This window comes from Williamsia sp. Y844 (assembly GCF_056786475.1).
On record NZ_JBXCJB010000001.1, the window covers coordinates 1897347 to 1955017 of the forward strand.

General features: G+C 64.3%; 52 protein-coding genes (2 of these 52 cut by a window edge). 26 read left to right on the forward strand and 26 right to left on the reverse strand.

Annotated elements, in window-relative coordinates; genetic code table 11:
- Positions 1-1425 carry the 5' portion of a cytochrome b5 domain-containing protein gene (locus AC1TQG_RS08515; RefSeq protein ID WP_482136493.1) on the reverse strand. The gene continues 75 nt to the left of window position 1, outside the view, so only the first 1425 of its 1500 coding nucleotides appear in the window; it begins with the start codon at positions 1423-1425; the stop codon falls past the left edge of the window.
- Positions 1426-1584: 159 nt separating this feature from the next.
- Here AC1TQG_RS08515 and AC1TQG_RS08520 point away from each other — a divergent pair, with 159 nt between their 5' ends.
- Together AC1TQG_RS08520 and AC1TQG_RS08525 are read left to right on the forward strand one after the other, a co-directional pair.
- Positions 1585-2382 (forward strand): LppX_LprAFG lipoprotein, encoded by a 798-nt coding sequence (locus AC1TQG_RS08520; RefSeq protein WP_482136494.1) that lies wholly within the window; start codon positions 1585-1587, stop codon positions 2380-2382.
- A gap of 56 nt (positions 2383-2438) precedes the next feature.
- Positions 2439-4793 (forward strand): FHA domain-containing protein, encoded by a 2355-nt coding sequence (locus AC1TQG_RS08525; RefSeq protein ID WP_482136495.1) that lies wholly within the window; start codon positions 2439-2441, stop codon positions 4791-4793.
- 71 nt (positions 4794-4864) lie between these two features.
- Here the strand turns inward: AC1TQG_RS08525 and leuS are convergent, their stop codons facing one another.
- The gene (gene leuS, locus AC1TQG_RS08530; RefSeq protein WP_482136496.1) at positions 4865-7750 is read right to left on the reverse strand and encodes a leucine--tRNA ligase; all 2886 of its coding nucleotides are present in this window, start codon (positions 7748-7750) and stop codon (positions 4865-4867) included.
- 84 nt (positions 7751-7834) lie between these two features.
- On the opposite strand from leuS, the gene AC1TQG_RS08535 reads away from it, so the two are divergent.
- Both AC1TQG_RS08535 and AC1TQG_RS08540 read left to right on the forward strand, forming a co-directional pair.
- Positions 7835-8281 carry an SdpI family protein gene (locus AC1TQG_RS08535; protein WP_482136497.1) on the forward strand — a complete coding sequence of 149 codons (447 nt, stop codon included), beginning with the start codon at positions 7835-7837 and terminating at the stop codon, positions 8279-8281.
- 55 nt (positions 8282-8336) lie between these two features.
- Positions 8337-9272, forward strand: coding sequence for a bile acid:sodium symporter family protein (locus AC1TQG_RS08540; RefSeq protein WP_482137291.1), 936 nt, complete (start codon positions 8337-8339; stop codon positions 9270-9272).
- 17 nt (positions 9273-9289) lie between these two features.
- Here the strand turns inward: AC1TQG_RS08540 and AC1TQG_RS08545 are convergent, their stop codons facing one another.
- Positions 9290-11323 (reverse strand): CocE/NonD family hydrolase, encoded by a 2034-nt coding sequence (locus tag AC1TQG_RS08545; RefSeq protein WP_482136498.1) that lies wholly within the window; start codon positions 11321-11323, stop codon positions 9290-9292.
- Positions 11324-11429: 106 nt separating this feature from the next.
- Positions 11430-12011, reverse strand: coding sequence for a YqgE/AlgH family protein (locus AC1TQG_RS08550; RefSeq protein ID WP_482137292.1), 582 nt, complete (start codon positions 12009-12011; stop codon positions 11430-11432).
- 106 nt (positions 12012-12117) lie between these two features.
- Between AC1TQG_RS08550 and AC1TQG_RS08555 the strand changes: the two genes are divergently transcribed.
- The 5 genes from AC1TQG_RS08555 (at position 12118) to AC1TQG_RS08575 (ending at position 16369) form a co-directional block, all read left to right on the forward strand.
- The gene (locus AC1TQG_RS08555) at positions 12118-13497 is read left to right on the forward strand and encodes an MFS transporter (RefSeq protein WP_482136499.1); all 1380 of its coding nucleotides are present in this window, start codon (positions 12118-12120) and stop codon (positions 13495-13497) included.
- A gap of 42 nt (positions 13498-13539) precedes the next feature.
- Complete coding sequence (locus tag AC1TQG_RS08560) at positions 13540-14379, forward strand: LLM class flavin-dependent oxidoreductase (RefSeq protein ID WP_482136500.1); 840 nt, start codon at positions 13540-13542, stop codon at positions 14377-14379.
- A 363-nt stretch (positions 14380-14742) separates the two neighbouring features.
- Positions 14743-15156: a hypothetical protein gene (locus AC1TQG_RS08565; RefSeq protein ID WP_482136501.1), complete on the forward strand. Its 414-nt coding sequence runs from the start codon at positions 14743-14745 to the stop codon at positions 15154-15156.
- Positions 15156-15569, forward strand: a complete 414-nt coding sequence (locus AC1TQG_RS08570; protein WP_482136502.1) for a M78 family metallopeptidase domain-containing protein — start codon at positions 15156-15158, stop codon at positions 15567-15569. Before AC1TQG_RS08565 ends, AC1TQG_RS08570 begins: the two co-directional genes overlap by 1 nt.
- Entirely contained in the window at positions 15566-16369 is an 804-nt protein-coding gene (locus AC1TQG_RS08575; RefSeq protein WP_482136503.1) for a hypothetical protein, read from the forward strand. The genes AC1TQG_RS08570 and AC1TQG_RS08575 overlap by 4 nt, the downstream gene beginning before the upstream one ends.
- 88 nt (positions 16370-16457) lie before the next feature.
- Here the strand turns inward: AC1TQG_RS08575 and AC1TQG_RS08580 are convergent, their stop codons facing one another.
- Positions 16458-17087, reverse strand: coding sequence for a hypothetical protein (locus AC1TQG_RS08580; protein WP_482136504.1), 630 nt, complete (start codon positions 17085-17087; stop codon positions 16458-16460).
- Between the two features lie 99 nt (positions 17088-17186).
- On the opposite strand from AC1TQG_RS08580, the gene AC1TQG_RS08585 reads away from it, so the two are divergent.
- On the forward strand, positions 17187-18278 hold the full coding sequence (locus AC1TQG_RS08585; RefSeq protein WP_482136505.1) for an aminotransferase class V-fold PLP-dependent enzyme: 1092 nt from the start codon (positions 17187-17189) through the stop codon (positions 18276-18278).
- Between the two features lie 7 nt (positions 18279-18285).
- Here AC1TQG_RS08585 and AC1TQG_RS08590 read toward each other — a convergent pair whose 3' ends face one another.
- Together AC1TQG_RS08590 and AC1TQG_RS08595 are read right to left on the reverse strand one after the other, a co-directional pair.
- The gene (locus AC1TQG_RS08590; RefSeq protein ID WP_482136506.1) at positions 18286-19899 is read right to left on the reverse strand and encodes a glycerol-3-phosphate dehydrogenase/oxidase; all 1614 of its coding nucleotides are present in this window, start codon (positions 19897-19899) and stop codon (positions 18286-18288) included.
- Complete coding sequence (locus AC1TQG_RS08595) at positions 19845-20471, reverse strand: TetR/AcrR family transcriptional regulator (RefSeq protein ID WP_482136507.1); 627 nt, start codon at positions 20469-20471, stop codon at positions 19845-19847. Before AC1TQG_RS08595 ends, AC1TQG_RS08590 begins: the two co-directional genes overlap by 55 nt.
- A gap of 89 nt (positions 20472-20560) precedes the next feature.
- Between AC1TQG_RS08595 and AC1TQG_RS08600 the strand changes: the two genes are divergently transcribed.
- Genes AC1TQG_RS08600 through AC1TQG_RS08610 form a run of 3 tightly spaced genes read left to right on the forward strand, consistent with a single transcriptional unit; the run spans position 20561 to position 23916 of the window.
- Positions 20561-22138, forward strand: coding sequence for an FAD-binding oxidoreductase (locus tag AC1TQG_RS08600; protein WP_482137293.1), 1578 nt, complete (start codon positions 20561-20563; stop codon positions 22136-22138).
- The gene (locus tag AC1TQG_RS08605) at positions 22135-23058 is read left to right on the forward strand and encodes a YegS/Rv2252/BmrU family lipid kinase (RefSeq protein ID WP_482136508.1); all 924 of its coding nucleotides are present in this window, start codon (positions 22135-22137) and stop codon (positions 23056-23058) included. The genes AC1TQG_RS08600 and AC1TQG_RS08605 overlap by 4 nt, the downstream gene beginning before the upstream one ends.
- A gap of 51 nt (positions 23059-23109) precedes the next feature.
- Entirely contained in the window at positions 23110-23916 is an 807-nt protein-coding gene (locus AC1TQG_RS08610; protein ID WP_482136509.1) for a transglutaminase-like domain-containing protein, read from the forward strand.
- A gap of 18 nt (positions 23917-23934) precedes the next feature.
- On the opposite strand, the gene AC1TQG_RS08615 is transcribed toward AC1TQG_RS08610, so the two are convergent.
- Positions 23935-25419 (reverse strand): CCA tRNA nucleotidyltransferase, encoded by a 1485-nt coding sequence (locus AC1TQG_RS08615; RefSeq protein ID WP_482136510.1) that lies wholly within the window; start codon positions 25417-25419, stop codon positions 23935-23937.
- 124 nt (positions 25420-25543) lie between these two features.
- Between AC1TQG_RS08615 and AC1TQG_RS08620 the strand changes: the two genes are divergently transcribed.
- Positions 25544-26605 carry an NUDIX hydrolase gene (locus AC1TQG_RS08620; RefSeq protein WP_482136511.1) on the forward strand — a complete coding sequence of 354 codons (1062 nt, stop codon included), beginning with the start codon at positions 25544-25546 and terminating at the stop codon, positions 26603-26605.
- Positions 26606-26616: 11 nt separating this feature from the next.
- The gene (locus AC1TQG_RS08625) at positions 26617-29193 is read left to right on the forward strand and encodes a DUF6049 family protein (RefSeq protein WP_482136512.1); all 2577 of its coding nucleotides are present in this window, start codon (positions 26617-26619) and stop codon (positions 29191-29193) included.
- Positions 29194-29197: 4 nt separating this feature from the next.
- Here the strand turns inward: AC1TQG_RS08625 and AC1TQG_RS08630 are convergent, their stop codons facing one another.
- Positions 29198-29419: a hypothetical protein gene (locus AC1TQG_RS08630; protein WP_482136513.1), complete on the reverse strand. Its 222-nt coding sequence runs from the start codon at positions 29417-29419 to the stop codon at positions 29198-29200.
- On the opposite strand from AC1TQG_RS08630, the gene murJ reads away from it, so the two are divergent.
- Together murJ and AC1TQG_RS08640 are read left to right on the forward strand one after the other, a co-directional pair.
- Positions 29391-33059: a murein biosynthesis integral membrane protein MurJ gene (murJ, locus tag AC1TQG_RS08635; RefSeq protein ID WP_482136514.1), complete on the forward strand. Its 3669-nt coding sequence runs from the start codon at positions 29391-29393 to the stop codon at positions 33057-33059. The genes AC1TQG_RS08630 and murJ overlap by 29 nt on opposite strands.
- A 9-nt stretch (positions 33060-33068) precedes the next feature.
- Entirely contained in the window at positions 33069-33677 is a 609-nt protein-coding gene (locus AC1TQG_RS08640; protein WP_482136515.1) for a DNA-3-methyladenine glycosylase I, read from the forward strand.
- A gap of 18 nt (positions 33678-33695) precedes the next feature.
- On the opposite strand, the gene AC1TQG_RS08645 is transcribed toward AC1TQG_RS08640, so the two are convergent.
- Positions 33696-34694 carry a zinc-dependent alcohol dehydrogenase family protein gene (locus tag AC1TQG_RS08645; RefSeq protein WP_482136516.1) on the reverse strand — a complete coding sequence of 333 codons (999 nt, stop codon included), beginning with the start codon at positions 34692-34694 and terminating at the stop codon, positions 33696-33698.
- Complete coding sequence (locus AC1TQG_RS08650) at positions 34691-35065, reverse strand: nuclear transport factor 2 family protein (RefSeq protein ID WP_482136517.1); 375 nt, start codon at positions 35063-35065, stop codon at positions 34691-34693. The genes AC1TQG_RS08645 and AC1TQG_RS08650 overlap by 4 nt, the downstream gene beginning before the upstream one ends.
- Positions 35066-35140: 75 nt before the next feature.
- Here AC1TQG_RS08650 and AC1TQG_RS08655 point away from each other — a divergent pair, with 75 nt between their 5' ends.
- Positions 35141-35956, forward strand: coding sequence for a helix-turn-helix domain-containing protein (locus AC1TQG_RS08655; RefSeq protein WP_482136518.1), 816 nt, complete (start codon positions 35141-35143; stop codon positions 35954-35956).
- Positions 35957-36004: 48 nt separating this feature from the next.
- Here the strand turns inward: AC1TQG_RS08655 and AC1TQG_RS08660 are convergent, their stop codons facing one another.
- The gene (locus AC1TQG_RS08660) at positions 36005-36469 is read right to left on the reverse strand and encodes an NUDIX hydrolase (protein WP_482136519.1); all 465 of its coding nucleotides are present in this window, start codon (positions 36467-36469) and stop codon (positions 36005-36007) included.
- Positions 36470-36757: 288 nt separating this feature from the next.
- Between AC1TQG_RS08660 and AC1TQG_RS08665 the strand changes: the two genes are divergently transcribed.
- Positions 36758-37669 (forward strand): phosphodiesterase, encoded by a 912-nt coding sequence (locus AC1TQG_RS08665; RefSeq protein ID WP_482136520.1) that lies wholly within the window; start codon positions 36758-36760, stop codon positions 37667-37669.
- Between the two features lie 157 nt (positions 37670-37826).
- Here AC1TQG_RS08665 and AC1TQG_RS08670 read toward each other — a convergent pair whose 3' ends face one another.
- The 3 genes from AC1TQG_RS08670 to AC1TQG_RS08680 form a co-directional block, all read right to left on the reverse strand.
- Positions 37827-39320 (reverse strand): stealth family protein, encoded by a 1494-nt coding sequence (locus tag AC1TQG_RS08670; protein ID WP_482137294.1) that lies wholly within the window; start codon positions 39318-39320, stop codon positions 37827-37829.
- 241 nt (positions 39321-39561) lie between these two features.
- Complete coding sequence (locus tag AC1TQG_RS08675; RefSeq protein ID WP_482136521.1) at positions 39562-40290, reverse strand: pyrimidine reductase family protein; 729 nt, start codon at positions 40288-40290, stop codon at positions 39562-39564.
- On the reverse strand, positions 40287-40793 hold the full coding sequence (locus AC1TQG_RS08680; protein WP_482136522.1) for a flavin reductase family protein: 507 nt from the start codon (positions 40791-40793) through the stop codon (positions 40287-40289). The genes AC1TQG_RS08675 and AC1TQG_RS08680 overlap by 4 nt, the downstream gene beginning before the upstream one ends.
- Before the next feature lie 173 nt (positions 40794-40966).
- Between AC1TQG_RS08680 and sigM the strand changes: the two genes are divergently transcribed.
- The gene (sigM, locus tag AC1TQG_RS08685) at positions 40967-41557 is read left to right on the forward strand and encodes an RNA polymerase sigma factor SigM (protein WP_482136523.1); all 591 of its coding nucleotides are present in this window, start codon (positions 40967-40969) and stop codon (positions 41555-41557) included.
- On the opposite strand, the gene AC1TQG_RS08690 is transcribed toward sigM, so the two are convergent.
- Entirely contained in the window at positions 41552-42286 is a 735-nt protein-coding gene (locus AC1TQG_RS08690; protein ID WP_482136524.1) for a TetR/AcrR family transcriptional regulator, read from the reverse strand. The genes sigM and AC1TQG_RS08690 overlap by 6 nt on opposite strands.
- Before the next feature lie 97 nt (positions 42287-42383).
- Between AC1TQG_RS08690 and AC1TQG_RS08695 the strand changes: the two genes are divergently transcribed.
- Positions 42384-43889 carry an MFS transporter gene (locus tag AC1TQG_RS08695; protein ID WP_482136525.1) on the forward strand — a complete coding sequence of 502 codons (1506 nt, stop codon included), beginning with the start codon at positions 42384-42386 and terminating at the stop codon, positions 43887-43889.
- 4 nt (positions 43890-43893) lie between these two features.
- Positions 43894-44460 carry a mismatch-specific DNA-glycosylase gene (locus AC1TQG_RS08700; RefSeq protein ID WP_482136526.1) on the forward strand — a complete coding sequence of 189 codons (567 nt, stop codon included), beginning with the start codon at positions 43894-43896 and terminating at the stop codon, positions 44458-44460.
- 712 nt (positions 44461-45172) lie between these two features.
- Here the strand turns inward: AC1TQG_RS08700 and AC1TQG_RS08705 are convergent.
- Positions 45173-46078, reverse strand: coding sequence for a phosphatase PAP2 family protein (locus AC1TQG_RS08705; protein ID WP_482136527.1), 906 nt, complete (start codon positions 46076-46078; stop codon positions 45173-45175).
- Positions 46079-46204: 126 nt separating this feature from the next.
- On the opposite strand from AC1TQG_RS08705, the gene trxB reads away from it, so the two are divergent.
- The 3 genes from trxB to AC1TQG_RS08720 all read left to right on the forward strand — a co-directional run bounded on the left by trxB (position 46205) and on the right by AC1TQG_RS08720 (position 48967).
- Positions 46205-47206 (forward strand): thioredoxin-disulfide reductase, encoded by a 1002-nt coding sequence (trxB, locus tag AC1TQG_RS08710; protein WP_482136528.1) that lies wholly within the window; start codon positions 46205-46207, stop codon positions 47204-47206.
- Positions 47207-47273: 67 nt separating this feature from the next.
- A complete protein-coding gene (gene trxA / locus AC1TQG_RS08715; RefSeq protein ID WP_482136529.1) occupies positions 47274-47606 on the forward strand; it encodes a thioredoxin in 333 nt (110 codons plus the stop codon).
- A gap of 182 nt (positions 47607-47788) precedes the next feature.
- Positions 47789-48967 carry an N-acetylmuramoyl-L-alanine amidase gene (locus AC1TQG_RS08720; protein ID WP_482136530.1) on the forward strand — a complete coding sequence of 393 codons (1179 nt, stop codon included), beginning with the start codon at positions 47789-47791 and terminating at the stop codon, positions 48965-48967.
- Between the two features lie 63 nt (positions 48968-49030).
- Here the strand turns inward: AC1TQG_RS08720 and AC1TQG_RS08725 are convergent, their stop codons facing one another.
- From AC1TQG_RS08725 to rpmH, 9 genes are all read right to left on the reverse strand, one after another.
- Positions 49031-49750 (reverse strand): hypothetical protein, encoded by a 720-nt coding sequence (locus AC1TQG_RS08725; RefSeq protein WP_482136531.1) that lies wholly within the window; start codon positions 49748-49750, stop codon positions 49031-49033.
- Between the two features lie 220 nt (positions 49751-49970).
- Positions 49971-51122 carry a ParB/RepB/Spo0J family partition protein gene (locus tag AC1TQG_RS08730; protein WP_482137295.1) on the reverse strand — a complete coding sequence of 384 codons (1152 nt, stop codon included), beginning with the start codon at positions 51120-51122 and terminating at the stop codon, positions 49971-49973.
- A 44-nt stretch (positions 51123-51166) separates the two neighbouring features.
- Positions 51167-52159, reverse strand: a complete 993-nt coding sequence (locus AC1TQG_RS08735) for a ParA family protein (protein WP_482137296.1) — start codon at positions 52157-52159, stop codon at positions 51167-51169.
- An 11-nt stretch (positions 52160-52170) separates the two neighbouring features.
- Entirely contained in the window at positions 52171-52863 is a 693-nt protein-coding gene (gene rsmG, locus AC1TQG_RS08740) for a 16S rRNA (guanine(527)-N(7))-methyltransferase RsmG (RefSeq protein ID WP_482137297.1), read from the reverse strand.
- A 143-nt stretch (positions 52864-53006) separates the two neighbouring features.
- On the reverse strand, positions 53007-53576 hold the full coding sequence (locus AC1TQG_RS08745) for a Jag family protein (RefSeq protein WP_482136532.1): 570 nt from the start codon (positions 53574-53576) through the stop codon (positions 53007-53009).
- A gap of 48 nt (positions 53577-53624) precedes the next feature.
- Entirely contained in the window at positions 53625-54815 is a 1191-nt protein-coding gene (gene yidC, locus AC1TQG_RS08750; RefSeq protein WP_482136533.1) for a membrane protein insertase YidC, read from the reverse strand.
- 4 nt (positions 54816-54819) lie between these two features.
- Positions 54820-55188, reverse strand: a complete 369-nt coding sequence (yidD, locus tag AC1TQG_RS08755) for a membrane protein insertion efficiency factor YidD (RefSeq protein WP_482136534.1) — start codon at positions 55186-55188, stop codon at positions 54820-54822.
- Positions 55188-55556: a ribonuclease P protein component gene (gene rnpA / locus AC1TQG_RS08760; RefSeq protein WP_482136535.1), complete on the reverse strand. Its 369-nt coding sequence runs from the start codon at positions 55554-55556 to the stop codon at positions 55188-55190. The genes yidD and rnpA overlap by 1 nt, the downstream gene beginning before the upstream one ends.
- Positions 55557-55599: 43 nt before the next feature.
- Entirely contained in the window at positions 55600-55743 is a 144-nt protein-coding gene (rpmH, locus tag AC1TQG_RS08765; RefSeq protein ID WP_482136536.1) for a 50S ribosomal protein L34, read from the reverse strand.
- A gap of 443 nt (positions 55744-56186) precedes the next feature.
- Here rpmH and dnaA point away from each other — a divergent pair, with 443 nt between their 5' ends.
- Positions 56187-57671 carry the 5' portion of a chromosomal replication initiator protein DnaA gene (dnaA, locus tag AC1TQG_RS08770; RefSeq protein ID WP_482136537.1) on the forward strand. It continues 147 nt past the right edge of the window, so only the first 1485 of its 1632 coding nucleotides appear in the window; its start codon is at positions 56187-56189; its stop codon lies off the right edge, out of view.

A 57671-nucleotide genomic window follows, 5' to 3' on the forward strand; every position in this document is an offset into this window, starting at 1 on the left:
CTCCCGGAAGAACCCCCATCCCTGTTCCTGGGCCGGGCGTGACCGCGAACCCAGGTAGACGCGGCACTGTTTGGGCAGACGGTCGGTGACAAAGCTTTTGGCAGGCAACCATTCGACACCGAACTCGGCAGCTTCTTCGCGCACCACGTCTTCGGTTGCGATGTTGGCAAAGCCGCTGCGCTGGAACGGAAGAACGTGATGGACGCGGTGAGAGCTGAGGCCGGCGGACAAGAAGCAGTCGGCATAGCGGTTGCCGATGACCTTCAGGTCGTAGGCCTTCTCCAGCTGATCTATGGCCCAGTCGTCGGTCTCGACCTCGGGTAGGTCGTGGGTGTCGACATCGAAATCGTGACTGGCCACCACCAGGAAGGTGCTGAACCAGAGGACCGCGACGAACTGTGCCAGCCAGGCCCAGAAGTCGCCCATCGCAATGAAAATCGCGAGTTCGGAGATCAACAGGGCTCGCAGGCCGAAGGCGCCGATGAAGTGCGGCAGGCCACCCCGCAGCGACCCGTACATGTCGGAGACACCGACCTGTCTGGTCAGCTTGCAGATCTCCAGCAGCCGGATGACCATGCCGGTGGTGGCGTGCCCGAACTTGTGGAGCGTGTGGATCGGCACCCGAAAGCCCCGGGGCAGATCCATCATGAAGGTGAAGACGTTCTTCTTGATGTCCACCTCACTCTGGGTGTGTGGATGATGCAGCAACGCATGGCCATCCGCTGTCACGAACGAGAGGGCGACGTAGTTGATGTCGAAGGCACTGACCAACGCCTTGTTTGCACCCTTTTGCGCCCGATGGATCGCGTAGTGTCCGTAGCCGGCAATTCCACTGCGCAACAACACCATCGCGATCACGAAGACCGGTAACGGCATCCAGCTGGTGTCATACAGGCGCAGGGCTTGCACGGCAAAGTACGCCAACACCAATGCGATGACCACGATGTTGAAAATCGTGTCCATCCGCTTGATCCGGGCGGCGAGTTCCGGTTCGCGCAACCGGCGCTTGATGCGGTGCAGCAGGTCGTTCTTGTCATCGAACCGGAAGTGCGGGGTGTCACGCCAACTGTCGAAACCCTCCTTGAACAGGAAGTCCGGCGCGTTGGCCTTCGGATGGATGTCCTCGACCTCGGCGTCGCGGTCGAGTGCGTACTTCTCCAGCATCTTTTCGACCCGCTCAGGATTCTTGTGGTACGAGCCGATGATCGAGGTGATGTCGCGGTTCTTCGTCCGGCCGATGAAGAACTCCCCACCGGGATGCTTCGAGATCCACTCCGTCAGGTCGTAGGCCCGGCCCTTGTAGATCCACACATTGGCCAAGCGAGGTCCGCCGTCGGGTCCGGGCGCCCGGCCGAGGTCGTGGTCCTCCGCCGGCCCCTGATCGACGTCGACGTCGCTCGCCTCGTCGGTCTGCAATTCAGTCATCCGATTCCTCCGTGTCGGCTGCCGGAATCAGGTGACGGCAGCGGTCTTGGTTTGGCTATAGGAGTACGCGGAGGCGGCCGATGTTCCCGGGCGAGGAAACTGATTACGGTCAATTGAACGACTTTTGACATGTGGCGCGGGGCTATACCGTCCCTGAGCATGTCAAATCAACCTTCTCGCACCCCGCGAATCACACGCTCGAAAACAAACCTGTTCGCGGCCGCGGTCGCGCTGTCGCTCTCCGGAGTTCTGCTGACCGCCTGTGGCGGTGGAGGTTCCAACGATTCGGAACAGACTGTGTCCCAGTCGGTTCCGCCGGTCCTGGAAACATCCCGATCAACTCAGCCATCGGTGGTCGCCACTGATCCGGCCGCCGTGATCGAGCAGAGCTCCCAGACGACCCGGATGATGAACTCCGTCCACATCGCGCTGGTGGTGGACGAGTCGATCGAGAGTCTTCCCATTCAACAGATCGACGGTGACGTCACCAATCAGCCGGTTGTCGGCGCCCAGGGTGCCGGCGAGTTCCGGATCAACAACAACCTGACGGCGTCCGATTTCATCGTCGCCGGCGGCAACCTCTACACCCGTGGCGAAGGCGCAAACAGCTACACCAACCTCGGCCCGGCCCAGCGGATCTACGATCCGGCCATCATCCTCGACAAGGACAAGGGATTGGCCAATGTGATCTCCAAGGTCCAGAATCCGACGGTCGTCGGCACTGAAGAGATCAACGGTGTCGAGGCGATCAAGATCGAGGGCACCATCGCGAGTACGGAACTCAAGCCGATCCTTCCCGAGGTCGACAAGACCGGCGCCGAGCTTCCCGTCACGCTGTGGGTCACCGCTGAAGCCCCGTACAACCTCGTACAGATCACGGCCGAGGTCTCGGGAGGCGAGGTCAACATAGTCACCTCGAAGTGGCAGGAACCCGTCACCGTCGCAAGCCCCGAATAGTCGCCGGTGACACCGGCAGCAACCACCGAACATCCGACGTCAGGTAGCACCGAGCCATGACCACACGTATCCCCGCCGAACTGCAGATATGGGTCGACGGGATCCAGGCTCCGCCTGCGGGGGGCACCACCCGGATCCAGATCGGCCGGGTGCCGGAGAACGACATCACGATCGACCATCCGCTGATCTCCCGGCGGCACGCGGTGCTGTCTTGGAACGGCGGATGGTCGATCAGCGATGCCGGGAGCACCAACGGGATCTATGCCGGTGGTCAACGGGTGCAGTCGGTGAACCTACGGGGCACACAGGACGTCCGTCTCGGTGGGCCCGACGCCGGACCGGTGTTGCGGATCAGAATCACAGAACCCGTTCCGGCACCGGTTCGGTCCCTGCAGAAGCCGGCCGGGGCCGACGACCGGCCACACATGCAGGCGCTGCGACAGAACATGTCCGCGGTGTATCAAACCGCCGGGAATCAGCCGCCGCCGCAACGCCAGGCGGTCGACATCGCCAGCGGATCGACCATCCGCATCGGTCGAACGCCGGACAACGACGTCGTGGTCAGCGACGTGCTGGCATCTCGTCATCACGCCCAGATGATCAGCAGCCCATCCGGATTGGTGATCGAAGACCTGCGCAGCGTCAACGGAACATTTGTCAACGGTCGCCGGATCACCCGACAGCCCCTCACCGACGGCGACGTCGTCACCATCGGCAACAGCGACTTCGTGGTCTCCGAAGGCCAGTTGGTCCGTGGCCAGGCCCAGTCGGTGGTATCCGGTGGCGTGCACGTGAGTTCGGTGAGCCTGACCATCGATGGCAAACAACTGCTCGACGGCATCGACTTCACCGCCGCACCCGGGACACTGACCGCGATCATCGGTCCGTCGGGTGCCGGTAAATCGACTGTGTCCAAGATTGTTTCGGGTTCAAACCATCCATCTGCGGGAACCGTGACGTTCGAAGGGCACGGCGTTCACGAAGAGTACGACGCACTCCGAACCCGGATCGGTATGGTCCCGCAGGACGACGTGCTGCACAGCCGTCTGACCCTGCGCCAGGCCCTGCGATACGCCGCGCAGCTACGACTGCCTCCGGACATGTCCCGTGCCGACCGGGATCTGGTGATCGACGGAGTGCTTGCCGAACTGCAATTGACCGAACACACCGGTACCCGTATCGACAAACTCTCTGGTGGACAACGTAAACGGGCATCGGTGGCGATGGAACTGCTGACCGGACCGGCGTTGCTGATCCTCGACGAGCCGACGTCCGGACTGGACCCCGCGCTCGACCGGCAGGTGATGCAGACCCTGCGGCGGCTCGCCGATGCCGGTCGTGTGGTCATCGTCGTCACCCATTCCGTGGCCCACCTGTCGATCTGCGATCAGGTGCTGTTGCTCGCACCCGGCGGAAGGACCGCGTTCTGTGGTCCGCCCGGATCCGTGAAGACCGCCATGGGCACCGATGATTGGCCCGAGATCTTCACCTATGTCGCCGCCCACCCGGAAGAGGCGTCGAATCGCTACCGGGCCACGGTCCGACGGCAACCACCGCCGACGCCACCACAACCCGGATCATCGCGACCGCGTTCACGTCAGGCGAGCGCACTGCGGCAGGTCAGCACGATCGCGCGCAGACAGTTCCGGCTGATCCTGGCAGACCGCGGATACCTGGTATTCCTGCTGCTGCTCCCGGTGGTCCTGGGAGCGCTGACCCTGGTCATCCCCGGGTCGGCGGGATTCGGACTCAACGCACCCGGAACCACGGAAACCCTGCAGATCCTGGTGATTCTGGTGATCGGTGCGACCTTCATGGGGTCGGCGCTCACGGTCCGGGATCTGGTCGGTGAACGTTCGATCTTCGAGCGCGAACGTGCCGTGGGGCTACGCCCCGGCGCCTACCTGGCCGCGAAGGTGCTCGTCTTCGCGGTGTTCGCGATTGCGCAATCGGTGATCATGCTGTTGATCTGTTACGCCGGCCGAGGCACTCCCGGCAAGGGCGTATACCTGCCTGCCACAGTCGAACTCGGCATCGACCTCGCCTTGCTGACCTGCATCGGCGCCCTCATCGGCCTCGCCATCTCGGCGTCCGTTCGTACTCCTGAACAGACCATGCCACCGCTGGTGGTCGTGGTGATGATCCAGCTCGTGTTCTGCGGGGGCCTCTTCGCCCTGCACGATCGGGTCGGATTGGAACAGATCGCCTGGCTGATCCCATCCCGATGGGGTTATGCCGCAGCGGCTTCCACCGTCGAGGTGCAGTGGACGACACCTGGATCGGCCACCGAGGACGAACCGCTCTGGCAACACGCCATGACCACCCTGGGTACCAGCTACGCAATCCTCGGCGCGATGGCCGTGGTCTTGACCGTGTACATCTACAGCCGACTGCGGCTGAAACGATCCTGACCTCCCCATCTTGGTGGGTTCTGGGGAACGCGACCTGCGCGTTTACTCGCCAAAACCCACCAATTCCGGGGTCAGGGGATGATGTTGACCATTCGGCCGGGCACCACGATGACCTTGCGGGGTTCACCGTCGAGCAACGGGATGATCTTCTCGTCCGCAAGCGCCGTCGCACGCAACGTCGCCTCGTCTGCGTCGGCCGCAACGGTCATCCGGCTGCGCACTTTGCCCTTGACCTGGATCGGGACCTCGATGGTGTCGTCGACCAGCCACTGCTCCTGCGCCTCCGGGAACGGCCCGTGTGCCAGAGAGCCGTTGTTGCCCAGGCGCTCCCACAGTTCTTCGGCTGCGTGAGGTGCCACCGGCGCCAGCATGAGTACCAGCGGGGTCACCGCGTCGCGCGGCGCACCGTCGGGATACTGCTTGGTCAGGTGGTTGGTCAGCTCGATCAACTTCGCCACTGCGGTGTTGTCGCGCAGGTTCGAATAGTCCTCGCGCACACCGTCGATCGTCTTGTGCAGCAGGCGATTGGTGTCATCGGACAGGTCCACGTCGACGACCCGGGTCTTGCCGGTCATCTCGTCGACCACCAGACGCCAGGCACGCTGCAGGAATCGTTGCGCACCGACGACGTCCTTGGTCGCCCAGGCCCGCGAGGTGTCCAGCGGTCCCATCGACATCTCGTAGACACGCAGGGTGTCGGCACCGTAATCGCGGCAGATGTCGTCCGGCGCAACGGAGTTCTTCAGGGACTTGCCCATCTTGCCGTATTCCCGGTTGACCTCTTTGCCCTCGTAGAAGAACTTGCCGTCTTCTTCGACGACCTCTTCGGCCGGGACGTAGACGCCGCGGGAATCGGTATACGCGTACGCCTGGATCATGCCCTGGTTGTAGAGACGCCGGTACGGCTCGGCCGAGCTGACGTGCCCGAGGTCGAACAGCACCTTGTGCCAGAAACGCGAGTACAGCAGGTGTAGCACCGCGTGCTCGACGCCACCGACGTAGAGGTCGAGCCCGCCGGGATCGTTCTCGCCGTGCAGGTCCGGCCGCGGTCCCATCCAGTACGCCTCGTTCTCCTTGGCGCACAACTCATCCGGGTTGGTCGGGTCGATGTAGCGCAGCTGGTACCAGGAGCTACCGGCCCACTGCGGCATCACGTTGGTGTCGCGGGTGTAGTGCTTGAGACCGTCGCCGAGGTCGAGGTCGACGTTCACCCAGTCGATGGCCTTGGCCAGCGGCGGGGAGGGTTCGCTGTTCGGGTCGTCGGGATCGAACGAGATCGGCGCGTAGTCGATCACATCCGGAAGTGCCACCGGCAGCATCGAATCCGGGATCGCGTGCGGCGCACCGGACTCGTCGTAGACGATGGGGAAGGGTTCGCCCCAGTAGCGCTGACGCGCAAAGAGCCAGTCGCGCAGCTTGTACTGGACGGTGCCGCTGCCGGTGCCGTCGGCTTCGAGACGCTCGATGGTGGCCGACTTGGCCTCGTCGACCCGCATACCGTCGAGGAAACCCGAGTTGACCAGCGGTCCGTCGCCGGTGAAGGCTTCGTCGGCCACACCCTGCTCCGAACCGATGACCTCGATGATCGGCAGCTCGAATGCGGTGGCGAACTCGTAGTCGCGGCCGTCGTGGGCCGGCACCGCCATGATGGCACCGGTTCCGTAACCGAGCAGCACATAGTCGGCGATGAACACCGGGACCTGCGCGCCGTTGAGCGGATTGACGGCGTAGGAGCCGGTGAAGACGCCGGTCTTCTCCTTGTTCTCCTGCCGTTCGAGATCCGACTTCGCCGCGATCGTCTTGCGGTAGGCCGCAACAGCTTCCGCCGGGGTCGCCGCACCATTGGTCCACAGTGCATTGACATCGGCGGGCCACTGCGCCGCGATCAGCTGATCGACGAGCTCGTGTTCCGGGGCGAGCACCATGTACGTCGCACCGAAAAGGGTGTCGGGGCGGGTGGTGAACACCTCAATTTTACAGTCCCGCACAGGAGACGAAGGCGAAGCCGGAGCTCGACCAGATGGGACGCTGAATGCGACCTGCGCGCCGCGGGAGCGGCCGATCCAGTTGCGTTGCATGGACTTGACCTTCTCGGGCCAGTCCAGCAGTTCCAGATCGTCGAGCAGGCGGTCGCTGTACGCGGTGATGCGCATCATCCACTGCCGCAGGTGTTTACGGAACACCGGGAAGTTGCCGCGGTCGCTGCGACCGTCGGCGGTGACCTCTTCGTTGGCCAGTACGGTACCCAGTCCGGGGCACCAGTTGACCAGCGAATCACTCTGGTAGACGAGCCGGTAGTCGTCGATCACCTCGGCCTTGGCAGCCTCGTCCAGGTCCGACCAATCCCGGCCGTCTGCGAGAGTCCTTGCTCCGGAATCGAATTCGGCGATCAACTCGGGGATGCGGCGGGCCTTGCCCGCATCGCCGTCGAACCAGGCGTTGTAGATCTGCAGGAAGATCCACTGGGTCCAGTGGTAGAAGTCGACGTCGGTGGTGGCCACCCGGCGACGCTCGTCGTGGCCCAGGCCCAACCGGCGGATCTGTTCGAGGTACCGCTCGATGTTGGCCTCGGTTGTCGTGCGGGGATGCGTTCCGGTCTGCACCGCGTACTGCTCGGCCGGGAGCCCGAACGAATCGAAGCCCATCGTGTGCAGAACGTTGCGCCCGTTCATCCGGTGGAACCGCGCATAGACATCGGTGGCGATGAAGCCGAGAGGATGCCCCACGTGGAGTCCGGCGCCCGAGGGGTACGGGAACATGTCCTGGACGAAGAGCTTGGCGTCGGGACCGTCGAACACCGACAGATCACCTGCCAGGTCACCCACCGGGTTGGGCGCCTCGAAAGTGCGCCGCTCGGTCCAGTTCTGCTGCCATCGCGCCTCGATCTGCCCGGCCAGCTCTGCTGTGTAGCGGTGCTGCGGGGATTCGTCGGGGGCTGAAGTCGTCGGGCCAGTCACTTGACCAGGGTAAAGCCTGACTGATCTGAGCTGCAGGCAGGCCTGGGTGACCATTGATTTTACGTGGCCTCGTATTGTATGGGCGTGACCGTCGCAGCAAACATCCTCGCCGTCATCGCTCTGGCGCTGGCGCTGGTCTTCGGAGTATCCGGGGTCCTGGGCACCGTGAGGCGCCTGCCCCGCAACCGTTGGCTCGGCGTGCGTTCCGCCGAGACCATGGGCAGCGACGAGAAGTTCCAGCTGGCCAACCGCGTCGCCGGACCCGGTCTGATCTGCGCAGGTGTGGTCCTGGTGATGGGTGCCGTCCTGGCGATCCTCCTCGGTGGCACCGCAGGCGTGATCATCGCCATCGCGGCCATCGCGGTCGGTATCGGCCTGGCCGGGGTCATCGGCTCTCTGGGCGTCCGAGCGGCCGCAGCACTGCCCGATCCCGCCTCTGACTGCGGTGTCAGCGGTGGTTGCACCAGCTGTTCTCTGCAGAGCATGTGCACCACCGACAGCGCCGCCGGTGGCGCAGCGCCCACCGACTAAAGGCGTGGCGCGCTCACCGCTGGCCTTCCTTCACCGCTTCAACATCGATGGCTTCATGGTGGCCATCATCGGCGCGGTGGTCGTCGCGACGATCTTCCCCGCCCGCGGCGTCGCCGACGACATCCTCGACTGGGTGGTCAAGATCGGCGTCGGGCTGCTCTTCTTCCTCTACGGCACCCGACTGCATCCGCGTGATGCCCTCACGGGCCTCACCCATTGGCGCCTGCACCTGACAATCCTGGGATTCACCTTCGTGGTGTTCCCACTGCTCGGCCTGGCGCTCTGGCCGCTGCTCCCGCATCTTGTCGGCGACGATCTGGCCACCGGCGTGCTCTACCTCTGTCTGGTCCCGTCCACGGTCCAGTCCTCGATCAACTTCACCTCGATCGCCCGCGGCAACATCGCAGGTGCCATCGTCAGCGCGTCGGCGTCGAATCTGCTGGGTGTGTTCCTCACCCCGATGCTCGTGGTGCTCCTGATGAACTCGTCCGGCGACATCTCGTTCTCGGCCTCGTCGGTGGTGACGATCGTCCTGCAACTATTGGTGCCGTTCATCGCCGGACAGTTACTCAGGCCGCTGGTGGGACGACGGATCGCGGCGCACAAGAGCCTCACGAAGTTCTTCGACCGCGGCATCATCGTGCTCGTCGTGTACGCCGCGTTCGGTGACGGTGTGCGGGACGGCATCTGGAGCCAGGTCAGCTGGTGGCAGGTGGTGATCCTCGTCGTGCTGGCCGTGGTCTTGGTCGCCGTGATGCTGTGGCTGACCGGTGCCGGATCGCGGCGCCTCGGATTCGACCGGGCCGATTCCATCGCAATCCAGTTCTGCGGCACCAAGAAATCACTGACCACCGGTCTGCCGATGGCCGCTGTCCTGTTCGAGGGTCGCACCATCGGCCTGATCGTCCTGCCGCTGATGATCTTCCACCAGGTTCAGCTGATGATCTGCGCCTGGCTCGCCGCGCGCTACAGCCGCCAGTCCGAGGTCTAGCCCGAAGTCCGGGTTGGTCAGCGCACCGGTCGCGACACCGGAACGTTGACGTAGCTCGGCGCATTCGGATCGAGCTGGATGTGTTCGGGCTTGAGCTGCGAATCGTTCAGCAACGGCCGCAACGGAACACCTCTCGGGAAGTTCGCCGCGAACACATCGATCCGCAACCGATGTCCGGGTTTGATCAGCGCATCGGTGGCCAGCAGGCCCACGTCGAGTTGCACGGCCTGGCCCGGTACCACCGGCTGACGCGTTGCCAGGGTCAGGGTCTGCACCGGATCCACCACGTCACCGTCCGGACCGTACCCGGTTGCATCTTCGTCGAGCGCCCGCAGCGAGGCCACCAGCTGGCCCGACGTGAGTACCGTCGAGGTGCCGTCGGGGGCAACATCATTCAGGGTTGCCGTCCAGTATCCGTCAGTCGCATCCATGACGGTGTTCAGATGCAGATTGATCGGACCGCTGAGGCTGGTCGACTCGGCAAACGGGGTCGTGGTGAACGTCAACGCGCTGGATTCGGCGGTCCGTGAATCCTCCGCGCAGAACGAGAACACCGCGAGGATGCCTGCCGTCTGCTGCGCGGCATCACGCGAACACAATGTGGCCAAAGCCGGTGCGACCGTGAGCCTGCCTCGGCTGTCGGATGGGGCGGCGGACAGCGAGCCGTCACGCACCGCGTGCGGCGCCGTACCGCTCGTACGGTCGGAGAGGTAGAGCCGCTGGTGGTTCATGCCCGGGCGCGGGAAGTCCTCGGCGGTGGTCCAGCCGTTGCCCTGCTGGTACAGGGTGGCCGGTCCGTAGTTGTCGATGCCGTTGTCGATGCCCTTGAGCCACTTGTCGAACCACGCACGTTGCAGGACGTCGAGCCGTGGCGGATAGCCGGGATCACCGAAACGAGAACCGCCGGTGACGTGATAGGTCGGGCCCATGATCAGCTGTTTGCGGCCGTTGTCGAGCGGGATCTCGTCGAACATCCGCCACTCACTGTTGGTGAACAGGTCGTACCAGCCGCCGTAGATCATCGTCGGCGTGGTGATCTTCTCGGCGAAGGCCTGCCAGTTGGTGCGTTCGGAGGAGGTGTCGTCGAGCAGGCTCTGCGTACGTGGTGGCACCGCGTCGATGGTGGGTGCGGTGAGCGCATCCAGTAGTTGTGGGGCGAAAACAGCTGGGTCAGAAAGCCTGGACCCCAACCACTTCCAGTCGAATGTGCCGTTGAACATCGACGCCACATCGGGCACGAACTTGAGTCCGTTCACGAGCGCCAGCCAAGCAGGCAGGAAGCCCACACCCAGTGCACCGCCGGGGGCAACGATGTCGCGGATCAGGTCGCCACCGGGTTCGACCGGGAAGATCGCCTTGAGCGGCTCCGGATTCTTGTTCGCCGCCTGGATCTGATTGATACCCGAGTAGGACGCCCCACTCATGCCGACCTTGCCGTCGGACCAGCTCTGGTCGGCGGCCCAGTTGATGACCTCGACGGTGTCCTGCTGTTCGCGGGCCTGAAAGACGTCCCAGACACCCTGCGAGAAACCGGTCCCGCGCACATCCACGACCACCTGCGTATAGCCGGAGCGGACCAGTGCAGGGTCGACGCTGAAGGTCTGGGCAAAGCCGCCTTTGAGGGTCTGCACCAAATCGGACAGGCCGTCGATCGGGGTTCCCGAGAAGTTCAGCAGGTCGGCCAGTTGCAGGGCCAGCGGCGCCAGCACCGGATTCGACAACGCCGCATCGGCAACAGCGCTCACCAGTTTCGTGTACGGCGTCATGTTCACGATCACCGGCGTCTTCGTGGCAACCGGCCTCGTCGCGGCGTCGGCCGGCCGGTAGATGTTGGCCTTGAGGACGGTGCCATCGCTCATGGTGATCGGGACGTCCCATTGGACGTTGATGCCGGGATATTGCAACGGACCATCGTGTTGCGCGGTCCACCGCTCACCATCCGTTCCACCCGTCGGATCAGCCAGCGCTGCAACAGGATTCGCGAATCCTGCAATCAGAGTGACTGAAACGAGACCGGCGATCACACTCGCACATCGACCCCACAAAACCATCGGACCCCTCCGCATTCCCCGACCCCCGAGCAAGCGTCTGCTGAGACGCCGCTCACATCAGGGATGAACAATAACAGGTTATCGAAATCCAATCGACAATCAGAGATCAGTTACGTTCGAGCTCGATCGGGTGTGTCGACAGCATGGGAAGCGGCCACGGCTGACGCCGCAGGACCTGCGACCAGAGATCGACCTCGGCGGGGGCGATCACATCGGTTGGCAGCGACGGGGCCACGATCCAGCTGCCGCTGCGCAATTCATCACCGAGCTGTCCGATACCCCACCCGGCATAGCCGGCGAAGATCCGGACACCGATCAGGAAGTGACCGAGTTCGTCGGCGTCGGCATCGAGATCGACCAGGACCACGCGGCCGTCGACCTGTCGCAGGGCAGGCACATCGTCGATCTCGACACCGGGTCTGACCACCCCGAGGCACAGCGCCGAGTCCTGTTTGACCGGACCACCCACATAGACAGCCTTCGGCCGGGCCGCGGTATCGGTCCATGCCGGCAACAGGTTGTGCACTGCCGTCTGACTCATCCGGTTCAGGACAACACCCAGACTGCCGGCGTCGTTGTGCTCGATGACGTAGACGACCGTGCGCCGGAAAGTCGGCTCGGCGAGATCGGTGGACGCCATCAACAAACTGCCGGCGGATATCGCCTCGGTACCAGATGACACCCGCACATGATGCCACGCCGATGGCCCCAACAGGCTACGGCGAACAGTCGGAACCACCCGATCTTTTTTCGCCGGAATACCCGATCGTGAATTCGTTTGTAGGCTGGACACGATGAACGCCGAACAGCCCGTCGCGGACCCAGAGCCGCATGTCCGCACCAGCCATGAGCGGTTGGCGTTGCGTGATTTCACGCGGTCGTTTCGGGAATCGCCCGGCCTGTCCCGGCTTCTGTCCGTTCGGTTCGGCAGTCAGTTCACCGATGGCCTCTTCCAGGCCGCGCTTGGCGGCGCGATCCTCTTCAACCCCGAACGCCACGCCGATCCGATGGCGATCGCGGCCGGGATGGCGGTCCTGCTTCTGCCCTATTCCCTGATCGGTCCGTTTGCCGGCGCGCTCCTGGACCACTGGGATCGACGGTTGGTTCTCGTCTGGGCCAATGTGCTGCGCGCGATCCTGGTCGCGATCGTGTCGGTGGTGATTGCCACCGGAGCCGGCGACACCGGTGTGCTGATCGCCGCGCTGGCGGTGACCGGTGCAAGCCGGTTCGTCGCATCGGGGCTGTCCGCGTCGCTGCCCCACGTCGTCTCTCGCGACCTGCTGGTCGGCATGAATTCGTTCTTCACCACCGCCGGTTCCGGAGTTCTGGCCCTCGGTGCCGGTGCCACCTTCGCCCTGCGCGAGATCTTCGGGTCCGACAACACCGGCAGCGCCCTGACCCTGCTCGGCCCAGTCGTGATGGCGCTGATCACCGCAGGTGTCGCCCATCGATTCAAACCACTGCAGCTGGGCCCGGATCATCCCGACTTCGTCGGTCCTCCGATGCCCGGGCATCCGGAAGGCACCGCCATGCGCGCGGTCGCGGTTGGTCTGGGCCATGGCGCCCGTGCGGTCTGGAGCTCGCCACCTGCCGCGGCAGCCCTGTCCGGTGTGGGCGCCCATCGCATCGTGTTCGGCATGAACACGCTCCTGCTACTCGTCCTCACCAAACAGTCGGCGCTGGGCGGTGGATTGACCGGCTTCGGGCTCGTCGCGGGTCTGACCGCAGTGGGCATGCTGCTCGCCGCGGTGATCACCCCCTTTGCGGTCGCCCGATTCGGGCGGCAGCGCGCTGTGGTGTCGGCGCTGGCCATCGGAACGGTCGCCCAGCTCTCGTTGCTGAGTTTCAACGGTGTGGTCATCTGCTTCGCCGCGGTGGTCCTGGGGCTGATCGGCCAGGTGTGCAAGCTGTGCGGCGATGCCGCCATGCAGATGGACGTCGACGACGCCCGCCGCGGACAGGCATTCTCATTCCAGGACGCCCTGTTCAACGTCGCGTTCGTCGCTGCGGTCACCGCCGCCGCGATTGCCATCCCCACCGACGGCAAGTCCGCGGTCCTGGTCGTGGCCGGTTGCGTGCTCTACGCACTCGCCATCGTTTCGGTCACCCTGATCCACCATCGACCCGTCCCGGCCTGCTCACCACCATCGGCGCCACTGGCGACAACCGCCTGATCCGTACCCACCGCGCGATCAGGTGACTTCACAGGAGGCACGGTGCAGTACGGAATCGTTTTCCCCAAAGGTGACAGTGCAGATTTTGCCGAGATGGCAGTGGCCGCCGAGGAAGCGGGCTGGGACGCGGTGTTCGGCTGGGAAGCGCTATGGGGCGTCGACCCCTGGATCTCCCTGACCGCCGCGGCCATGCGAACCAGTCGTATCAAGCTCGGGACCATGCTCACGCCCCTGCCCCGGCGCAAACCGTGGGACCTGGCATCGACCACCGCCACCCTGGATCGGCTGAGCGGTGGTCGCGTGATCCTGAGCGTCGGATTGGGTGCACTGCATCCGGGCTGGCTGGCATTCGAGGCCGATCAGGGACGCAAGGTGCGTGCCGAGCTCCTCGATGAAGGTCTCGACGTCTTGTTCGGGCTCTGGGGTGGTCAGCCCTTCACCTACGACGGCAAGCACTACCAAGTGCGGCCCACCGATTTCGAATTGCCCGATCCGCCGGTCCAACAGCCCAGAATCACCACGTGGTGTGTGGGATTGGAGGGTTCTCGCAAATCGATGTCGCGGGCGGCCCGGTGCGACGGATTGATCCCCAACTTCGCCGGTGCGCAGGGCCCGGAACCGCAACCGTTCGAGCGGTGGGCCAGTGTGGCCCGCGACATCCGAGAGCTTCGCGAGGAACTCGGCTACAGCGGGCACTATGACGTCGTCTATGAGGGCACCACCGACCTGACCGACCCCGCCGGGGAACGCGAGCGGGCCGCGGCACTGGCCGACGCCGGCATCACCTGGTGGTTGGACTCGGATTGGGGTGCAACACCCGACGATCCCATCGCCTACCAACTCGGACGGATCAATGCCGGGCCACCTTCGAGCGCCGTCTAGAAAACGTTTCGCTCGCAGAGTCCCGCAACGGGGCCCCAATTGTTTCCACCCCGACCGCTCAGAATCCCGCGCCGGCCACCGCTCCGCTCGGTCCACCCAGGCCGACTACCCCATAAATGGGGTATCTGCGGTGGTCAGCGGCATATTTTCCATCCGAACTCCGATTTGCGAAAATTGATCGTAACCTTTGCGAAAGAACCTTGAAACAAGGGCCTAATTCGAGTGTTTGTGCAGTTCAGCGCGGTGACGAGCGCTCGAGCATCCATACGCCGGCACAAACATCGCCGATACCGTGACAGAAAATATCGGCAATTTCCTCACATCAAGGCGACAAAACAGGGAATCACCTGGCACTATTGGCGAATGCGCAATCGTGACGAGGTGTCTGAGTTCGCCATTGAACTCAATAAGCTCTGTGCTACTCGCTGGCCAGGTGGGTCGCGCACTGCAAATGCAGAGATTGCTGACTGGGTGACGGCCGAAACAGGCCGAAACATCGATCGGCAATTTGTATGGCGGATCCGTAAGGGCCGCGTAATGAAGGTGGACGGCGCAGTTCGCGACGCCATCTGTTCATTTTTTGGAGTCTCGAAAGAGCATTTCTCGTTCAGCCCCCGCACACTCGGCCAAGAGGTGCAGGCTGCTATCGAGGAAACAGGACTTCAAGTAGCCGGCCTCCGCGCCGATCAGCTGTCGTCGACCGGGCGGGCTGAACTCGCCTCCCTACTGCGAGAGGTGAGTCGGGTCCTCGAAGCCGAGAAGAGCGTCGGACAGTGATGACCCGGCAGAAGATGTTTCGCCTTGCCGCGGCCATCACACCGATGAGCGGATGGGACTGGGACGATTTCGAGTCCCGGCTCGGCGAGCAACTCGAATGCGACGTCCGGTGCATCACGTCGGAGTCGTTCAACTCCGGCGAGATCACCGGAGCCGCATTGCGGACCAGCCGCGGGACCGCGATCATCGTTTCTCCTGCCAATGTCTCTGACGCGCACCGGATCCACATCGCAGCCCACGAGGCCTGGCATCTCCTTGCCGGCCACGAGGGTTGTGATCAGAACGCACGTCGCGAAGCACAGGCCGAGGCATTTGCCACGACCGTCGGCACGCTCGCCGAAGGACGGGGCAGCGAACCCCGCAATAATCGCGCTTTGACTGCAGCGTTCGGAGCTGTTGGCATAGTCGCATGAGCCAAGCTCTGGGCGCTCTCGCCTGGATAGGGGTCGCCCTGGGAGCGACGCTCGCCATCCGTGGGGCCCTGTACCGCCAGACAGCGACGACCGCCTTCGGCGTGTGCGTCGCTTTCTACTGCCTGACCGGGGAGACCTACACCGCCCTGGTTCCAGACGACGGTGTCCGCCACGTGATGAACACCTCCGAACGGATCTGGGGTGCCACCTCAGCGGTGATCGCCGGTTGCGCCCTGGTCGCATCCCTGATGGCGGTCCGCCGCGGCAACAGCAACCCGGGATCCGACCTCCACCACGATCCCGACCTCAACCAGCGGATAGTGCTTCTGGTGGTGGCTGCCGCCGCCTCGATAGCCGTGATCAACCTGGCGCTCGCCCACAGCGCACTCGCACCGTCGGCGAACTTTCTCTCCGACTACGGGCACATGTACCAGGTGGCGATGTACCAGGTGGTATTCGCCAGCTGGATCGGATTTCCGGCCGGTTATCTCGGATGGACCGTTGTCCGTTCCGAACTCGGTCCGCTGCGCTATACCGTCGGGTTCGGTGGACTGTGTGGTGTGCTCTGGGCGATCTGGAAGATCATCGTCACCGCAACGATCTGGATCGGCGACATCGACATCGCCGAGAACAGTCCGGTGAGTGTGACTCTCGGATTCCTGGCCCTGGCGTTCTGCGTGATCGGGGCACTACTGCTCGGACTGACCGCGTCGTATTCCGCCTGGCAAACCGGGCGGACCTATCGGCATGCACGCGCGATCGAAGACCGTCGCCTTCGGCACCACAACAGGGCCGCCTGACATTTGTGCCGTACGCGGGCTGCACCGCCGCGGCTCTTGAGAGTGGCTGCCGATTCATCTCGGCGACCGCCGCGTGTGGTCTGACCCCTCAGATACCGAATCCCGGTTGGCCCGGCAACATCACCGCATCCGCGGTCCCGTCGAGATCGTGGTCGACGAACAACTGATCGAAACCTTGATCGCCGTCGGTGTCGAAGTAGACGCGCCCGCCCGAGCGCACCACCACGATCTCACCGCGACCGTCCGAGTCGCGGTCGTAGAGCAGATCAGCGGCGTCCCCGTCGCCGACAAAATCGACCTGCGCGCGCGAACCCTCAGAATCTGCGTTTGCCGCCGCGGACTGCGGCGCGCCATCAAGCGATGTCCACGTGAGATGGATGTCGGTTGGCTGGGGTATCGGGGGCGGGGGTATCGGTAGTTGAAGGTTCGGGGTCGGTGCGCTGACCCGCGGATCCGGCTCCGGATGTCCCCACACGCCAGAACCGTTATCGGAGAACCATTTGTCGACCGCACCATCGTCATCGAGGTCGAGACCACTGAGATCGGCCCGGCCATCGCCATCGCGATCCCAGATCACGTCGTCGACTCTGCCGTCACCGTCGAAATCGAGCCGAACCGCATCTGCCGCACCTCCGCCGAGCACCACGTCGGCCTGCGACGTCCATGTGGTGATCGATCCGTCGCCAATTCCGAAGACGTACTCGATGACCGGGTCCATGGGTACTTGGACGGACTGGACCCGTGCGCCGGTTCCGGGGCGCCCGAAGACGGTAGCGTGTGATGCACACCATGTCCCGGCGTCGAGGAGGATCTACGGATGTATGTGAGCGAGCTCGGCGATCTGTGGCATCGCGGTCGCACCGAGCCGATGAACATCCATCTCGATTCGGCGGCGGCATCACGCTCCTCCACCAAAGTCATCGAGACGATCACCGCGCACCTGTGGCGTGAATCCGAGCGCGGCGCCTACGTCGCACAGGAACAGATGAGCGAGGCCCTGGACCGCTGCCGTCGCGATATCGCCGCGCTCGTCGGACATCAGGCCCACGAGCTGGCATTCCGGGAGTCGGCAAAGGCCGCGCTGCGGGCTCTGCTCACCTACTGGAACCTCCCGATATCCGCCACGGTCTGGGTGGCCAAGAACGAGTTCGGCCCCAACCTCGACGAGTTCGAACGCCGCGGCTACGCCGTCCACACCATCCCCTCCGGCGACGTATACGGGCATGTCGACACCGACGCACTCGAGAACATGCTGCAGTTCGACCAGCCCGACTTCATCCACATCTGCCATATCGGCTCTCAGAGCGGCGTGGTCCAGCCGGTCAGCAAGGTCGTCGAGCTCGCCAAGGTCGCCGGTGTGCCGGTGGTGGTCGACGTCGCGCAGGCGCTTGGCCAGCGCGACTGCGCATCCGGCGCCGATGTCGTCTACGGCACCAGCCGTAAGTGGCTGGCAGGCCCGCGCGGTGTCGGATTCCTTGCCGTGCGTGCGGATTCGGTGCGCCCGGTGGAAATCGAGAGTTCGGAAGCCTTCGTGGCCGGACGTCTCGGACTCGGTGTGGCGATCCAGGAATTGCAGAGCTTCGGGCCCGAACGGGTCAACCGGGAACTGGCGGCCATCGGCCGCTTCACCCGTGAGCGCCTACACGGTATCGGCAGCTGGGAAGTCCTCGAACCGATCGACGAACCGTCGGCGATCGTCACCCTGGCCCCACCACCGGGATGGGGTCCGTCGGACGTAATGGCCGCTTGCGACAAACTGCGATCGATCGGAATTCTCGTAACCTGCGCGGATTCCTGGCGTGCGCCACTGGATTCGGAACAGTCGGTCCTGCGGATCAGCCCGCATCTGGACGTCCAGCGGTCCCACCTGGATCTGCTTGCCGGCGAACTTCGCGGGATGGGCTACTAGTTCGGCGTCAGGGCCCCACCGAGTTGACGATCCCGGCGATCTCGGCGACGGCGGCCCTGGCAAGGTCCGCATCCTTCTGTACCAAGGAAATTCGCGTTCGGCGGGCCAGGATGTCGTCGACCGTGCAAGCACCTTCGTGGGTGATGGCGAACTCGATCTCGGCCCGGGTGACGTCGATCCCGGGCGCGATCGGGGCGGCCGCATCCGGCACCTGTGCAACGTCCAGCACGTGTGCGGCCTCCGCACCGAAACGGGCGATCAACGAACTCGGCAAACCCGAGTCGTCCGGTGTCCCCGTCGCCCCGATGAGCGGCAGTTCACTGGTGTGGCACGGCCCGGCTCGCAGGCCCGAACGACTCACGGCCTCGTCGACCGCCTCCTCGGCCATCGCACGGTATGTGGTGAGCTTGCCCCCCACGACCGTGATCAGACCGTTGTCTCCCACTGCCACAAGGTGTTTGCGCGAGAGGTCAGCCGTGCTCAGCGGCACCCCTGGACCGATCTCCTCGACCAACGGACGCAGGCCGGAGAAGACTCCGCGGACATCGTCGGTGGACAGCGGACGTTCCAGCGCCTTGTTGATGTTGTCGAGCAGCAAGGTGATCTCGGCATCGGCCGGCGTCGGCACGTCCGGGATCGGTCCGGGCGCATCCTCGTCGGTGAGACCGATATAGGTACGACCGAGCTGCTGCGGCAATGCGAACACGTACCGACTGATGCTGTCGCCCAAGGGAACTGTGAGTGCACCCGTCGGGTTGCCCAGCGATGCGGAATCGACCACGAGGTGGGTCCCCCGGCTCGGCCGCAGCTTGACGGTCTCGTCGACCTCACCGGCCCAGACACCGGTCGCGTTGATGACGGCGCGCGCCCGGATCCCGAACGTGGCACCGGTGCGGACATCGGTCAGGGTCGCTCCCGTACCGGTCACATCCGTTGCCCGGGTGTAGGTGCTGATGATCGCGCCGTGTGCGGCAGCGGTTCTCGCCAAGGTCACCACGAACCTGGCATCGTCGATGAGCTGCCCGTCGTGGGCCACCACCGCGCCCCGCAGCCCGTCGGTACGGATTGCCGGACACAATTCCGCAGCTTCGGACGCCGACACCCTCCGGGACCGCGCCAGGACTTCCGTCGGCGTTTTGGCATTGTGGCGCAACACATCCCCGGCCAGCATTCCCAACCGCGCGGCCAGGTTCCCCTTCACCGAACCACCGGCGAAAACCGGGATGACCTGCGGCAGTGAATGCACCAGGTGTGGGGCGATCACCGTCATGATCCGGTGCCGCTCGACGGCCGACTCCTGCGCGATCGACACATCGAGGCTTGCGAGATATCTCAGGCCTCCGTGGATCAGCTTGCTGCTCCACCGACTGGTGCCGAAGGCGAGGTCCTGGGCCTCCACCAGTGCCACCGACAGACCACGGCTGGCCGCATCCAACGCGACGCCGGTTCCGGTGACGCCCCCACCGATCACCAGGACATCCAACGGCTCAGTGCGCGACCGTAATTCATCCAGTCCGGCGCGACGTGACGCCGGGCTCAGTGCTCCGGCCGGGAATTGTTCGGCGATCACGGCGCCGCCCGTAGGTACGAGTGCAACGCGTACCGCAGTTCCACGGTCCATCGATCGGCCAGGATCGGTTGCACGATCGCATGCGACTGAATCGCCGACTGACAGATCAACAACACCATGGCGGCCATCTCATCCGGAGCCCCGTCCCGGACGTCGCCGCGATGCTGACCGTCGGTGATGGCGCGTTGCAGAATCGTCAGGGCAGCGTTCTGGCTGCGGCCGAGCCTCACGAAAACATAGGGGGCAAGAGCGGCTGACGGCTCGCGCCACAGCATTTCGAGGAGGTTGTTGACGCGGATCGCATCGGCGACGGCAACCAGGCGATCAACCTTGTCGTCAAGGGTCGTGCCGCGTGCGGGGATGTCGGCGATCGTGCCGATCAGCTCCCGGGTGACGAGGTCGGCGGTCAGCGTCCGCACGTCCGGCCAGCGCCGGTAGACGGTCGGCCTGCTCACGCCGGCCTCACGGGCCACTTCCGCCAACGTGATCTTGCGACCCGCCGCGCGAATCAGCGCCGCGCGGGTCGCATCGAGGACCCGATCGGTGATGTTGGCGCCCATCGCAGCGGCCACCGGGTCGGAGGTGCCGTCATTGCGGTTTCCGGGCGGGGACGTTCCAACCATGGACGATTTATCGTTACGGATTGACATGTTGTGTAAAACTGTAACTCATGACGGTCGATTTTCCACAGCATTCCCTGCCACTGCCCCCGATGCGTTGGGACGGCTGGGGATCACCCGAGGCCGCCACCGAGCTCTCCGAACCGATCAGGACCCTCCTGTCCCAAGTTCTCGGCGTCTCCGGCGATCGGATCCCGGCCCCGGCCGCCACCGAGGTCGAACTCTCGCCTGTCCGGCTCACGGACGCCGACCTGGATGCCCTCCGCGGAATCGTCAGTGCGGTGTCGACGTCCGACGGTGATCGACTGACCCGGTCGGGTGGTAAATCGACCCTTGATCTCCTGCGCCGCAAGACCCGCAGACAAGACGCACCGGACGGTGTGGTCGAGCCCGCCACCGAACAGGAGATCTCAGATCTCCTGGACTGGTGCGCCAGATCCCGGATCGCGATCGTTCCCTTCGGTGGCGGCACCAGTGTGGTCGGTGGGGTCGACCCGGTCGCCGGCGCCTTGCGAGCGGTGATCAGCCTGGATCTGCGGCGTTTTGATCAGCTTCTGTCGATCGACACCATCTCCGGTGAAGCCGTGCTGGGTGCAGGCATCACCGGCCCGCAGGCCGAAAAGCTTTTGGCTCCACACGGATTCACCCTCGGACATTTCCCGCAGAGCTTCCAGTTCGCCACCATCGGCGGGTTCGCGGCCACCCGATCATCAGGTCAGGCCTCCGCCGGATACGGCCGGTTCGACGACATGGTCACCGGCTTGCGGGTGGTCGCACCCACCGGGATCATCGACCTGGGTGGGGCGCCGAAGACCGCAGCCGGACCCGATCTTCGCCAACTCTTCCTCGGTTCGGAAGGCTCCCTCGGCGTGATCACCGCCGTGACCCTCCGAGTGCGCCGCATTGCGCCCGTGACCCTGCACGACGCCTGGCACTTCACCGACTTCGACTCCGGTGCAGCGGCTTTGCGAGCGGTGGCGCAGCAAGGAGGCGGGCCGACCGTGATGCGACTGTCCGATGAGGCCGAAACCGGTGTCAACCTCGCCAGCCCGGACAAGATCGGTGCCGACACCGACACCGTTTCCGGTGGATGCCTGGCCATCACCACATTCGAGGGAACCGAGGCGGTCGCCCGGTCTCGTCAGGAGCTGACCGGACAACTGTTGGCCGCCGCGGGTGGGACGTCGCTGGGCGCCGCCCGGGCACAGGCCTGGGAACACGGCCGCTTCAACGCCCCCTACCTACGGGATGCGCTCCTGGACATCGGGGTCGGCTGCGAGACACTGGAAACCGCCACCACCTGGTCGAACGTGACCGCACTCAAGACCGCGGTCACCGGCGCCCTGACCGAGGCCATCGGACGATCCGGCTCCCCGGCGCTGGTGCTCTGCCACATCTCCCACACCTATCCCACCGGCGCCTCACTGTATTTCACGGTGGTCTACCGTTTCGGCGACGATCCGATCACCGAATGGTCCGGTGTGAAAGACTTTGTCGGTCAAGCGATTGTGGATTCAGGAGGCACGATCACCCATCATCACGCCGTCGGTACCGACCACCGCCGCTGGTTGCCGACGGAGATCGGTGACGTCGGCGCCCAGATATTGCGGGCGGTCAAATCCACGCTCGATCCCACCGGCATCCTGAATCCGGGCAAACTCATTCCATGATCACCCACCGGGTTGCCGCGCTCATCAATCCGTCCGCACGTCACGGCCTCGCAGGCGCCGCAGTCGCCGCCGCCGTCGAAGCACTGGTGTCGACCGGCCTCGAGGTCACCGCGTTGACTGGTTCAAGCGCCGACGAAGCCCTGGAATTCGCTCGAGGAGTCCGCTCGCCCGAGCACGACGCCCTGGTGGTGGTCGGAGGCGACGGCACCATCCGCCTGGCGTTGCAGGCCGCCTACGAGGCGGGCGCAGACGCGGTACCCATCGGGCTGATGCCTGCAGGCACCGGTAACGACACGGCGCGGACACTGGGCATCCCGCGCGACGATCCGGCCGCAGCGGCCGCCATCATCCGCGGCGGTGCCCGCCGGGTCTGCGACACCGCCACCATCTCGCTGTCCGATGGCAGCGTGCACGCGTTCGGCACCGTCGCCGCCACCGGCCTCGACGCCCTGGTCACCGAGCGCGCCAACACCCTGTCATGGCCGAAAGGTCAACTGCGATACCCGATTGCAGCTCTGATCGAGCTGGCCCGGATGAAGCCGTTTCCGTATCAGATCACCGTGGACGGCCGGCAAATCGAGCGCGATCTGGTGCTGGCGTCGGTGGGGAACACCGCAAGCTACGGCGGTGGGATGCAGATCACTCCGTCGGCCGTCATCGACGACGGGGAACTCGACGTCATCCTGGTGCACCACGGGCCACGCCTGAAGCTGATGGGTTTGTTCCCAACCATATACAGCGGCAAGCACATTCATCGCAAAGAAGTGGAGCAGCTGCGAGGCAGACGCATCGAGCTCACCAGTTCCAGGAGGACGCCGATATACGCCGACGGGGACCGGATCGGCGAGCTACCGGCGACCATCGAAGTCCGTCCGGGTGCGGTATCGTTTCTGTCGTCGGCAGCGCCGGGGGGTGTTTGAGAGTTCTCCTGTCCGATCCATGTTCCGAATTGATCAATACAGGAGTTCTGCGTGCAGAAGCGCGATGTATCAGCCCACCTCGACGTCGACATCACCGGCGAGACGGATCTCGAGTTCCAGATCGCCGTCGCGCCGCATCCCGGTGCCGAGGTGACCGAGACTCTCTCATTCACCCTCGACGGAAAGCCCTTGGACGCCAGGGAGATCAGCGGACCCCACGGCAACAGAATCCAGCTGCTGCATGCCGGCACCGGCAACCTGAAGGTCGCATACAAGGCCACCATTGTGGGGGAGACCGCACCCGCGACGGCCACCGAATACGATCGGGCGCTCTATCTGCGACCCAGTCGGTACTCCGAGGCGGACAAGTTCTTCGGTTGGGCCGCAAAGCAATTCGATACGAACGCCGAACCGGCCAAGCTCCTCGAAACCGTTGCAGCCTGGGTGGGCAACCACCTCGACTACACACCCGGCGCCAGCGGTCCCACCGACGGCGCCACCGACACCCTGCTCGCCGGAGCCGGTGTGTGCCGGGACTACTCGCACCTGGTCGTCGCGGCGCTGCGCGCGCTGAATGTGCCGGCCCGACTCGTCGCCGTCTATGCGCCCGGATGTGACCCGATGGACTTCCACGCCGTTGCCGAAGCACTTGTCGATGACCAGTGGCGGGTCGTCGACGCGACCTGCCTGGCACCGCGTCAGACCCTGGTCCGCATCTCGACCGGACGCGACGCCGCCGACACCGCGTTCCTCGACAACCATGGTGGCGCAATCACTTTGAACAACACCACGGTGACCGCAGTCGTCGACGGCAAGCTGCCCTCCGACGACATCGAGGACCTGGTCTCGATCACCTGATCGGCCGGGCCCGGGGTGCTAACTCTGTTGTTGCGCCCACCACTCGCGCAAGGCCTGCTCGGCCTCCTCATGCGACATCGGGCCGCGATCGAGCCGGAGTTCTTTGAGGTAGCGCCAGGCCTGACCGACCTGTGGTCCGGGCGGCAACCCCAACAACTCCATGATGGCGTTGCCGTCGAGGTCGGGCCGGACCCGGGCAAGGTCCTCGTCCTGCGCGATGCGGGCGATCCGCTCTTCGAGATTGTCGTAGTTCTGCTGCAGCCGACGCGCCCGGCGTTTGTTGCGGGTGGTGCAGTCGGCGCGGACCAGTTTGTTGAGGCGGGGGAGTAGGACACCGGCGTCGGTGACGTATCGGCGGACCGCGGAATCGGTCCACTGACTGTCGCCGTAGCCGTGGAATCGCAGATGCAGGAAGACCAGATTCGCGACGTCCTCGATCACGGCCTTCGGATACTTCAGTGCCCGCAGCCGCCTACGGACCATCTTCGCGCCGACCACCTCGTGATGGTGGAAGCTGACGCCGCCGTTGGGTTCGTGCCGGCGGGTATCGGGTTTTCCGATGTCGTGCAGGATGGCCGCCCACCGCAACACCAGATCCGGGTCGCCGTCCTCGAGGTCCATCGCCTGCGCCAGCACCGTCAACGAGTGGGTATAGACGTCCTTGTGCTGATGATGCTCGTCGATCGCGAGCTTCATCGCCGGGATCTCGGGGATCACCCGCTCCGCCAGACCCGTTTCGCAGAGCATGTCGATGCCGTCGACCGCGTGCTGTCCGAGGATGAGCTTGTCCAATTCGACCGCAACCCGTTCGACCGTGATCCGATCGATCTGGTCGGCCATGGCCTTGATGGCCTCGAACACCCGCGGACTGAGGGAGAAGCCCAGCTGCGAGACGAACCGCACACCCCGCAACATGCGCAGGGGATCGTCGTTGAAGGAATCCTCGGGGGCAGCAGGGGTGTCGATCACCCCGGCGAGCAACGCCTCCAGACCACCGAGCGGATCGACGAACTCCTGGCTGCCGTCGGCGCCGATCTTCACCGCCATCGCATTCATGGAGAAGTCACGCCGCACCAGATCGTCTTCGAGGGTGTCCCCGAACCGGACCTCCGGGTTCCGCCCGACCCGGTCGTAGCTGTCGGCGCGGAACGTCGTGATCTCGATCTGATGCCCGGACTTGACCGCGCTGATCGTCCCGAAGTCGATGCCGGTGTCCCAGATCGCGTCGGACCAGCCACGCAGTAGTTCCTGCACGTCCTGCGGGCGGGCGTCGGTTGTGAAGTCCAGGTCGTTGGTGAGTCGGCCGAGGACCGCGTCCCGCACGGAACCACCGACCAGGTAGAGCTGGAATCCGGCCGCGGCGAACTTGGCACCGAGGGGATCGAGGACGTCGGAGAGCTCCTGAAGCGACACCGCGGCAGCGGCCAGCAGCCGCGTGCGTCGTTCGTCTGCGCCTGCGGAATCGGCGGCAGAGGAATCGGCGGCAGACGGGGGAGTTGTCACGAAACGCCAGACTAGTCGAGCGGGACCGGCAGGGGAGTTCACGGGCCACCACAGGGTGTGACTTCGGTGCCTGATCGGCCACGCTGGCGGAAACAGCCGGTTACCGACGACTAGCATCTATTGAGTGTCAGCCGAACCCACAGAGCCGAGTAGGGACGTCACCCGGCGTCCTCGGCGACGGCGCGGCAATCGCCGCGGGGGCGGCGCTGGTCAGACCACCGATCCCAGGCCACCCGCAGCGGTGTCCGATTCGCCGGCGACGAACGACCCGGCAACCGACAAGTCGCCCGCAGGCGGAACATCGCGACGATCGCGTCGCGGCCGGCGACGCAAACCGTCCCGTCCCGTCGACAACACGGTCGATGCCGCCCGCAGCGAATCGACCGGTGTCGCAGGCACCAAGGCCGCCGACGGGCGGACCGCGCAGGTCAAGCCATCGGACGTCGGCAGGTCGAAACTTCCCGCGAAGGTCCCGGCGAACCTTGCAAAGCAGCGGTTGCGAACCGTCCGGGAGACCTCTGCCGGCGGTTTGATGGTCTCCGGCCTCGACGGTCCCGACAACGAGCGGTGTGCCGCACTGATCGGTCGCGTGGATCGTCGTGGCCGCATGATGTGGTCGCTGCCGAAGGGTCATATCGAAACCGGCGAGACCGCCGAGCAGACAGCCATCCGTGAGGTCGCCGAGGAGACCGGCATCAAGGGCAACGTCGTCGCGCCCCTTGGCAAGATCGATTACTGGTTTGTCAGCGAGGGCAAACGTATCCACAAGACGGTGCACCACTATCTGATGCGGTTCACCGGCGGAGAGCTGTCCGACGCCGACTACGAGGTCGCCGAGGTCGCCTGGGTGCCGCTGGCCGATCTGCCCCGTCGCCTCACGTACTCCGATGAACGCCGCTTGGCCCGCGTGGCCGAGGACGTCATCGCCGATCTGACCGCCGATCCCGATCGGATGGCCGAAGCCGAGGCCCTTGGCACACGCAGCGAACCCAACGCCTACGAGAAGGCCGCCGCCGCGCGCAACCAGAAACGCAACGAACCACCTGCCCCAGTCCAGAAACCGCGTCGACGCCGTCGGCGCGGTAGACGCGGTTCCGGTCGCGGCGGCGAGGGTTCGGCAGGTAAGAGCGGGGGAGCGGCCGCGCACGGCCCAACCGGCGACTCCGGCCCATCAGAAGCCACGTGAAGGGCGGTTCGATGCGGGCTCGGGGGATCGGCCACCTGCGGTGGTTCCTCGTTGTCCGGCGACTCCTGATTGTTTTGGGCGCCACGCTGATGGTTGCGGTGCCGCTGGCCCCCGCAGCGCTCGCAGCTCCCCGCGATGTGCAGACCGATTCGGATCAGTTCCTGCAGATCTCCCTCGAGTCCATCGATCCGTCGACGGTGTCGACCACCAGCACGGGGACCGTCACCGCGCGCGGAACGCTGAACAACATCGGGGACCGTCCCGTCGGCAACATCGCGATGCGCATGGAGCGCGGCGACGTGATCACCAGCAGCGCGGGTCTGGGTGAGTCGTTGTCGGCGGATCCGAACAGTTTCGATATCGTCGGCAATTTCGTCGACGTGACCAAAGAACTCAAGCCCGGTGAATCGGTGCCGTTCACCCTGCGGCTCCCCTTGTCGGCGGACGATTCAGACCGGCCCAGCCTCGCCATCGACACACCCGGCGTCTATCCCATCCTGATCAACGTCAACGGCACGCCCGAATACGGCGATGCGGCCAGACTCGACGATGCCCGGACGCTGTTGCCGGTCATGGGGCTACCCGATGACGACACCCGCGCGCAGACGCAGGGCTCGGCCGGATCGGACTCCACGTTGCCCGGGGCCATCCCGGTGGCACCGGACGGATCCATCGCCCCGGACACCTCGCAGCCGATGGGCCTGACACTGCTGTGGCCGATCGCCGCACCCGCGTCGCTGGCACCGGGTGTTACCGGAGGCGGCGACGAAACGGTCCGCTTGATGGACAACGGATTGCGGCAATCGCTCGAACCCGGTGGCCGACTCGACACGCTCCTGACCGCGATGGAGGAGACCCACGCACAAGAGGCCAACACACCGCTCACCCAAAGCCTGTGCCTGGCCATCGATCCCGATCTGCTCGTCAGTGTCCAGGCCATGACCGGCCCCTACCTGGTCAGCACTGACCCCGGCGATCCGACCGGACCTGCGTTCGAGGGCACCGGATCGGCGGTTGCCAAGGCGTGGCTGGCCCGGTTGCAGGCACTGGCACCGACGATGTGTGTCGTGGCGACCTCGTTTGCGCATGTGGACACGAACGCGCTCGCGCAGGTGGACGACTCGGGGCTCTCCAAGGCCGCACTCGCCACACCGGCCGACATCGTCGACACCATCCTCAAAGTGAAAAGCGTGCGCGGACTCACCCTTCCCACCTCCGGCGTCCTCGACGACAAGGCCGCAGGCGTGGTGAGAGAAAACGACTCGGTCGGGACGCTCCTGTCCGCGTCCGCGGTCCGGACCACCACACCCACCTCCACCAACGGTGAGTACCCGCTCGGCGACGACCTTGCCGTTCAGACCTTTGATCCCGCGATGTCCAGTGCGCTGGCCGCGATGGGTGATGCTCCGCGCTCCGCGCAGGTCACCCCCACCGATCAGCGCGACGGTTGGTTGCGGGGCAGCGAGGCGGCCCGGCGACAGACCGCGCTCGGAGCAATGATGTTCTCGGCACTCGCGCCGACGACGTTGTCCGCGATCACCGGCGATTCCGCACAGGCCCGGAGCGACGACCCGATCGCCAGGACGATCGGACGGGGTCAGGTCCTCATGCCGCCGCCGACGTGGTCGGCCACCGCAGACGACACCAAGGCCGTGTTGTCCACGATGACCCAGCTGCTCACGTCCAACCTGGGCGTCCCGCGTCCGCTCGAGACCCTGGGCGCCGACCTGACCGCCACCGCAACCGCACCGGCCGGGGCCCGACTGACCGCACCGGCAGGCGCCGACATCACCGGACCGCCGGAGCAGACCATCACCGCCGTCGGATCGGACACCACCCAGACCTGGGATCTGCAGGAATCGATGGTCGCGCGTTCCGATGTCCCGATCACGCCGCAGGCGTACATGGCTCCGCTTCGTGAAGACCTGCTCCGCGCGATGGCATCGGTCTCACCGCAGGATCAGCAGGCCGCAACGGAGACCGGTGAGATGCGGACCTCCGCGGTGGCGATCACGATCGCGGGAATCCGTGGCGGGATCGGCATTCTCGATCCCGGTGGCCGTTTCACCCTGGCCTCCGAACGGAGCCCGCTGCTGCTGGTCATCCGCAACGACCTCCCGGTGGCGATGCGTGCCCGTCTGTCGATCTCCGCCCCGGCCGGTATGACGGTCGGCGACCTCGGCGTCATCGAGATACCGGCGCAGGGAACGCGGCAACTCCAGATCCCGACCCGGGCCGACCGCTCAAAATCGATGACCGTGCAGATCGGTTTGGTCACATCCAGCGGTGTCCCATTGGGTAGTCCGATCGAATTGTCAGTACATTCCAACGCATATGGACAACCGCTTTTCATCATCACGATCTGTGCCGGTGTACTACTCGTACTCCTCGCAGGCCGACGGCTCTGGCACCGATTCCGCGGCGAACCAGATCCCGCTGACCTCGACAGACCCGAACCAGACGAGCATGAGCGTCTGATGGCCGACAGTCGCGCCCTCCACAGCGGGGGTATCGGTACCTGGGCTTCGCCGGAGCCCGGGCAGCGGCCAGGGCACAACCCCGGTCAGCCTGACGGGGACGACCGATGACCGATCAGCCACCACCACCACCGCCGCGGCGCCGTCCGCCACCGCGTCCCATGCCGGGTCCGGGAACAGGTCCGCGGCCACCGTCGGGGCCGCCACCGGGATTTCGGCCCGCGCCCCAGGGAGGTCCGGCACCCCAGCCACGTCCCCCGCAGGACGTGCGGCCGACGGCCGGTGAGCCGCCCTCGACCCGCGGACGGGTGAACCGGGCCGCTCCCGCGCCGATCACCGTCGACCCCAAGTCCGACGAGCCGACCGCCAACACGCCGCGTCAGCCGTCGGACGACAGTGTCATGCGGACCAGCGGTTCGATCGCGCTGGCCACCCTCGTCTCACGTATCACCGGTTTCGTCCGCACCGTCCTGGTGCTGGCCATGCTCGGTGCGGCGGTCGCGTCGTCGTTCCAGGCCGCCTACGTGCTGCCGAACATGATCGCCGAGGTTGTCCTTGGCGCGGTCCTGACCGCGATCGTCATCCCGGTTCTCGTCCGCGCCGAACGCGAAGACGCAGACGGGGGAGCCGGGTTCATCAACCGGGTCTTCACCCTGACGGTCGTCTTACTCGGGGCCGCCACCCTGATCGCGGTCATTGCGGCGCCGCTGCTGACAGCCCTGAATCTCGGTGACGGCAAGGTCAACCGGGATCTGGCCACCGGACTGGCATACCTGCTGTTGCCCGCCATCCTGTTCTACGGCCTGTCCGCCTTGTTCATCGCGATACTGAACATGAAGGGCCTGTTCAAGCCGGGCGCCTGGGCACCGGTGCTCAACAACATCGTGCAGATCATCACGCTGATCGCCTATGCCGCCAGTCCCGGTGAGATCTCCCTGGATCCGGTCCGGATGGGCGATACCAAGCTGCTCATCCTCGGTATCGGCACCACTCTCGGTGTGGTCGCGCAGACGCTCATCCTCGTTCCGGCGATCCGCCGCAGCGGTGTGAAACTGCGCCTGCAGTGGGGTCTGGACGACCGACTCCGCAAGTTCGGCAACATGGCCGTTGCGATCGTCCTGTACGTCGCGGTGTTGCAGGTCGGTCTGATCGTCACCTATCGCATCGCCTCGGCAGCGAGCGCGGACGGTGTCAGCGTCTACGCCACCCAGTGGCAGTTGCTGCAGTTGCCCTACGGCGTCCTGGGCGTGACCATCCTGACCGCGATCATGCCGCGACTGTCCCGCAACGCCGCCGCCGACGACACCCACGCGGTGATCGACGACCTGTCACTCGCGACCCGTCTGACGATGGTCTCGCTTGTTCCGGTCATCGCGTTCATGACGTTCTTCGGCCCCGCCATCGGTGTGGCCGTCTTCAACTTCGGGAAGTTCAACGCAGACACCGCGTCCCAGTTGGGCAGTGTGCTGTCGTGGGGCGCGTTCACGATGATCCCGTACGCGATGACACTCGTGCAGCTGCGTGTGTTCTATGCCCGCGAGGATGCCTGGACCCCGACATACATGGTTGTCGGGATCACCGCGGTCAAGGTCGCCGCGTCGTATCTCGGCCCGGTGATGTTCGACGACCCGGACGACATCATCCGCTGGCTCGCCCTGTCCAACGGTCTGGGCTATCTGGTCGGCGCCGTTGTCGGACATTTTCTGTTGCGCAACCGCCTCGGTGGCGCCCGGATGACCAACGTCGGCCGAACCGTGTCGTGGACCCTGGTGGTCTCCGTCGGATGCAGTGCGCTGGTGTGGGCGCTGGCCGAGATCTCCGGGCTCGACCGACTGTCCACCGATCACGGCAAACTGGGGTCGATCGCCTACCTCGGTCTGGTCGGGATCGTCACCATCTCACTGATCTACATCGTGCTGACATTGCTGCGCGTGCCCGACGTGCTGACCGTCGTGGTCGTGGTTCGACGCCTGCTTGGCCGCTTCATCCCGGCCATCGCACCGGCACCCGAGCCCGAGACCGAGGGCGCGGCCACGATGACGATCCAGTTCCCTCGGATCTCGGGCGAGGAATCTGTTCCGTATTCTGGCCAGGTCGAAGTTATCCGACGCTTCGATCGGGGTACATCGAGCTGGCAGGCCTACACGGTCACAAGCGGCGGCGCTGCCGGAACCAACTTCCGTCAACCACAAGACCTGCGGTATCGAAGGAAAGGAGCGGGCGCTTTGGGTAAACAGGATGCCGACAGCAAGTCGGTCGAGGTGCCCACGCCGCCACGCCCGTCCGTCGGTGCGCCAGGTCTCGACGAGACCGCGCAGATGAACCTCGCCGATGTGGCAGCAGCCGCCAAGGCCACACCCGAAGCGCCGACCGGGGCCCGTCCACCGGCTCCCGCCCGGCCGCGGGTTCGCCGGGGCCCCAGGCTCGTTCCGGGAGCTGCCGTCGCCGGCGGCCGGTACCGGCTCCTGCAACATCACGGTGGATCGCGCGGTCTGCAGTTCTGGCAGGCCCGCGACATCAACCTCGACCGCGATGTGGCACTCACCTTTGTCGATGCCGAACAGGCCGCTCCGCTACCGGAAGCCGGTGTGCGGATCGATCCCCGCGACGAGGGCCCGCAGGCAGTGCTGTCGCGGACCCTACGGCTCGGCCGGATCAACTCGCCCGGCATCGCGCGCGTCCTGGATGTGGTCCGCGGATCATCGGGCGGAATCGTTGTCGCCGAGTGGATCCCCAGCTCGTCGCTGGCCGACGTCGCGAAGTCGAATCCGTCTCCGGTCGGCGCTGCTCGTGCGGTCCGCGCACTCGCTGCCGCCGCCGAAGCAGCACACCGCAACGGTGGCGCCCTGTCCATCGATCACCCCGAACGCGTCCGGATCAGCCAGGAGGGCAACGCTTTTCTGGCGTTCCCCGGTACGCTCGCCGACTCTGACAAGTCTTCGGATGTGCGTGGTCTCGGAGCTGTTCTCTATGCACTCCTGTTGGCCCGCTGGCCACTCGACGCCGAGACCGGGATCGAACTCGCCACCAGCAGGCGATCAGCCGAACCGATCGGTGGTCTGCCGCCTGCCGCACCCGGCAACGACGGTCTGCCACGTGAACCCCGGGCCGAACGCCCCGACATCCCGTTCGAGATCTCCGCGGTCGCCGCCCGGGCTCTCGAGGGCAACAGCGGGATCCGCACCGCGGCCACCGTCCAGCACGTTCTCGACCAGGCAACGGTTCTCGACCAGCAGACCGACCTGATCGCCCAGGTCGGGGCCGACGGCAAACCGGTGAGTTCGTCGCCGCGCGCGACGCCGAAAATGCTCGGCGGAGGCGGGGACGACGACACCAAGAAGCCGCGTTCGGTGCGCACCATGGCGATCCTGGCCGGCGCGGGACTGTTCATCCTCTTCCTCGTGATCGCGGTGGTCGTCTGGGCCACCAGCGCTTTCGGCGGCGACGACGAGACCCCGGACATCGACTCGATCTTCTCCACCTCGGCAGGTCCGTCCGGAGAAGCGGCCCCCCAGGCCCAGGCTCCTGCTCCCGCGGCACCGGTGGGCCTGACCGCCGTCACGATGCTCGACTACTCCGATCAGGTACCCGACGGCCGGACCAACCTGAACAACGTGATCAGCGGGCAGGCGCCGGCGTGGAAGACCGATGAGTATCGCGGTGGAGCCAAGTTCGGCAACCTCAAACCCGGTCTGGGCCTGATGTTCACCCTCGACCGGGACGCGACGCTCTCCGAGGTCATCGTGCGGTCACCGACACCGGGCATGCAGCTGGAGATCCGCACCTCGAACTCCCTTCAGACGGCGTTCGAGGCCACCACACTGGTCGGGGCGGCCACGCTCGAAGGCCAGGAGACCCGGATCCCGATCAGCGACGCCAAGCCGGCCAAGTACGTCCTGGTATGGCTGACGTCCCTGCCACGCAACGACAGTGGGCGCTACCAGGGTGCCATCAGCCAAGTGTCGATGACGGGCTAGTACGCCGCTGTGACCGACGACCTGCCGGTGGGTGCGGTGCGCTGTGAGGACGGGCTGATCCGTCCCGCCTGGGCCGCGCAGTCCGGTTTGATGCGCGACTACTACGACAACGAGTGGGGCATGCCGGTGTCCGGCGAGAACGCCCACTTCGAACGTCTTGCGCTGGAGGGGTTTCAGGCCGGACTGTCGTGGGCGACCATTCTGCGCAAACGTCCGGCGTTCCGGGAAGTCTTCGCCGACTTCGATGTCGACACCGTGGCCGGCTACGGGGAGGTCGACGTCGCCCGGCTGCTGACCGATGCCCGCATCATCCGGCACCGCGGCAAGATCGAGGCCACCATCGGCAACGCACGGGCTGCCCAGAACCTACGCGCCGAAGGCGGTTTGGTCGACTTCCTGTGGTCATACAAGCCGGCGACGACCCCACGCCCGCAGACCATGGCCGAGGTGCCGACCACATCGCCGGAGTCGGTTGCGATGTCCAAGGCATTGCGGGCAAAGGGTTTTCGATTCGTCGGTCCGACCACCATGTATGCGCTGATGGAGGCAGTCGGGATCGTCGACACCCATTTGATGACCTCGTTCCGGCGGGGGAGTTCCGGCATCTGGCCTGCGTGAGCGCCGTCGCACACCGATTCACTCGTGGACGACGATGACGACCTTGCCGAACGCCCGTTCTGCTGCGTAATACCGGTACGCATCGGCCGCCTCCGCAAGTTCGAATTGCGCAGCAATCGGCGGCTCGATGCAATGTTGGCTGATCGCATCAACGAGTTGCCGAGTATGACTGACCGACCCCAGGGCGATCGGCTGCAGCGCGACGTTTCTCCCGAAGGGCAGCAACGGATCGATCGATCCGGCGGCTTCGGTACTGACCAGGCTGAGCCGACCACCCACCCTGGTGGCCGAGATGGATTCGTCGACCGGGCCGTACGTATGAACAACCACGTCGGCACCATTCCCATTGGTCAAGGGACGGACGCGGTCCGCGAGTCCTGATGTTGCGGAAGATATGACGTGCGAAGCCCCCAATCGATGTAAGTCCGGTGCGCGGAGCGGGTCCGAAGACGTCACGATGACCTTCCAACCCCGAGCGGCGGCGAGTTGAACCACGAAGGTCGACACCGCGCCGCTCGTCGTTGTCAGCACCGTGGTGCCGGGTGCCCAAGGTTGCGGGGTGAGTAGCGCATGCCAGGCCGTGACGGCTGCGCACGGCAGTGTTGCGGCGGTGGTGTAGCTCATGCCGGTTGGAATCGGTACGACTGCGCATTGGTCCAGGACGACATATTCGGCGAGCATCCCGTCGAGGAAGCCACCCAACTGCGCGCTCACCGCCGGTGAGAACGGCCCGTCGGCCCACTGTGGAAATACCGCGCCCAGGACCCGGTCGCCGATCTTGGCCGCACTGACCTCATCGCCGACCGCGATGATCTCGCCGGCGCCGTCTGACACGGGGATGAGGGTGGGTTTCACGGGAAGCGGATAGTTTCCGTCCAACACCGAGAGTTCCCGTTTGTTGAGACTGACAGCGTGGACGCGGACGAGGACCTCGTGCGGTCCGGGTTCCGGAACCGGTAGTACCACCGGTCTGAGGCTGTCGAGGCCGCCGCCGAATTCGGCGAGCCACGCCTTCACCGATCCGCCTTGAGGTACCCGTGCGCGGCTACGATCTTGCCGTCCCGGACGGCGAAGATGTTCACGCCCCGTTGGATGAGGGTCCCTGACTGATCTACACAGCGCCACTGCTGGACCACCGACTCGCCCGCTTCGATGACTGCCTCCGGCTCGAACTGCATGCCGGTGTCCGCAATCAGCTTGCCCCACAAGGCGCGACAGGCGGCGCCACCTGTGACGACGTCTCCCTCAGGAGCCGGGCCCGTCGTGTGGATGACGCAGTCATCGTCGACAAGCGTCTCGATCGCACTCGGGTCGTGGTCGGTGAAGGCGCTGTTGAATCGCTCCACAACACGGGACGATCGAGGACTGGTGATCTCGGGAATGGTCATGAGGCAACCATCGGTTCATCAGGGCATGAACTCAATTCCCTACAAGGAATCACGTCGCGTGATCCACTTGACCGCGTGACCAGTACGACGACGGCTCTGGACTTCGGATCATCGCTTCGACGGTGGCGCAATGCTCGGCGGCTGAGCCAGCTCGACCTGGCGGTCAAGGCCGACACAACACAGCGGCACCTCAGCTTCCTCGAAAGCGGCCGCTCAGTTCCCGGACGCGACATCACCACCCGACTCGCACACGCCCTGCAACTCGGGCTGCGTGAACGCAATGCGCTTCTGGCGAAGGCAGGCTTCGCGCCCGAGTATTCCCTCACGCCACTCGACAGTCCTGCTCTCGAGCCGATTCTCGGCGTACTTCGCACCGTGCTCGACGGGTACCTGCCCTACCCTGCGGTCCTACTCCGCCATCCCGGCACCGCCGTCGCAAGCAACGACGCACTGCAACTGCTCACTGATGGAGCCGCATCACACCTGCTGGAGGAGCCCGCCAACCTCTTCCGTCTCGCGCTGCACCCAGATGGTCTGGCCCGCCGCATCCGCAATTTTGCCGACTGGGCACCTCATGTCGTGGAGGCATTCGAGCAACGCGCGCACGCTCATGACGATCCCGAACTCTGGCAGCTCGCCGCCGAACTGCGGTCGTACCTACCCCGGGGGTCCGGCTCAGACCGGCTCAGCGGCGCGATTGCGCCGCTGCTGCTCGACACGGACGAAGGCGTCGCCTCACTCGTCACAACTCGGATGACATTCGCCAACACCACGGACGTCACGCTCGACGAGATCGAACTCGAAGCCTTCCTGCCCACCGACAAGAAAACCGCTCTCATGCTGACGCGTCTGTACGGCGACACGGACCTGGAAAGAGGGAATGCGCTGTAGGCGCACCGGTTTCACCGCTCCGACCGGCTCATCGACGGGGACCAGTACTCATCGGCGATGCCCGTGCGTGTGCTCGCGAACAAGTTCGGCGAGGTTGGTCGGGTAGATCGTTTCGGCACTCGCTTCGATGTCGGCCGGGAACCACCAGCGGTGGGCGAGGATCGAACGACGCTCGAGATCGGTCCAGCCGGCCGACTGCGGCTCGAACGACCGGACATGCGCGGCGAAGTACACCTCCACCTGATGGATGGCCTCGCCGACGAAGACGATGTCGAACTCGCGGTGGAAGATCGGGCCAGAAATCTCCCCGACCAAGAGACCCGTTTCCTCCAGAACCTCCCGCCGGGCGGTCTGCTCGTCGGACTCATCACCCTCACGTCCGCCACCCGGCGTGAACCACCAGGGGTCGGCGGCGGCGTTACCAGGGTCGATACCGCGGAACAGGAGGGTTCGGCCTGCCTCGTCGATCAGGATCATCCTCGCGGCCTGTCGACGACGTCCAGTCGCTCCCATCGTCCACCCCTTCCGGCGTTCACCAGCCTGCCAGAACCGATGCGGGCGCACTGAGCTCAGCCCCAGGATCTCGCTGCGAACCACCCGCGGAAACCGACCGTGCAGGCAGGCACCGGCCACAGACGCCTCTCCGGAATACACCGCAGATGTTCATCTGCCGGCCTGCCGATGTCCGCGTTCGGGGTTTCTCAATGTGTTTCGCTAGTGTGTGTTGGTGACGGTTGTCAGCCCGGGCGTCCGCCCGACACAACCGCAGCAGCGCAGGGCCGATCGGAAGCGAGTGCGTTGATGGTGGCTCGAACGGCCGAATATCCCAGGCCGAATCACTGCATAGTGCACATCAGCGACACCCATCTGATCGACGGTGACGGCGATCTGTACGGCGGTGTGGACAGCAAATCGCGGTTACGCCAGATCTTGGTGGAACTCACCGGGTCCGGTGTCGAGATCGATGCGCTGGTCTTCACCGGTGACCTGACCGACAAAGGCGATCCGCGCGCCTATGAGACACTGCGCGGCATGGTCGAACCCGTCGCCGACCGGCTCGGCGCCGAGCTCATCTGGGCGATGGGCAATCACGACGATCGCGCCACCTTCCGGGTGAAGCTGCTCGACGCGGCACCGGACACCGGCACCATCGACAGCGTGCACGATATCGGCGGCCTACGGATCATCACCCTGGACTCGACCGTCCCCGGCCTGCATCACGGCGAGGTGACCGACGCTCAACTCCATTGGCTCACAAACCTGTTGGCGACACCTGCCGAACACGGCACCATTCTTGCGATGCACCACCCACCCGTGCCGTGTGTGCTCGACCTCGCTGTACTCGTAGAACTACGCGATCAGCACCGACTCGCAGATGTGTTGCAGGGCAGCGACGTCCGATCCATCATTGCCGGGCACCTGCACTATTCGACCACCGCGACCTTCGCCGGGATACCGGTCTCCGTGGCCGCCGCCACCTGCTACAACCAGGATCTCAACGTGCCGGCCGGGGCGATGCGCGGCCGCGACGGGGGGCAGGGTTACAACCTCATCCACGTCTATGACTCCACCGTGGTCCATTCGGCCGTACCCATCGGCACGTATGCGACTGTGGGCGAATATGTTTCACCCGATGAGACCGCGCGCCGCCTGGCCGCGGCCAATATCCGCATCGCCGAGAGCAGCCGGCGGAGCCCGGTCAGCCGGAACTAGTGTCGCGAGTCGAAAGTTTCTTGCTTGTATCCGGTGGAGCGATGGGTGGCTGGCAAGGCGGAGGAGGAAGGCATAGCGGAGCTATACCGACCGACGACAACGCTGCCAGGCGCCGATCGAACGACGAAGACTGCAAAAGAACTTTTGACTCGGGGCACTAGTCCGACGCCGCCTCTACCACTGTCTCCCACGGTGCGGCGATGGGGAAGTAGCGGTCGAGGAAGCCGATCACCGTCTGGGTGCGAAGTTCCAGATCGACCTCGGGGGTGCTGCCGTCGTTGAGACAGAAGAAGTCGACGGCCCGCCGTGGCAGCATCTTCTCCATGGCCTTGAGTCCCGCAACGGCGGTCGTGTCGATGTACTTGACCTTGGCGTCTTTCTGTACCACCGCGCGACCGGTCATGAGCGCGTAGTAGTGGTACAGCGAATTGGTCACCGAGATGTTGCTACTGGTGCGGAAAGCGCTGGCGGCGGTGGCGGCGAACTCCTCGGGAAATTCTTTTTCCATCTCCTGTAACACGCTCTTGCGCAACGGAGTTGCCGCATGTTCGAGGTGCCGCGTCGTCATCAGTCCGAATCGGTTCTGCAGCAGTCGGCGGTTGACCCTGGCGGCGTTCTCGAAACCACTGCGGTCGGCGTCGCTGTATCCGAGTCCGATCCGCGTGGTCGCCTCGATGAACATGCTCACCCCGCCCGAGGAGAAGAACGCCTGCGGTCCGACCGGACGTCCGAAGAACATGTCGTCGTTGGAGTACAGGAAATGCTCGGACAACCCCGGGATGTGGTGGAGCTGGCTCTCGACGGCCTGGGAGTTGTGCGTCGGCAGAACCGACGTGTCGACGAAGAACTCCTCGCTCGGAACGAAGGTCACCCGAGGATCGTCGGCAAGCCACGCCGGACGCGGGGAGTCGGTGGCGACGAAGATGCGGCGAATCCAGGGCGCGTACATGTGGATCGACCGCAACGCGTACTTCAGTTCGTCGATCTGCCGGTATCGCGCTGCCGACGCATCCCCTTCTCCGACAATGTAATTCTGCATTCGCTTGGCCCGCTGAGCCTGGAACTCGGCCGATGACCCGTCGACCCAGGAGAAGACGATGTCGATGTCGAAATTGACGTCGGAGGCATGCCCGGCGAACATGTTCTCGATGGTGGGCCAGGTCAGACCGTAGCGCTCGACGGTCCCGCGGACGGCTTCGTCCGTCGGGATGGTCCGCCGGGTCAGCGAGTTCTCGATCGGCAGGGTGATCTCGGTGTCGTCGAAAGACCACAGCTCTATCTGCACGGCCGTCGCAGCGCCGTAGTGCAGCCCACTCTTCGGTTCGACGCGCGGTCGATAGAGCCGGAAGATTCTTGCCTTCGGGGATAGCGACAGCTTCCCGTCGCCCACCAGTACTGCCTTACCCCGTTCTGCATCAACGGTTTTCGAGTAGAACGGTTCTCGTTCGCACGCTGCGACCATAGCTGCCTTGAAGGCGGCACGCTCCGGCCACGCGATCGCGATCACCGGTCGTTCGTCATTGCCGCGAACCAGGAGGTACGCGATCTCGGCTGCGTCAAGGACACCACGGATGAACAGCAGATCCTCGACCATCGCCTCTTGCGGAGTGGTCGACGAGATGGCGAGCGCGTACCGGCCTTCGAAGCCCACGACATTCGGCTGCTCCCGCAGGCGGGCCACCGACGCAGCCGACTCCCGGACGACTGACTCCGGGATCTCTGGCTCGGGAGGGACGAGGTAGATCTCATGGGGGGCTGGGGATGAAGTGATGTCATTCCTTCCGGGGACGGCATACGGCCGAGTGTTCCCCGGAATCTCAACAGTGTAGATCGTCTCCGGCCGCAGCCCGAATGCCGATCTCCATGCCCGATTGCGTGGACGGCCCACCAGGTCAGCGAACGTATCTGAGGAACAAAAAATCGTCATGTGCAAGGGCATGCGCGAGGGTGAGGCCCCGCGGCTCGACGAGTCGACTCGCCGGGCGCGCCCGAGCGGTGCTTTCTTGGAGCCCGGCGAACTTCGGTGCCACCGTCAAACACAATTCGTCGACCAGGTCTGCGACGACCAGTGCGTCCAGCAATGTCGGACCGCCCTCGCACAGAATGTGTTTCAGCCCACGGTCTTTCAGCGCCGCGACTGCCTCCGAAAGATCGACGGTCTCGTCGCCGACAGCGATGACGTCGGCGCCGCAATCCTGCGCCCTGGTGCGCGCACGGGTGGTCGTGACGATGATCGGTGGGGGAGTGGCACCTATCAATCGTGAGGTTTCGGGCAGGACGCCGGTATTGGTGACCACCGCGATCGGCGGTGCGGTCATCGCCCCGCGCTGTTCACGTGCCCGCTGGTAGGCGTCTTTCAGGACCACCGGCCCGTAGTTCTCTGCGCGCACGGTGCCGGCACCGACCAATACCACGTCGGCGAAGATTCTCATGGCCTTCAGCAGCGCTTGGTCGGTGGCACCCGAGATCTGACGCACCCGCCCGTCGAACGCCGCTTCCCCGTCGAGGCTCGTCACCATGTTCGCCCGGACGCCCACCGGCGGATCCCCGTACCAGTCGACGGCCAGCGCCATCGTGTCCACCTCACCGGAGGGCAACAACCGCACCGTTGAATCGCTCATGCGTCGTGTCCCGGCTCGAGGTCTCGGACATCGGAGAAACTCACCAGTTCCTGGGCAGCCGCGGGAGTTGTCGCACCGTCGAACGGTTCCACCAGCAGTCCTTCGTGGTCCCCGGCGTCGATTCTCCGGATGATTCGGCCCACGAACCACGCAGCGGCGTCATCGAGGATGGGCAAGCCACGCGGTCCTTCATGCCAATCGCATCGTTTGAACTTATCCACTTCGTCACCGGTCTCCGAACCGAACAGACGCGCAAGGTCGATGTCCTTACGGGCAAGGACGTGCACGGCGAGGTACTCCGCGTCCTGGACCACCCCAAAGGTGTGATTGCTCTTGGACACACCAACGAAAAACCGAGACGGACTGATGCTGGCCTGGCTCGCAAAGCCCACCAGACAGCCCGCCAACCGATCCGACGCGCGGGTCGTCACAACAAACATCGGATAATCCAACTGGCCCACCAGCTGCTCGAAAGCGGGTTCAGAGGAAGCCTGTTCACTCACCACTTGCTCATCCTTCGTCACACCAATCACAAACATTCTTGGACACGTTCCGCTTTCAGTGTCTCCAACGGAGTAGAACGCAAACCTCACGGACAGATTTCGCCTGCCGGCGGGGGGATACGGATTTTGCGTCTGCCATCGCGTGGAACGTTTGCCTACATTAGTCTCCACCCATGGCCGAGTGGGGGGAGGTCTGTGGGGATGATGCACGGACTGATGAGGAATTGCTTGCGGCTCACGTGGAGGGGGACTCCGATGCGTTCGGGATACTGATCACGCGGTTGCAGGGTCATTTGTGGGCGGTTGCGCGCCGGACCTCGCATTCGGACGAGGATGCGGCGGATGCTCTGCAAGACGCGCTACTCAAAGCGCACCGGATGGCCCACGGGTTCCGCGCCGATGCCAAGGTCAGCTCGTGGATGCACCGCATCGTGGTCAACGCATGCCTCGACCGGATTCGCCACAACAAGTCGCGCCTGACGGTGCCGCTACCGGAGTTCGACATCTCCGAGCTCGCCGATCCCCACGACCAGCACGGTGACGTCGACCTGTCGGTCTCGATCGGCCGGGCTCTCGACGCCCTGCCCGCGGATCAACGAGCAGCCATCGTGGCCGTCGACATCGAGGGATATTCGGTGGCCGAGGCGGCGGCGCTCCTGGGTGTGCCCACCGGGACGATCAAGAGTCGTTGTGCGCGGGGACGCGCCAAACTTGCTGTGACACTGGGGCACCTGCGGCAGACCGCCGACGAGACCAATTCATAGACTGTCCATGCGGGCCTCAAGGCCGGCAAAGATGACCTCGAGACCGAAGGTGAGTTCTTCGGTATAGAAGTCGCCGGGCGTGTTCGCCTCGTCTGTCACCGCCGCCACCAGGTGCGGATAGACCTCGGGGGCAGCAAGTTTCACGATCGATGCCTCAAAGGCACCGTCGTCGGCGGTGACGCCGTGCTCCGTGACCGCACCCAACTGGATGGACTGGCGGACATGATTGCGCACAAATCCGTCGACGAGCAGAAGGGACGACAATTTCTGTTGGCCCGACATCGATGTCTCTTCGAAGGCCTGGAGTCCACATTCGGTCCAGCTCAACAGATTTGGGGTGATCGGCGCGGTGTGCATGGGCGCCGTCACGATCCAGGGTCGGGATATCAGCACCGTTGCGATCTCGCGCGCCCACCTCTCGAGTCGGGTACGCCAGTCTCCGGTGGCGGTCAAGGCGGGATCGGCGCGGCCGTAGGCGACGTCGAGCATCACCTGCTGCAGTTCCTCCCGGGAATCGACATAGCGGTACAGCGACATCGTGGTGAGCCCGAGGGTCTCGGCGACCGCCTTCATCGAGACCGAGTCCCAGCCCCGCTCATCGGCAAGCGCCACCGCCGCGGCTCCGATGTCTCCGATGGACAGCGACGGCTTGGGACCCCGACGACCGAGGACCTCTTGTCCCCAGAGGAGCTGCATATGACGCGGCATCGGTCGATCGTCGGTGGTCATGAGGTGATCCTACTAACTGCTTGCCATCTACACAGTTAGCTGCCTACTATCCGTGTAATAGCTAAACAGTATCTTTCATACACAGTTTGGATACCGGATGCTCACCACCCGCTCACCATGGCTCGCTCTCACAGCCTTGTGCCTCCCGATGCTCATCGTCTCGATGGATGTATCGGTCCTGTTCTTCGCTGTACCGTTCATCTCCGCAGATCTCGATCCGTCGCCGGCTCAACAACTCTGGATCTTCGACATCTACGGATTCGTCCTGGCCGGCCTGCTCCTGACCATGGGCGCGGTTGCCGACCGGGTCGGACATCGCCGCCTGCTGCTCATCGGGGCAATCGGCTTCAGCATCGCCTCGCTGCTCGCGGCCTATGCGACCAGCGCCGAGATGCTCATCGGGGCCCGGGCGCTCCTTGCCGTCTCCGGCGCCACACTGATGCCGTCGACGCTGGCCCTGGTCCGGCACATCTTCATCGACGACACCCAGCGAGCGAAAGCCGTCGCCACCTGGACCGCCGTGATGACCGGGGGGGTTGCGGTCGGCCCGATCATCAGTGGTGTACTGCTGGAACACTTCTGGTGGGGATCAGTGTTCCTGATCAACATTCCTGTGATGGTGCTGCTGCTCGTGGTGGCCCCGGTCCTTCTCCCGGGTGACACCGGTGACCGGACGCGGCGGGTCGACATCATGAGCTCACTCCTGGCACTGGTCACCATCCTCCCGATCATCGAGGGCATCAAAACGCTCGCATCCGACGGTTGGGGTCCCGTGCGCGTCGCCTATCTGGTTGTGGGAGTTGCCGGCGGCCTGATGTTCGTGCGCCGTCAACAGCACCTGGCCGAGCCACTGGTCGACCTGACCCAATTTTCCGATCGGCGCTTCGCGACGACCATCTGGATCAACATGATCGCCATGTTCGGCATCCTCGGCAACGCCATCATCGTGACGCAGTATCTGCAGTCGGTCCTCGGTCAGTCACCGCTGGTCGCGGCGCTGTGGAGTCTGCTGCCCTCGGTCGCAATCGCCTTTGTCGCACCATTGACCGCGGTCCTGGCCACCCGGGTCGGTCGGCCGCCGGTGATGATCGGCGGGCTACTCGTGGCCGGTGGTGGCTTCGCAATACTGGCGACGTTCACAACAACCGACTCGTTGATAGCCGGCCTGATCGGAGCGACATTCCTGGCCGGTGGTCTGGTCGCCACCAGTGCCATGGTTTACGACTACGTGGTCGGGGTCGCGCCCGCGGAGCGTGCTGGTGCCGTGGCCGGGCTGCTCGAGACCACCACCGAACTCGGAGGTGCGCTGGGCATTGCGATCCTTGGCAGCGTCGTGAATATGGTGTACCGCAACACATTCGACTACTCGTACCCCGTGGACAACTCCGCGCGAGAGAGTCTGGGCGGTGCCCTCGCCGCAGTCCGGACATCATCTGCGGCAACCGGTGACGAGTTGGCGGCCGCAGCACGTACCGCGTTTGTGAACGGTCTGGTGGTTGCCTCGGTGGTCGGTGCGGTCGTTCTCGTACTCACCGCACTGGCCGCCATCCTCCTGCTCCGTCGACCCACCGACGCCGCGACTGCCCGGGCTGCGGTCTACTGAGGACATGGGTTTCACGCGCGCCGAACTCGAGTCGTATCGAGATGCGGTCATTCCCGACCTCGTCGGTCCGGGGTGCCGACTGCTGTTCGTCGGGATCAATCCGGGATTGTGGACAGCTGCGACCGGCGCGCATTTCGCACGTCCGGGCAACCGCTTCTATCCCGCGTTGGCCCGCGCCGGAATCGTCGATCGGGTGATCGACGCATCGAACGGATATCGCGAAGAAGACCGGGAACTGTTGTTGGACAGTGGTATCGGTATCACCAACCTGGTGCGTCGAGCAACGGCCCGCGCGGATGAGCTGACTCCCGAGGAACTCCAGACCGGTGGCGAACAGTTGGTGGACACTGTCCGGACAGTGTCCCCGAAGGTGATTGCAGTCGCCGGGATCACGGCATACCGCAGCGCATTCGGGGAGCGGAAGGCATCGTCAGGCCTTCAGGAACACACGATCGCGGGTGTCCCGGTGTGGGTGGTCCCCAACCCCAGCGGACTCAATGCCCATGCCACCATCGACTCACTTGCCGCCGACTACCGCGAGCCGGCCAGGGCCGCGGGAATCGTCCGATGACAACTGGTCCACCGAACTTCTGATTCAGAGGGAACCGACCGTGCCGCGACGACGTCCTAGCTGAGTATCGATATGACTGGCCATCGAGATGACGAGGGAAGCAGGGGTCCGCACGATGTTCGGTATCGGCAACCGAGTACACCCACACAGTGAGTTGCTCGACCCGCCCTACCCCATAGATGTGATCGCTGACCTGCACGCAGGGGTATACCCCGAAGACTTCGCGAAACTGCTGAAACCCCGGGTACTCGCCGATCCGGACGCCGGTGCCATCTGGGCGGCACTCGAGGCCACCACCGCCCAATTGGCCGAACTACCCGCCTCACCGATCCCGGTCCCGCCGTTCGCTCAGGAGCGGATCGATCAGACGCTCAGGACACTCGCAGAGGCCGACCGCGGCGGTGCACAGATCACCTGGCTCTCGCGCCATCGCGGCGCCGTCGCGTCGTCGCTCGCGGCAGCTGCCGCGGTGGTCGGGATCGCAGTCGCGGCCACCTTTGCCTTCACCGCCGATTCCCTCGACTCCGACCGGGCACCGGTGGCCACGGCACCCGACGCCACCGCCACCCTGACCCCCACCACGCCGGCGACAGCCACACTTCTCAGTGTCCTCGGCAGCAGCGAGAATGGGGGATTCGTGGACCGGGTAGCGCAGGATCGGTGTCTACTCGCCAATCAGATCCCACCGTCGACCCAAATATTGGGGTCCGGATCAATCGACAACGCCGGCAGTCGTGCCGTGGTGATCCTGCTGTCCACCGGCACGATGGGGACGTTCGACGCGCTGGTTGTCGGGACCGACTGCACCACGGGTAACCCGGCGACCATCAGCCGCACCACCATCGGCGACAAGTGAGGCGATCGCCACTGCAGCGACCAGACCGACCGGGGCAACAGCCAGATGTCCGGTGGCCACAGCCCACACCAGCGGCCCGACCGCCGCCACCAGGGCCGTGATCGCCCCGACCAGCAGACGATTGCCGCCTTGACCCCGCCCTCGCGCGATCGATCCGGGCACCAGGTGCATGAGTGCGGCCGCCAGTAGTACCGAGCCGATGAGGTCGCTGGGACGGTGCCAACCCCAGACCATCAGGTCCTGGGATACCAAGGTCAGCCACCCGACGCCGGCGATCGCCGCGACGGGCGCGATCGAACGTGGCGCGGCCCGGACGATCGCGGCCACACAACCCGCAGCGGCAGCGGCGTGCCCACTGGGGAAGGTGTTGGTCACCCATCCGAGCCCGTCGAACTCGGGGCGGGTCAGCAGATCATCGCGCAGAAACTGTGTGAGCACGATCCCGACAACCGGAAGAACAAGCAGCACAACAATACTCAGCCGACGACGGGCCATCAGACCCAATCCGATGATCGCCGCGGCCGAGACCACCCACAGCCTCAGGTCGGTGACCGAACCCAGACCGACAATGTGGGGGAGATCAGCGGTGGCGCCGGTCCCGCGTAGGGACAGGAAGGCCCGTTGATCGGCCCGCTGACCGACCGCGGTGTGTACTGCGACCAGATAGACGGCGACGATCGCGGCCGTCAGCGATACGACCCACAACACCGACGACAGCGACAGCTGTCCTCGGGATGCACGAAGTGGCGACGACCGATACATGCGCTCCATGGTGCCGCAAAACCCTGTGAGTCCTCTCAGGCACTGCGTCACGACCGTGTCCGGGAACAGAAGCCCTTAGGCTGATGTTTATAAAGCTGTCACCCAGTGAAAGAAAGTGGAGCATCGATGACCTCAGCAGGTACCGACACCGTCTACGACGTGATCATCATCGGATCAGGTCCGGCCGGCTACACGGCAGCCGTTTATGCAGCTCGCGCGGATCTCTCGCCCGTTGTATTCGAGGGCACACAGTTCGGCGGCGCGTTGATGACCACCACTGAGGTAGAGAACTTCCCGGGCTTCCAGAAGGGCATCCAGGGCCCCGAGTTGATGGAAGAAATGCGTGAGCAGGCGATCCGTTTCGGCGCTGACCTGCGCATGGAGGACGTCGACGCGGTCCGCCTGACCGGCGACATCAAGGAGATCGACGCCGGCGGCGAGACCTATCGCGCCAAAGCAGTCATCCTCGCCATGGGCGCAGCGGCCCGCTACCTCGACGTCCCCGGCGAGCAAGAACTGCTCGGACGTGGCGTTTCGGCCTGTGCGACCTGTGACGGCTTCTTCTTCCGCGACCAAGACATCGCCGTGATCGGCGGTGGCGATTCTGCGATGGAGGAGGCCACCTTCCTCACCAAGTTCGCACGCTCCGTCACCGTGATCCACCGTCGCGAAGAGTTCCGAGCGTCGAAGATCATGCTCGACCGGGCCCGCGCGAACGACAAGATCCGCTTTGTGACCAACACAACGATCGGGCGCGTTCTCGGCGAGACGTCGGTGGCCGGACTCGAGCTGGTCGACACCGTCACCGGTGAGACCTCGAAACTCGACGTGACCGGCATGTTCGTCGCCATCGGACACGACCCCCGCAGTGAACTGGTCAAGGGCCAGGTCGACCTCGATGCCGACGGTTATGTCCTGGTCGACGGTCGCACGACCTACACATCGCTGCCCGGAGTCTTTGCGTCCGGCGATCTGGTTGATCACACCTATCAGCAGGCCATCACCGCCGCCGGTTCCGGTTGCGCCGCGGCCATCGACGCCGAGCGCTGGCTCGCCGATCAGGCAGATTCGACCGAACCCGAAGTACCGGAAGCCGTCGGAGCAGTATCGGCCGCCGCCGGGGCCTGAACCACCCACCAACCGCAGGATCCGTTCAATTGAACGGCCTGCAAGCAGCTGTGAAAAGGAGAACACAATGGGAGCAAATACCGTGGTCGTCACCGATGCCACATTCAAGGAGCAGGTACTCGGAGCCGACAAGCCGGTCCTCGTAGACTTCTGGGCCACCTGGTGCGGACCGTGCAAGATGGTCGCCCCGGTCCTCGAGGAGATCGCCGGCGAGAATGCCGGGAAGATCACCGTCGCCAAGCTCGACGTGGACCAGAACCCCAACGTGGCCAGGGACTTTCAGATCATGTCGATCCCGACCATGATTCTGTTCGAAGACGGTAAGCCCACCAAGACCATCGTCGGAGCCAAGGGCAAGGCAGCTCTGCTGCGCGAGCTCGACGGGGTAATCGGCAAGTAAGATCGCCCCAGGGCGGCAACGGCCAGACATCAGAAGCGTGACCTTAAAGGTTCCGGACTGGTGCCTGGCCGTATTGGCTCTGTCATCCGATTGCTGAGACACTGACTAGCGAGTTCGTGTCCCGGCTCATCAGGTCCGTATTGTCGTCAGTCCGTGTTATTGCTAGAAGGAAGGCCACTCCGATGCCGTTGTTCCGGTTGGGGGATCACGGATCCGCTGTCGCCGAAATACGGGCAATCCTGACTAATCAGGGTTTGCTGGCCGACACCGTTCCCCTGTTGGGTCGGGTTGTCGACACAAACGGTTGGGCGCCGCCAGAAGCCGTCTTCGATGTCGAGACCGATCAGGCCGTTCGCGCATTTCAGCAGCAACGTGGACTGCTCGTCGACGGAGTCGTCGGCCCGGCCACCTTCGGCGCGCTTCATGAGGCTTCTTACCGCCTCGGCGCCCGGGTGCTGTTTTACCAGTTGTCTGCCCCCATGCATGGCGACGATGTGGCAACACTGCAATCCCGGCTGCAGAATCTCGGTTACTACACCGGTCTGGTCGACGGCCACTTCGGTGGCGACACCTACACCGCGCTGTGCAACTACCAGAGCGAGTTCGGCCTGAGCGCCGACGGCATCTGCGGACCGGCGACACTGCGATCTCTGGAACTGCTCGGAACCCGCGTCACCGGTGGTTCTCCCCACGCGATTCGCGAAGAGGAGCACGTCCGTCGTCTCGGACCGCAGCTGTCCGGCAAACGCATTGTCATCGATCCCGGTTCCGGTGGTGACCATCCCGGTGCCGATCCCGCCGAATCGGCCATCGAAGCCGAGATCCTCTGGGATCTCGCGCGCCGTCTCGAAGGCCGGATGATCGCAGCCGGCATGGAGACCTTCCTCTCGCGTGCCGAGGATCAGAACCCGTCGGACAAAGAGCGCGCCGAGATCGCGAATTCGATTGGCGGCGACCTACTTATCGCCTTGCGCTGTGCGCACTACCCGAACAGTCTGGCCAGTGGTGTCGCGTGCTTCCACTTCGGAACCTCGCATGGATCGACCTCCACGATCGGCCGTTCCCTCTCGGGCTTCATCCAGCGCGAGATCGTTGCCAGAACCGAACTGCGCGACTGCCGCTCGCATGAACGTACCTGGGATATTTTGCGCCGCAGCCGGATGCCCGCGGTCCAGTTGGACATCGGCTACATCAGCAATCTTCACGACGCCACCGAACTGAGCAATCCAGCAGTACGCGACACGATCGCCGAGGCAATTCTTGTCGCGGTCAAGCGCCTGTACCTGTTGGAACGCGACGACCAGCCCACCGGCACGTACACGTTCGCCGGATTGCTCGCGTCGGAACAGATTCCCCGCTAGTCCAGATTCTGCGCTGGGCACAACCTTTCGACCCCGGCCATACCCGAGCGAGTCAGGGCTGAGTCAGCGCCGGAGCATGTTTCGGCGTCCAACGGTCACCGCGGTACGTTCTCGACCGGCCACGTCGATAGCGGCCATCACAACCAACTTCTCGAGTGCGCTCTCGACGCCGGCTTTCCAACCGAGGTCACTGTCGAGCTCCAGCCGCAGCCGTGGGAATCGGTGATGTGCTGACACCACGTCGAAGCCTGATTCTTTGAGGAACTCCGCGTCGATCATGCAACGCGGGCAAATGGTCTCGTCGCCGACGATCTCTCCGTCGCCCTGTTCGACCTTCAGGTCGGCTCGCTCGGATCGCACGATCCCGAACGCCTCGATCGCGCGCACTCCACGACGGGTGAGGTCGACGATGACAGCCCGCACCAGATCCTCGGCGGCATTGTCATGACCGGGGTCCACCCACATCGAGGACAGGATCACAGCGTCGGCAGAAACCGGGGAAGTGGGGAAGAGGGCCGAGCGGGGGACACTGAGTGGAGAACCGTAGAACGCGGCTCCGACCACCTTGCCGGTCTTGCGATTGATCGCAACCTGTCCGCACGTGCCCCACTCGAGCAGGATCATCGAGACCCACGCTTCTTTGTCGAACTCGCTCGCGAATGGTTCTCCGCCCACCGTGTCGGGGATCAGCTTCGGTTGCATCTCCCAGAACACACAGCGCCGACCGTGCACGGGAAGTGACTCGAACCCGTCCATGGTGAGCGGCGTTATCGTTACCGACACGGACCCGCCGCCTCCTGAAAACACGTCATTGGACCAAATACTGCAAAGAACACGTCTCAGCATAAGCGATGGCGGAATCCGGTTCGCGCCGAGCGAGGGTGAACGTCAATTCTGTTGTTACAAAACATCTTTCAGCAATATCAGAGCTAATTGTCGGCATTGTTGTCACTGTGACGTTTCACCCGCACCCACCGGTACCCGAGATTTCGCGCTGAATTCTTCACCCTTGCGCGATGATGTCGACCAGTCGCTCGAGATCACCAACCGAGCCGAATTCGACCGTGATCTTGCCTTTGCGCTTGCCCATTGCGACCGTCACCCGGGTGTCGAGCTTGTCCGAAAGTCGCTCGGCCACGTCTTGTAGGCCGGGCATCTGAATCGGCTTCCGCTTCTGCGGGAGGGGAGTCTTGCCGTCCTCACGATTGGCCAATGTCACCGCTTCTTCGGTCGCACGCACCGACATGCCCTCCGCGATGATCCGGGCCGCCAGGACTTCTTGTGCGTCCGCGCCTGCCTCGAGCGAGAGCAGCGCCCGCGCATGGCCCGCCGAGAGTACGCCCGCGGCAACCCGGCGCTGAACCGGAATCGGAAGACGGAGCAGTCGGATCATGTTCGTGATCACCGGCCGCGAGCGCCCCAGTCGGCTCGCCAGTTCATCGTGGGTGACACCGAACTCTTCGAGCAGCTGTTGGTACGCCGCTGCTTCTTCCAGAGGGTTCAGCTGCACGCGGTGGATGTTCTCCAGCAGCGCGTCGCGCAGCATGTCGCCGTCTGCGGTCTCCCGGATGATCGCCGGGATCTTCTCCAGCCCGGCTTCCTGGCTGGCTCGCCACCGGCGCTCGCCCATGACGAGTTGGTACTCGACGTCGCCTTCGGGTTCGGCCAGTCGACGCACCACGATCGGCTGCATGAGCCCGAACTCGCGGATCGAGTGGATGAGTTCAGCCAGGGCCTCTTCATCAAATGCGGTACGCGGCTGCTGCGGATTGGGCTGAATCCGACCGGGTTCGATCTCTTGATAAATGGCTCCCACGTCATCGATCCCGTTCGGATCGGTGATGGATGGGGGAGTGGGTACCGGTGCACTTGCGGAGTCAGTGGACTCTGCAGCGGAGGGATCTCCGGTGCCGGAAGCAGTCCCGCTTCCTTCGGTGGTCGCGCCGGTACCAACAGCTGCATTTCCACCTCCGGCGCCGCCAGCATTACTGACGAGCGTTGCCGGGTCACCGGGATCCGCAGCAACGGCTCGGCCGCTGCCGAACATCACATCGGTGGCAGCCGAACCCATCCTCGGACCCTCAGTCGGACCGGTGGGGATCAGGGCCGCGAGTCCGCGCCCCAGTCCGCCTTTGCCGCGCGGGGGAGCTTTCACCGGCTTCGTCCCGCCCGGCGCCTTCGAAGTCTTCTTGTCGTCGGTCACAGCCGCCCCTCCAGTTCTTGTTCTGATCGGAATGCAAGCTCACGACCGGCGTCGAGGTAACTCATCGCTCCACGTGAACCCGGGTCGTACTCGATGATTGTGTTGCCGTATCCGGGGGCCTCAGAGACCTTCACGCTGCGCGGAATGACCGTGTTGAGGACACGGTCACCGAAGTGCTCACGGACGCTCTCAGCGACCTGATCCGCCAGTTTTGTCCGGCCGTCATACATCGTCAGGACAACGGTCGACACATGCAACGCGGGGTTCAGATGGGCCCGCACCAGGTTGATGTTCGAAAGCAATTGGCTCACACCCTCGAGGGCGTAGTACTCGCACTGGATCGGGATCAACACCTCCTGAGCGGCGACCATCGCATTGATGGTCAGCAGGCCGAGGGACGGCGGGCAATCAATGAGGACGAAGTCGAAGTCGTACTGTTCGAGCGTCTCCCGGTCGAGCGCATTGCGGAGGCGATTCTCGCGCGCCACCATCGACACGAGCTCGATCTCGGCGCCCGCCAGATCCAGCGTGGCAGGTACGCAGAAGAGACTCTCGTAACTTGTGCTCTGAACGATGGTATCGGCGAAAGGCACCTCGCCGATGAGAAGCTCATAGACGGAGGGGACACCCGAGCGATGATCAACTCCCAGCGCGGTACTCGCGTTGCCCTGAGGATCGAGATCGATCACCAGGACCTTGAGTTGATGCACGGCCAGTGCCGCCGCGAGGTTGACCGTCGTGGTGGTCTTACCGACGCCACCCTTCTGATTCGCGATCGTGATGATCCGCGTCTGTGAGGGTCGGGGGAGGGAACCATAGCCTCCCGGTGTCAATACCCGGCTGGCGCGTTCTGCCGCAGCAGCAATGGGTGTGTCGTAGTGGGGTTGGGGTTTGACCTCATACGCGCTGGTTTCACGTGAAACTGTTTCACGTGAAACATACGGTTCATTGGACACGCTTTCGCTCCTTCGGCTACGCCTACCGAACATTCTGCGCTCTGTCACCGACGTCCACCAATTCGAGTGGCAACAACAACTGTTGTCGGCGTTTCGAGTATCCCAGAACCACACGTCTCGACATGAAGGTTGGACAGTCCGATCCGCCCCAAGGTTCCCTGATGCTCGGAAATCTCTTCCGTAGCCGACGATCCCTTGATCGCCATCAGTCGGCCACCGGGCCGCAGTAGGGGAACGCACCACTTGGCCAAGCGGTCCAGCGGGGCAACCGCTCGGGAGGTCACCACATCGGCACCCCCGACGATCTTCTTGACCGTCTTCTCTTCCGCCCGGCCACGGACCACTTGCACATCAAGTCCGAGCTCCTCGACAACTTCCTCCAGGAAGGTCGCCCGGCGTAAGAGTGGCTCGACCAACGTCATCCGCACCGACGGCTTGGCGATAGCCACGGCCACGCCCGGCAGGCCGGCGCCACTACCGATATCGACCACATTCTCGCCGTCGGACAGGAGGTCTCCGATCACGGCGCAATTCAACACGTGACGGATCCACAACCGGTCCACTTCCCGTGGTCCGATCAGCCCGCGCTCGACACCGGCCCCGGCCAAACTCGACCAATATCGTTCTGCGAGCGGCAAGCGTTCACCGAACACCGCCTGCGCGGCAGCCAACGTCTTCTCACCCTCGGGACCATCAAACTCTGCTGACAACGTCATCCTCCGTTTCACGTGAAACATCACCGCGTCTGGTGCGGGCACCGAACGCGGACGAGCAAACTACATCGGTGTAACTAGTGCTGCACCAAGTGCTGCACCAAGCATCGATAACGCAATGGGCCCCGGCGAAACCGCCGGGGCCCATCGCATCAAACATTTGGAGATCAGGACTTGAGTACTACAACACGGCGGTTGGGTTCGGTGCCTTCGCTCTCGGAGTACACACCCTCGACTGCGGCAACCGCGTCGTGGACGATCTTGCGCTCGAAGGGGGACATCGGGTCGAGGGTCTCGCGCTCGCCGGCCTCGAGGACACGCTCGGCGACCTCGGTACCCAGCTTGGCCAACCGCTCCCGACGATCCGCACGCCACCGCGCCACGTCCAGCATGAGCCGACTGCGGTCACCGGTGGTGCGCTGCACGGCGAGCCGTGTCAGTTCCTGGAGCGCATCGAGGATCTCACCGTTCTTGCCCACCAGCTTCACGAGATCGGATCCGCCGTCAATGCTGACGATCGCCCGGTCTCCGTCGACATCAAGGTCGATGTCTCCATCGAAATCGAGGACGTCGAGCAGCTGCTCCAGGTAGTCGCCGGCGATTTCGCCTTCTTCTACCAAACGCTCCTCGTCGGACATCTCCGGCTCATCCGACGCCGAATCCTCGGTGGCAGTGTCATCGGCAGCAGTCTCTTCGTTCACGTCTTCGACAGCGACGTCTTTGGTCTCTGCACTCATCGCAATACCTCGCTTTGTACTCTTCCGGGGAGCTGACCTCGCATTGTGTCAGCGCCTTTTCTTACGTCGTGGTTGGTTGCTGCTCGGGCGTCCACCGGCGGGCTTCTTCGCATTGTTCGAAGCGGGGGAGCCGGCGGCCTTGGTTTTGTCGGGCGTCTTCTTGGTACCCGGAGAATCCTTGGCTGGGGTTGTGTCGTCGGCGGCGGTGTCATCACCGTCGGCCTCTGAGTCACCCTTGGACAGATCGACAGCATCAGCCTTGGCGGTGTCTGCCGCCTTACCCTTGGCGACGGGCTTTGCTCCCGGCTTCGGCTTGGCGGACACAGCCGGCTTGGCGCCGGGCTTGGGTGCGTTCTGCGACCGCTTCTCCAGCTTTGCGGCCTTCTCTTCTTCTTCTTCTTCTTCGATCCGACCGAAGACGATGTGCTGCTGTCCGTAGGTCCAGAGGTTGTTCGAGACCCAGTACAGGAGGATCGCGACGGGGAAGAAGGCACCGGACACCAGGATGCCCAGGGGGAAGACGTAGAGCGCGAGCTTGTTCATGATCCGCGTCTGCGGGTTCTCAAGCGCCGCTTCGCTCTGGCGCGCCACGGAGGCCCGCGAGTTCATGTGCGTCGCGATGGACGAGATGATCACCAGCGGGATCACCAAGATGATGATGTTCGCGCGCGTGAAGTCGATGACGCCGTTGGCGCTGAACGCCACCCATTCGGTCTCGGGCTGGCTGATTGCGGCCGACAGTGGCACGCCGAACAGACGGGCGTCGAGGAAGTTCTGAACGAGTTCAGGACTGAAGATGTAGTTGGCGGTATTCCGGGTCTCTTCGGCCGTCATGCCGAGCTGGCCGAAACCGGTACCCATCCGGTTGAACGAACGCAACACGTGGAACAGACCGATGAACACCGGGATCTGCGCCAGCATCGGGAGGCAGCCGAGTAGGGGATTGAACCCGTGCTCCTTCTGGAGCTTCTGCATCTCCTCGGTCATCTTGACCCGGTCTTTGCCGTACTTCTTGCGGATCGCCTGCATCTGCGGCTGGATCTCTTGCATTTTCCGCGTGGTGCGGATCTGCTTCACAAAAGGCTTGTAGAGGATGGCGCGCAAAGTGAAGACCAGGAAGATGACCGATAACGCCCAAGCGATACCGTCCCAGCCTGGGGTATCTGGCATCACCTGGCTGAACAGCCAGTGCCATACCCACATGATCGCCGAAACCGGCCAGTAAATGAAATCGAGCACGTCGTCAGTTCCTCACTGTTACAACACAATTCGACTCTGCAGCCGAAGAAGATCGGTCCAGATCCCGCTCGCTGCCCGATGTCGCATAATCATCGGGTTCAGCTTGGTGCCTGCAACGGCGCTCCGGGATCGGGTCATAGCCCGGTTTGTGCCAGGGTCCACATTTCGCAAGCCGCACGATGGACAGCAGACCGCCTCGGAAGAATCCGAACTCGGTCAATGCCTCGACGGCGTAAGTACTGCAGCTCGGTTCAAAACGGCAGGTCGGTAGCCGCATCGGGGAGACCCACGTGCGATAGAGCTCGATCAAGAAGATGACAGCCCGGCGCGGCCACATCGCCACCAGGTGACGAAAACCCGCTGCCGCGCTCATCACGCAATCGATTCGATACGGCGTTGAGCCTTACTCAATGCACCGACAAGTTGCTGTTCCAACTCTGGCTCCGAACAGGTGGCACTACCGGGTAACGCCCGGATAACCACCATTGTGGTCGGCTCACACTGGGCGAGCAACGACCGGCAGGCCGCACGCAGCCGGCGTGACACCGCATGACGGGTCACGGAATTGCCCACCGACTTACCCACGATCAATCCGATTCGTGGTCCGCCAGTGGTGACAAAATCCGGGTGCGACGGCCTGTAAACATGCGCAACCACATCACGCCGACCAACCCGCACCCCATTTTTCAGAGTGCGGGTGAAGTCCGATCGCCGGGTGATCCGGTTGGGCGGAGCCAACACGAGTTGCTGCGGCCTGCTACGCGGGCTGCGGTTCCGTGCCGACTCAGGCCGTCAAGCTCGTGCGTCCCTTGCCACGACGTGCATTGACGATCGCGCGTCCAGCGCGAGTACGCATACGCAGCCGGAAGCCATGCACGCGTGAACGACGACGGTTGTTTGGTTGGAAAGTCCGCTTGCCCTTGGCCACGGCCAAATCTCCTCATGGTGATGGGCTCGCTTACACAATTTGAGCCCAGCTTGTTAATCGGTGGTCTGTTCGCTACCTCGAAGCATCGGACGGGCGAGCAACCTTTGTACCGGTGTGCTCACCGCAGCCGGAATCGACGTTCGGCGACCGTTCGAGACTACTGATGACGGGCGGGCGGGTCAAACCGCCCCGAAAGTGCCGAACCACCCCCGACCTGCGAAATCGACGATCGACACGCCTCGGGGCAACGGATTCTTGCCTTTACCTGCAAGATGTGGTTTTCGGTTGTGACCCCTGACCAATGTCTGTTAACTTCACCGAAGCTATCCACCCGGGGCGGAATCGCGATCACCCATCTGGGGTTCGCTGTTGTCTCGCTGTTGTTCCACACCTGTGGATAACGGTGTGGACAATTGGTGACGAACCCACCAGGAGGGATGACCATGCCAGCCGATTCCGATCACGATTCTTTCACAGTGATCTGGAACAAAGTCGTAACCGAGCTCAACGATGACAGCACCGGAAACCGACTTCCACTCTCGAAACAACAGAAGGCCTGGCTCTCGCTGGTCCGGCCGTTGACGCTTGCCGAGGGCTTTGCACTTCTGACCGTTCCGACCCAACGTGTGCAGGAACAGATCGAACGCGGACTACGCGAACCGATCGTGACCGCGCTGAGTCGGCATCTGGGCTATTCCGTCGACCTCGGTGTGCGGATCGATCCGATCGCCGCCGCCGACACCCTCTTCGATCCGTATGAAGCCGATCGCGCGAAATCCGAGCGCGCCGAGAACAAAAAGGCTCCAGCCGGGCAGCCGGCAGCCGCTTCCGGTTCTGTCGCGACGGGTTCGGCCGGACCCGGCCAGGTTTCGCCGGAACCCGCGGGCGCACGCCCCGAAGAGGGCGACAACCGATACCTGCAGTCCGTTCCGCCGCTACCCCCCGAAACCTTCGCCTCCCGCGACCGTGATCTCGGTCGCACCGGGGCCGCCGAGTGGTCCGGCTACTTTTCCGCGGCGTCATCGAAGTCTGATTCGAGCGGTGACTCGAGCCTGAACTCGAAGTACACCTTCGATACCTTCGTCATCGGTGCCTCGAACCGTTTTGCCCACGCCGCGGCTGTGGCCATCGCCGAAGCACCGGCGCGTGCATACAACCCGCTGTTCATCTGGGGTGAATCCGGACTGGGTAAAACCCACCTGCTCCATGCCGCCGGTCACTACGCGCAGCGACTGTTCCCCGGTATGCGGGTGAAGTACGTCTCCACCGAAGAGTTCACCAACGACTTCATCAACTCGCTTCGTGATGACCGCCGGGTGGCCTTCAAGCGCCGATACCGCGACATGGATGTACTCCTCGTCGACGACATCCAGTTCCTCGAAGGCAAAGAAGGTATCCAGGAAGAGTTCTTCCACACCTTCAACACACTGCACAACGCGAACAAGCAGATCGTCGTGTCGTCTGATCGACCCCCCAAACAGCTTGCAACACTTGAGGATCGACTCCGTACCCGCTTTGAATGGGGTCTGATCACCGACGTTCAGCCGCCGGAGCTCGAGACCCGCATCGCCATCTTGCGCAAGAAGGCGCAGATGGATCAGATCCGGGTACCCGACGATGTGCTCGAGCTGATCGCCTCGAAGATCGAGCGGAACATCCGCGAACTCGAAGGTGCGCTCATCCGCGTGACGGCGTTCGCCTCGCTGAATCACTCCGAACTCGACACCGCGCTGGCCGATGTGGTGCTCCAAGCCCTGCTACCGGACTCGGCAAGCCTGGAGATCACCGCCGCCACGATCCTTGCCGTCAACGCCGAGTACTTCGACATCAGCCTCGAGGAACTCCGCGGACCCGGTAAGACCCGGTCCATCGCGCAGGCCCGTCAGATCGCCATGTACCTCTGTCGTGAGCTCACGGACCTCTCGCTA

What these genes read in the sequence shown, in the direction of transcription:
- AC1TQG_RS08695 (WP_482136525.1), top strand. Translation starts at nt 42,384, where the DNA reads ATGCTCACCACCCGCTCACCATGGCTCGCTCTCACAGCCTTGTGCCTC.
- AC1TQG_RS08735 (WP_482137296.1), bottom strand. Translation starts at nt 52,159, where the DNA reads ATGTTCGGTAGGCGTAGCCGAAGGAGCGAAAGCGTGTCCAATGAACCG.
- AC1TQG_RS08525 (WP_482136495.1), top strand. Translation starts at nt 2,439, where the DNA reads ATGACCACACGTATCCCCGCCGAACTGCAGATATGGGTCGACGGGATC.
- AC1TQG_RS08580 (WP_482136504.1), bottom strand. Translation starts at nt 17,087, where the DNA reads ATGGACCCGGTCATCGAGTACGTCTTCGGAATTGGCGACGGATCGATC.
- AC1TQG_RS08705 (WP_482136527.1), bottom strand. Translation starts at nt 46,078, where the DNA reads ATGTATCGGTCGTCGCCACTTCGTGCATCCCGAGGACAGCTGTCGCTG.
- AC1TQG_RS08665 (WP_482136520.1), top strand. Translation starts at nt 36,758, where the DNA reads ATGGTGGCTCGAACGGCCGAATATCCCAGGCCGAATCACTGCATAGTG.
- AC1TQG_RS08745 (WP_482136532.1), bottom strand. Translation starts at nt 53,576, where the DNA reads ATGAGTGCAGAGACCAAAGACGTCGCTGTCGAAGACGTGAACGAAGAG.
- sigM (WP_482136523.1), top strand. Translation starts at nt 40,967, where the DNA reads ATGGCCGAGTGGGGGGAGGTCTGTGGGGATGATGCACGGACTGATGAG.
- trxA (WP_482136529.1), top strand. Translation starts at nt 47,274, where the DNA reads ATGGGAGCAAATACCGTGGTCGTCACCGATGCCACATTCAAGGAGCAG.
- AC1TQG_RS08540 (WP_482137291.1), top strand. Translation starts at nt 8,337, where the DNA reads ATGGTGGCCATCATCGGCGCGGTGGTCGTCGCGACGATCTTCCCCGCC.
- trxB (WP_482136528.1), top strand. Translation starts at nt 46,205, where the DNA reads ATGACCTCAGCAGGTACCGACACCGTCTACGACGTGATCATCATCGGA.
- AC1TQG_RS08555 (WP_482136499.1), top strand. Translation starts at nt 12,118, where the DNA reads ATGAACGCCGAACAGCCCGTCGCGGACCCAGAGCCGCATGTCCGCACC.
- AC1TQG_RS08675 (WP_482136521.1), bottom strand. Translation starts at nt 40,290, where the DNA reads ATGAGCGATTCAACGGTGCGGTTGTTGCCCTCCGGTGAGGTGGACACG.
- AC1TQG_RS08600 (WP_482137293.1), top strand. Translation starts at nt 20,561, where the DNA reads ATGCGTTGGGACGGCTGGGGATCACCCGAGGCCGCCACCGAGCTCTCC.
- AC1TQG_RS08575 (WP_482136503.1), top strand. Translation starts at nt 15,566, where the DNA reads ATGAGCCAAGCTCTGGGCGCTCTCGCCTGGATAGGGGTCGCCCTGGGA.
- AC1TQG_RS08700 (WP_482136526.1), top strand. Translation starts at nt 43,894, where the DNA reads ATGGGTTTCACGCGCGCCGAACTCGAGTCGTATCGAGATGCGGTCATT.
- AC1TQG_RS08590 (WP_482136506.1), bottom strand. Translation starts at nt 19,899, where the DNA reads ATGGACCGTGGAACTGCGGTACGCGTTGCACTCGTACCTACGGGCGGC.
- AC1TQG_RS08625 (WP_482136512.1), top strand. Translation starts at nt 26,617, where the DNA reads ATGCGGGCTCGGGGGATCGGCCACCTGCGGTGGTTCCTCGTTGTCCGG.
- AC1TQG_RS08605 (WP_482136508.1), top strand. Translation starts at nt 22,135, where the DNA reads ATGATCACCCACCGGGTTGCCGCGCTCATCAATCCGTCCGCACGTCAC.
- yidD (WP_482136534.1), bottom strand. Translation starts at nt 55,188, where the DNA reads ATGAGCGCGGCAGCGGGTTTTCGTCACCTGGTGGCGATGTGGCCGCGC.
- rsmG (WP_482137297.1), bottom strand. Translation starts at nt 52,863, where the DNA reads ATGTTTCACGTGAAACGGAGGATGACGTTGTCAGCAGAGTTTGATGGT.
- AC1TQG_RS08545 (WP_482136498.1), bottom strand. Translation starts at nt 11,323, where the DNA reads ATGGTTTTGTGGGGTCGATGTGCGAGTGTGATCGCCGGTCTCGTTTCA.
- AC1TQG_RS08595 (WP_482136507.1), bottom strand. Translation starts at nt 20,471, where the DNA reads ATGGTTGGAACGTCCCCGCCCGGAAACCGCAATGACGGCACCTCCGAC.
- AC1TQG_RS08565 (WP_482136501.1), top strand. Translation starts at nt 14,743, where the DNA reads ATGCGCAATCGTGACGAGGTGTCTGAGTTCGCCATTGAACTCAATAAG.
- AC1TQG_RS08650 (WP_482136517.1), bottom strand. Translation starts at nt 35,065, where the DNA reads ATGACCATTCCCGAGATCACCAGTCCTCGATCGTCCCGTGTTGTGGAG.
- AC1TQG_RS08660 (WP_482136519.1), bottom strand. Translation starts at nt 36,469, where the DNA reads ATGGGAGCGACTGGACGTCGTCGACAGGCCGCGAGGATGATCCTGATC.
- AC1TQG_RS08690 (WP_482136524.1), bottom strand. Translation starts at nt 42,286, where the DNA reads ATGACCACCGACGATCGACCGATGCCGCGTCATATGCAGCTCCTCTGG.
- AC1TQG_RS08585 (WP_482136505.1), top strand. Translation starts at nt 17,187, where the DNA reads ATGTATGTGAGCGAGCTCGGCGATCTGTGGCATCGCGGTCGCACCGAG.
- AC1TQG_RS08520 (WP_482136494.1), top strand. Translation starts at nt 1,585, where the DNA reads ATGTCAAATCAACCTTCTCGCACCCCGCGAATCACACGCTCGAAAACA.
- AC1TQG_RS08570 (WP_482136502.1), top strand. Translation starts at nt 15,156, where the DNA reads ATGACCCGGCAGAAGATGTTTCGCCTTGCCGCGGCCATCACACCGATG.
- AC1TQG_RS08720 (WP_482136530.1), top strand. Translation starts at nt 47,789, where the DNA reads ATGCCGTTGTTCCGGTTGGGGGATCACGGATCCGCTGTCGCCGAAATA.